Source organism: Pseudomonas sp. SCPG-7, from assembly GCF_002156405.1.
In the GTDB taxonomy this organism is placed as follows: domain Bacteria; phylum Pseudomonadota; class Gammaproteobacteria; order Pseudomonadales; family Pseudomonadaceae; genus Aquipseudomonas; species Aquipseudomonas parakoreensis.
The window spans coordinates 280,483-337,441 of sequence record NZ_MVOO01000004.1 but is presented as its reverse complement, the minus strand read 5'-3'; the positions used below and the strand labels follow the sequence as shown (position 1 = coordinate 337,441).

Here is a 56,959-nt window from a genome sequence, read left to right as displayed (position 1 = left end):
TGCTTCTTTCAAAGCCCTGCTAATGGCTGCTGCCGTTGCATTACCGTCGATGGCGTTCGCCGCTGACCCGGTCATGATGAAAGACGGCATGATGACCGATCACAAAGGCATGACCGTGTACACCTTCGACAAGGACACGGGCGGTAAATCGATGTGCAACGGCGATTGCGCGAAGAACTGGCCGCCGATGATGGCGCCGGCGGGTGCCAAGGCTGAAGGCAAATTCACCCCCATCAAGCGTGATGACGGCACCATGCAGTGGGCATATGACGGCAAGCCGCTTTACACCTTCAAAATGGATGAAAAACCGGGCGACATGAAGGGGGAAGGGTTCAAGGACATGTGGCACATGCCTAAGCACTGATTCCTGCAGCAACTATGTCCCTGTGGGAGCGAGCAGCCTCGCTCCCACAGGTTTTTGTGGATCAGCGCAACGCGTAATCCAGCACGATCCCGACAAAAATCGCCAATCCGGCCCAATGGTTGTGCAAGAACGCCTTGAAGCAACGCATGCGGTCGCGATCGCGGGTGTACCAGAACTCCCACGCATAACAGCCCGCGGCCACCAGCAGGCCGAGATGGAACCACGTCCCCAGCTCGAACTTCGACCCGGCCAGCAACAGGCAGCCGAGCGACAGCGCCTGCAACGTCAGGATGATCACCCGGTCCGCATCGCCGAACAGAATTGCCGTGGATTTCACGCCGATCTTCAGGTCATCGTCACGATCGGTCATCGCGTAATAGGTGTCGTAACCCACCGTCCACAACAGATTGGCGATCCACAGCAGCCACGCGGCGGCAGGCAGTTCACCGGTTTCAGCGGTGAACGCCATTGGCATGCCCCATGAGAACGCTGCGCCGAGCACCACTTGCGGGTAATAGGTGTAGCGCTTCATGAACGGGTAGGTGAACGCCAGTGCCAGACCGCCCAGCGACAGCCAGATGGTCGGCGCATTGGTGCACAGCACCAGCAGGAAACTCACGCCCATCAGCAACGCGAAGAACACCAGCGCCTCTTTCGAACTGATCTTGCCGCTGGCCAGCGGTCGTTGCGCGGTGCGTTTAACGTGGCCGTCGACCTTGCGATCGGCCCAGTCGTTGATCACGCAGCCACCGGCACGGGTCAACACCACGCCGAGGACAAAAATCGCGATGTTGGCCAGCGATGGCGAGCCCTTGCCGGCAATCCACAACGCCCACAGCGTCGGCCACAGCAGCAGGTAAATGCCGATCGGCTTGTCCATGCGCGTCAACTGAATGAAATCCCAGGCGCGTGGATTCAAGCGGTTAAGGGACTTGAGCAGGCTCTGGTACATCAGCAGTTCTCCGGATGGGCGCGGGCGGCGTTCCACAGCGTCGGCAGGAAAATCTCTGCCACCAGCACGCTCAAGGCGCCACGGTCGAAGCGCGAGCGGCGGCCCCACAGTTCGGGCGCCCGGCAGGCTGACGGCAGCCAGTCCTGCGGGTAGTGGCAGACCTCGATGGCGCGGCGCTGGAAGGCGTGGTCGCAAAACAGCAGTTCGCCCAGCGAGCGGCTGCCCAGTTCGTCCATGTGCAAGCCGTCGCCTTGCAGGGCGGCGCGTGACGCCACGCTACGGGCGAACACCCAGGCCTCGCCGTGACCGCGCAGATACACCTCGCGCACCCAGCCTTCGCTGCCTTCGGCCAGATCCAGCGCCGCGCATTCGTCACTGCGCAGAGTGTCCCAGCCTTCGAACAACGGTGTGACGCTGAAGCCGTCATTCGACAGCCGCGTCAGGCGGCGGGTCAGCGAGCCTTCGTCGAACAACCAGTTCAGGGTCAACGAATCGGGAAGGGGCGTCAGTCGGCTTTGAGTCAGCCAGAGCGGGGCCGGGCAGGCATTTGAATGGTGCACAATGAGTCATTATTGGCCGCAAATGAGCGGCGAGCTTAACATGGCGTGCTGCGAATTTGATGGATCCGGGTCGCCGTTGCGCCGAACAGGCTTGCATCTGCCCGGCACCCTCAGTACAAAACGCCCTGAGCCGGACGGCAGCGCAACCACCATCGACCGTCCGCGCCGACCAAAGCCTGAATTGAGGAAGTACCTGAATGAAAAAGTGGCAATGCATCGTCTGCGGCCTGATCTACAACGAAGCCGAAGGTTGGCCGGATGACGGCATCGCGCCAGGCACCCTGTGGCAGGACGTGCCGGAAGACTGGCTGTGCCCGGATTGCGGCGTCGGCAAGTCGGACTTCGAAATGATCGAAATCAACTGAGAAAAACCAAGGAGTAAGGCATGAACGCACCTGTCGTAATCGTCGGCACCGGGCTCGCGGGTTACAACCTGGCCCGGGAGTTTCGCAAACTCGATGGCGAAACCCCGCTGCTGCTGATTACCGCCGACGACGGGCGCTCTTACTCCAAACCGATGCTCTCCACCGGTTTCGGCAAGAACAAGGACGCTGATGGCCTGAGCATGGCCGAACCCGGCGCCATGGCCGAGCAATTGAAGGCCGAAGTGCGCACCCACACGCGCATCAGCGGCATCGACGCCGGCCACAAGCGCCTGTGGATCGGCGAAGAAGCGGTGTACTACCGCGACCTGATCCTCGCCTGGGGCGCGGAAACCGTGCGGGTGCCGATCGAAGGCGATGGCGCCGAACTGGTATTCCCGATCAACGATCTCGAAGACTACGCACGCTTTCGTGCCGCCGCTGCGGGCAAGCGCCGCGTGTTGCTGCTGGGAGCGGGCCTGATCGGCTGCGAATTCGCCAACGACCTGATCCTCGGCGGCTACGAGGTGCAACTGGTGGCGCCGTGCGAGCAAGTGATGCCAATGCTGCTGCACCCGGCCGCTGCGGCCGCCGTGCAGGCCGGGCTGGAAAGCCTGGGCGCGCGTTTTCACCTTGGCCCGGTGCTCACCCGCCTGCAAAAAGTCGCGGATGGGCTGGAAGCGCATCTGTCCGACGGCCAGGTGATTGCCTGCGATGTGGTGGTGTCGGCTATCGGCCTGCGTCCGCGCATCGATCTGGCGGCGGCTGCCGGGGTGCAGGTCAATCGCGGCGTTGTTGTCGACCGCTATTTGAAAACGTCCCACGCCAATATCTACGCCCTGGGCGACTGCGCCGAGGTCGATGGGCTGAATCTGTTGTACGTGATGCCCCTCATGAGCTGTGCGCGTGCGCTGGCACAAACTCTGGCGGGCAATCCGACGGCCGTGAGCTACGGCGCGATGCCGATCACGGTGAAAACCCCGGTATGCCCGTTGGTCGTGTCGCCACCGCCTCGGGGCAGCGAAGGTGTCTGGACCGTCGAAGGGCAGGGCGCCGACATCAAGGCCCTGTGCCACAGTACCGAGGGTCAGTTGCTCGGTTACGCGCTGACCGGCGCGGCGGTGATGGAAAAACTCGCCCTGAACAAACAGCTTCCGCCCCTGCTGGCGTAAATACCGGTCGTTCTGTCGGAATCACCCCGCTTTTGCCCCTACAAAGGTCGCGGGGAGACTGGCGCCGCCGGTATCCGCGTGCCATTCTCACTCCCGTCTGCCGCAGAGTAGAGCCTGCGGCGCCTTGGGCGCTGTTCCAACGAGAACAGCACGGACATAACAACAAAAAACCGTCAAAGGGGCTTCACTAATGCGTAAACCAGAACTCGCCGCTGCAATCGCTGAAAAAGCGGATCTGACCAAAGAACAGGCCAACCGCGTTCTCAACGCCGTCCTCGAAGAAATCACCGGCGCTCTGCACCGCAAGGACAGCGTCACGCTGGTGGGCTTCGGCACCTTCCTGCAACGCCACCGCGGCGCCCGCACCGGCAAGAACCCGCAAACCGGCGAACCGGTGAAAATCAAGGCCAGCAACACTGTTGCATTCAAGCCAGGCAAGTCGTTGAAAGACAGCGTCAATCCTTAAGTTGCGGCGAACTCCCTGACAAGCAGGGAGAACTGCAATAAAAATGGGCACACCGATTGCGGTCGGGTGCCCATTTTTTGTGGCTGCCAATCGGCTTACTGACGTCGGAAACAGGCCTTGCCGTTGCCGAAATCCACGGCCAGGCAGTTCGGCTCGATTGCCAGTTGCAGATCCTGAAACAGGCCGGATAAATCGCTGTTCGACGCCGCTTTGGTCTCGCTCTTCAGTGTCACGGTGTTGTTCTCCACCTGCCAGGTGCCCTTGGCAAAGCCATCTGCGCTGCCATACGACACGCCCGCGTCAAACGTGCCGTCCTTGCGCAGCAGCAATTCGGCGCCCATTTCCATTGCGCCGGTCAGATAGTAATGACCGTCCAGTGGTGGGGTATCTGCGGAGGCTTGAGAGACGGGTAGCGACATCAGTGCTGCGAAAAGCAGGGGTTTCAATTCCATGAGGTAAAGCTCCTGGGCGGCTCCGTTTCAGGCGCCAAATGAGACGCAGCTTTTGTGACTGTGGCTCAACAGTCAACCCGCTTGGTCGGCATAGCCGGGTTAAGAGAGTTTTCAAGGCAAGCTGGCAATGCAGGAAATAAATTGATGTAAGAAGTATCTCTGAAATTCGTGAGAACATTCTGGGCGTGAAACGCTGGTTCGGATTGAAGGGAATGTTGGACGGTCGCACTTCGATAATTATTGAGTTGGCACTGAAGTACAGCATTCATGAGCTGAATAAAGTTTCAGAAAAATGAATTGCCATCAAATTGATGGCACTTTTGTTGTTCGGCGTTGTCGTCAGCGAATTGTTTGTAAAATTCCGCGAATTTTCGGAAGAGTCCTACTTCTATTTCTTACGAGAGTTGTCATGCTTGCCGCCGTGTATTGGGACGGGTGTTCGAGGCGATTCGCACAGAGCGGGTTAGGCCGCTCTGGATCAAGGGTTCTGAGGGGGCGAGGCAAATGCGCGCAATATAATTCGCCATCAGGGATTCCCCTGCCATATATAGGGCGATCTCTTACACACTCCACTGAACACTTCGTCTTGTTGTTTAATCAGATGCTTGCTAGTGGCCATCATAGTGATTACGATGCGCCCACTTGAAAGAGCACATCTCAATTGGATGAGTCGCTTCACCGCTCTTCGATACTGTCCCGCGCCGCGGTAACTCCAATAGGCGCCTGACTGTAATCCTGAATAAAGGCCATGGATGTCCTACTCAAGCAAACTTTCCGCCCATTACCTCGAACTCGCAAAAGTCTCTGTTTCCAAAGAGAATTTCGCGGGCGAAGACGTTCGTTTTTCGAGCGAATTCGAGGCGCTGGAAAGCGAGCTGGCCAAAGCCTCGTCGATGCACGAAAGCGGGCAGATCGACTGGCTGAAAATCCGCGAAAACAGCGAAAACCTGCTGCGCACCCAATCCAAGGATTTGCGTGTCGGCGCCTGGCTGACCTGGTCGTTGTACCAGCGTGAATCCTTCCCCGGGCTGCTGGCCGGCCTCGGTCTGCTGCACCATCTGTCGGAAAACCACTGGACCGACGTTCACCCGCTCAAACCGCGCACCCGTGCCGCCGCCATCGGCTGGCTGGTGCCGCGTCTGGAGCAGGTGCTCACCGAAAACATCGCGATCAAGGAACAGCTGCCGATGTTTCGGCAGTTGTCCGAGCATCTGGCCGGGCTCGATGCCGCGTGCACCGAGCACCTGGGCGACGACGCGCCGCTGTTGCTGCCGCTCTCGCGTCGCCTGAAAACCATGATCCAGCGTGCCGCCGACAATCAGCCGGCCCCCGGTGTGGTGGGCGCAGCGGTGGCGCAGGTCAAGCAGGCCGCGAGCCAGTTGCTGACCCCCGGCGCACCGATCGACAACGAAAAAGATGCTTACAAGGCACTGCGCGCCCAGCAGGAAAGCGCGCGTCCGTTGTGTGCCTGGTGGCTCAAACAGAAAGCCACCGACCTGCGCGCCTTGCGTCTGAACCGCACTTTGCTGTGGCTGCCGATCGACGCGGTGCCCGAGCGCAACGCCGAGCAGATCACCGTGTTGCGCGGTCTGCCGGTGGACAAGCTCAAGCAGTATCAGGATCGCTTCGATCAGGGCAAATACGCCGACCTGCTGGTGGAACTGGAGGCGAGCCTGGCGAAGGCGCCGTTCTGGTTCGATGGCCAGAGGATGGTCTGGGAATGTCTCCAGAACCTCAACGCCGAGATGGCAATGCGCGAAGTGGAAATCCACTTCGCGCTTTTGGTTCAGCGCCTGCCCGGCATCATCGAATGTCGCTTCCATGACGGCGCGCCGTTTGCCGATCCGTCCACCCGGGCGTGGATCGCCGGCAATGTCATGCCGCACCTGCAAAGCGCCAGCGCGCCGCGCAAGGTCGAAACCGACGACGTCGAAACCCAGCCCGCCTGGGAAAAAGCCCTGCAGGACGTACTGCCGCTGCTGCGCAAGGAAGGCCTCAAGCCTGCCGTGCAGATTCTCAAGCAAGGTCTGCAAACGGCCCACGGCGGACGCGAGCGGTTCTTCTGGCAGTTCGCCCTCGCGCGGCTGTGCTTCATGGCCAAGAAATATGAACTGGCCAAGAACCAGCTCGAAACCCTCGATCAGACATTACAGGACTCAGGCCTGCACGCCTGGGAGCCCGATCTTGCATTGGAAGTGCTGCACCTGCTGCACAGTTGCTGCGAGCTGTTGCCGCAGAACCATGCAGTGCGTGAACGCAAGGAAGAGATTTATCGCAGGCTGTGCCACCTCGATCTCGAAGTGGTACTCGAATAGGCCCCAGGGCCACAACCGCAAGGAGAAAAGCCATGGCCAAAGAAGGCTCGGTAGCCCCCAAGGAACGCATCAACGTCACCTTCAAACCCGCCACCGGCGGTGCTCAGGAAGAGATTGAACTGCCGCTGAAGCTGCTGGCAATCGGTGACTACACCCACCGCAAGGACGATCGCAAAATCGAAGATCGCAAGCCGATCAGCATCGACAAGATGACCTTCGACGAAGTGTTGGCCAAGCAAGAACTGGGTCTGACGCTGAGCGTGCCGAACCGTCTGCAGGAAGATGGCGAGGCCGACGAGCTGGCTGTGCAATTGCGCGTCAATTCGATGAAGGACTTCAACCCGGCCAGCCTGGTCGAGCAAGTGCCTGAGCTGAAAAAACTGATGGAACTGCGCGATGCGCTGGTGGCCCTCAAAGGCCCGCTGGGTAACGCACCTGCGTTCCGTAAAGCGATCGAAGGCGTGCTCGCCGACGACGAATCCCGCGGTCGCGTACTCGGTGAGCTGGGCCTGAACGCCGCAGCCCCGGACGCCTGAGACTCCAGCCAAGGAAGCCAACACAATGAGCACTAGCGCAGCACAAGAGAAGAGCGCCGAAAGCGGCGAGTACAGCATTCTCGACAGCATCATCGCCGAAACCCGTCTGACTCCGGACGACGAAGCCTACGACATCGCCAAGCGTGGCGTGTCGGCGTTCATCGAAGAACTGCTCAAGCCGCAGAACAACGGTGAGCCGGTCAAGAAGGCCATGGTTGACCGCATGATCGCCGAGATCGATGCCAAGCTCAGCCGTCAGATGGACGAAATCCTGCACCACCCGGACTTCCAGGCACTGGAATCGTCGTGGCGTGGCCTGCAGTTGCTGGTCGACCGCACCAACTTCCGCGAAAACATCAAGATCGAAATCCTCAACGTCTCCAAAGAAGACCTGCTGGACGATTTCGAAGATTCGCCGGAAGTCATGCAGTCGGGCCTGTACAAGCACATCTACACCGCTGAATACGGCCAGTTCGGTGGTCAGCCAGTCGGCGCGATCATCGCCAACTACTTCATGTCCCCAAGCTCGCCGGACGTGAAACTGATGCAGTACGTGGCCAGCGTTTCGTGCATGTCCCACGCGCCGTTCATCGCCGCCGCCGGCCCGAAATTCTTCGGTCTGGAAAGCTTCACCGGCCTGCCGGATCTGAAAGATCTGAAAGACCACTTCGAAGGCCCGCAATTCGCCAAATGGCAGAGCTTCCGTACTTCGGAAGACTCCCGCTACGTTGGCCTGACCGTGCCGCGTTTCCTGCTGCGTAACCCGTACGATCCGGAAGAAAACCCGGTGAAATCGTTCGTGTACAAGGAAACCGTTGCCAACAGCCACGAGCACTACCTGTGGGGCAACACCGCGTTCGCGTTCGGCACCAAGCTGACCGACAGCTTCGCCAAATTCCGCTGGTGCCCGAACATCATCGGCCCACAGAGCGGTGGCGCGGTTGAAGACCTGCCGCTGCACCATTTCGAAAGCATGGGCGAAATCGAAACCAAGATCCCGACCGAGGTTCTGGTCTCCGACCGTCGTGAATACGAACTGGCCGAAGAAGGCTTCATCTCCCTGACCATGCGCAAAGGCTCCGACAACGCGGCGTTCTTCTCCGCCAGCTCGGTGCAGAAGCCGAAGTTCTTCGGCATCAGCGCAGAAGGCAAGGCTGCAGAGCTGAACTACAAGCTCGGCACCCAACTGCCGTACATGATGATCGTCAACCGCCTGGCTCACTACTTGAAAGTGCTGCAGCGCGAGCAACTCGGTTCGTGGAAAGAGCGTACCGACCTCGAGCTGGAACTGAACAAGTGGATCCGCCAGTACGTCGCCGACCAGGAAAACCCGAGCGCCGAAGTGCGTGGCCGTCGTCCGCTGCGCGCTGCGCAAGTGATCGTCAGCGACGTTGAAGGCGAGCCGGGCTGGTACCGCGTCAGCTTGAACGTGCGTCCGCACTTCAAGTACATGGGTGCCGATTTCACCCTGTCGCTGGTTGGCAAGCTGGACAAAGAGTAAGAGCGACTCATGGACGGATACGGCAGCCTGTTCGAGCGCCTCAACGGCGACGCGCAACTACGCAAGGGCAACAGCCTCGAGGCTTGTGCCATGGCGTCAGTGGCTGCCCATCTGGCCAAAATGCTCAGCACCCGGGCCGGCAGCGTGCAAACGCTGGCCGACTACGGGTTGCCCGATCTCAATGACATGCGTCTGAGCCTGCACGACTCCCTGAGTCAGGCCCGTCTGGCCATCGAAAACTTCATCGAAGCCTACGAGCCGCGCCTGAGCAACGTGCGTGTCATTTCCCTGCCGCGTGACCACGATCAACTGCGGCTGGCCTTCAGCATCGAAGGCCTGCTGGAAGTCGAGGGTTTCAAGCGTCAGGTCAGTTTTTCCGCGCGCCTGGATGGCAGCGGTCAAGTGAAGGTCACCTAAGGAGATTCCCGATGTCTGGCAAACCCGCAGCACGCGTATCCGACCCCACCGCTTGCCCACTTCCTGGCCACGGTACCAACCCGATCGCCGCCGGATCCGGCGACGTGTTCTTCGACGGCCTCGCGGCCGCCCGCCAAGGCGATGCCTCGGCGTGTGGTGGTGCGTTGGTTGGCGATCTGGCGACTACCGTTTTGATCAATGGCAAACCTGCCGCCACCGTAGGTTCAGTCGGGGCCCATGGCAACAAGGTCACTGCCGGCTCCGGGACGGTGATTATCGGCAATTCGCATTCGCCGGCGCCGTTTGTGCCGCCGTTACCGGTGGAGATCAAATGGCCGTTCGATGAGCACTTTACGATCAATTGCCAGGACACAGGCAAGCCAATGGCGGGTGTGGCGTACACATTGAAAACCGTTTCGGGAAAGATCATTAACGGTGTTACCAGTGCTGATGGAAAAACGCAGAAAATTTCTTCCGCTCAGGCCGAGGCGGTGGAATTAATAATTGAACAACAAACTGAAGTGATGATTGGCTGAGTGCTTGGCTGGTTTTTATACGTGAGCTTCGGTTTCTAAGCTTTGAAGTAAGGACGTTGATATGGCAGACACGGTAGTAGCATCCAGCCTCACCCCAGCGAGTAACAAAGCTGGGCAGTCTACTGTTGTTCGTCTTTTTAAAGTTAGCGATATTCCTGCTGCCATGGACAAAATGAAATGGCCGGTTGCCGCCGCATTGATGCGTCACTGGTTTAATGGTGCCCCTTGGAAGAACGCCAGTGGCGGAATGGAAAAAGAAGAAAAAGAACGTGTGAGGCCGGTGCCCGATCAGTATATCGAAGAAAATATAGTGAAGATGGACTGGGTGCTGAAATTCAAGAAGCCTGAAGAAACGCGTAAAGTTCTTAAAGCGGCGTGGAATAATGAAAAAGCCATGCCAGAAATAAGCACCAAGATACTCCGTGCATTTGGAAAGTTGGGTCCTGGTTGTTATCCAGTTAAATTTAACGGCAAGGGGCGCGCAGCCGAAAAGTTCGGTTATTTTAACTCGCGTGCGGTTAACTTCAGTCAGTTGGGTGGTGGTGAACTCGATGAGCTGCGCGGAGCTTTGGCGAACTTCAATATGCGAGTTATCGCAGAAGGTGTTGTCAATGTCTTTGACAGAAAAGTCGTGTTCGTTGCCGATCGCCTGGGTTACTACGTTGAAGACAATTACGATTTTAACGATGGTGATGATTTCATCAGTCAGCCACTCGGATTCTGGAATTTCGATGGCGTCGCCGGAGTAATGGACGCCAATGCACAAAATATGGCAATCGATCAGGAAACTGCAGGTATCGCTCGGTCATCCATATTCGGAATGAGCGAGGCGGCAGAAAAGCGCTTTGTCGAAGCTGCAAATAAACGATATTTCTTTATCCAGAACAAGCATTTTGTGGAATACAGGAAGCTTTACTCAAAAGGCGGGGATTTCAAGCTGTTCTCCGATATTTTTTATGAAAATATTAATCCTGTGACTATCGAGTTGGTGAAAAATTGATGCGCGTCAAAAAGATTGTCCTGCTCCTCGGCTTTTTGCTGGTCGTGATTGTTTTTTTTGCTGTTTCCATGAACGGTATTATTAAGCGTCAGGCGAGCAGTTCTGTAGTAAGCGAATCGGGGAACTATTTAATTGAAAATGTGCCCGTCAGAGGTTTGCTTGTGCCTTTTGATGATTTGTCATACTTGCGAATTACCGACAAGAGGGACTCGAACGCAGTATTTCGATCGCCTTTATATTCTCGCGGTACTGTAGATATGACTGCCCATGAAGATAATGTAATTGTGGGTATCGTATGGATCGATTTTTACAAGCGCGATCAACATTTTGGTATCAGAGTTCCGGAGTGGAAACCGCATTGGCTCAACGCTTTTATCAGTAACACCCCTTATGAAATTGCTGAGGGCGATTAGGGGAGAGCCAAGTCGCCGGCATGACATGAACACCGCTATCCGTCCGTTCTACAGGGTGTGTTTTTGATGAGTTCCACTACCAGGCAGGTAACCCGTGTCCTTTAACCACTACTACCAAAGCGAACTCACCGCACTGCGCCAACTCGGTCGCCGTTTCGCCGAGCGTAGTCCGGCGTTGGCGCCGTTCCTGGGCCAGGCCGGGCGGGATCCGGATGTGGAGCGGTTGCTGGAAGGTTTTGCGTTCCTCACCGGGCGTCTGCGGCAGAAGCTCGACGACGAGTTGCCGGAGCTCAGCCATTCGCTGATGCAACTGCTGTGGCCGAACTACATGCGCCCGCTGCCGGCGTTCAGCATTCTGCAGTTCGATCCGCTGAAGCGTTCCGGGCCGGCGCTGGTGGTCGAGCGCGATACGCCGATCGAAAGCAAACCGATCGAAGACGTGCGTTGCCGCTTCCGCACCTGCTACCCGACCGAGGTGCTGCCGCTGGATCTGGCCGCGCTGAACTACTCGGTGAAGGGCGACGGTTCGCTGCTCAGCCTGCGTCTGGAAATGAGCGCTGACGGTCACCTCGGTGAGCTGGAGCTGAGCAAATTGCGCCTGCACTTTGCTGGCGAACGCTACATCAGCCAGATGCTCTACCTGAGCCTGCTGCGCAACCTGGAAGGCATCGAACTGATCCCGCTCGACGGCGCCGGCAAGCCGATCGATGGCGTGGCGGGCAAGCCGATGGCGTTCAAGATTCCCGGTGACCGGGTCAAGCCGGTGGGCTTTGCCGAAGAAGAAGCGTTGATCCCGTATCCGCTGAACACCTTCCGTGGTTATCGCTACCTGCAGGAATACTTCGCCTTCCAGGACAAGTTCCTGTTCGTCGACGTCAACGGTCTGGACATCCTCAAGGCGCTGCCGGAAGACACGCTCAAGCAGATGCGCGGCCTGGAATTGCGTTTCGATATCCGCAAGAGCGGGATCATGCGCATGCGGCCGACCCTGGATAACGTAAAGCTGTTCTGCACGCCGATTGCCAACCTGTTCGCCCACGACGCGCTGCCGATCCGCCTCGATGGCAAACAGGATGAATACCTGCTGCTGCCGGCGGAATACGATCTGGAAAACTGCGGGGTGTTCTCGGTGGAAACCGTGACCGGCTGGAAGCCCGGCGGCCTCGGTTATCAGGAGTACGTGCCGTTCGAATCCTTCGAGCATGACCCGAGTTTCGACGTGCCCAACAGCCGTCCGCATTACAGCATCCGCCAGCGTTCGTCATTGCTGCATGACGGCCTCGACACCTACCTGAGTTTCGGCATCCGCCATACCGAAGCCCACGAAACCCTGTCGATCGAGCTGATCTGCACCAACCAGAACCTGCCGCGCAAGCTCAAGCTCGGCGACATCTGCATGGCCTGTGAAGAGACCCCGGAGTTCCTCAGTTTCCGCAACATCACCCCGGCCACGTCGAGCTTTGCGCCGCCGCTGAACCGTGACTTCCTGTGGAAGCTGATCAGCAACATGTCGCTCAACTATCTGTCGCTGGCCGACGTCAACGCGTTGAAGGTGATTCTCGAAACCTACGACCTGCCGCGCTACTACGACCAGCACGCAGAAAAGGTCAGCAAACGCCTGCTCGGCGGCCTCAAGCACATCAAGCACCACCACGTCGACCGGCTGCACCGTGGCTTGCCGGTACGTGGTCTGCGCACCGAACTGACCATCGACCCGGAAGGGTATATCGGCGAAGGCGACCTGTTCGTTTTCGCCTCGGTTCTCAACGAGTTTTTCGCGCTTTACGCCAGTCTCAATTCGTACCACGAGCTGCGGGTAAAAAGCACACAGGGAGAGGTGTACCAATGGACACCACGTATGGGCCTGCAGCCCCTGCTTTAAGCGGGCTGACCAAGGTAATACGCGAGTACTCGCTGTTTCAGGCCGTGCTGCTGGTGATCGACCGGCTGCGCGAGGCGCACCCGTACCTGAGCGAAGACGATCTGTACGACCAGGTGGAGTTTCAGGCCAACCCGAGCCTGGGCTTTCCGCGCAGCGACGTCGATCGCGTGGAGTTTTTCGAAGAGCACGGGCAGATGCGCGCGCGCATGCGTTTCAACCTGATCGGGCTGGTCGGCTCCGGTTCGCCGCTGCCGGCGTTCTACGGCGAGCAGGCGCTGGGCGACAGCGAGGACGGCAATCCGACGCGCAATTTCCTCGACCTGTTCCACCATCGCCTGCAACGGCTGATGCTGCCGATCTGGCGCAAGTACCGCTATCGCGCCAGCTTCCAGAGCGGCGCGATCGACCCGTTCTCCTCGCAGCTGTTTGCGCTGATCGGTCTGGGCGGCGACGAGATCCGCAAGGCCAAGGAGCTGAACTGGAAACGCCTGCTGCCGTATCTCGGTTTGCTCAGCTTGCGCGCGCACTCGGCGGCGCTGATCGAAGCCGTGCTGCGTTACTACTTCAAACACGAAGACCTGGTCATCGAGCAGTGCATCGAGCGCCGCGTGGAGATCCTCGACGAGCAGCGCAACCGCCTCGGTCGCGCCAACAGCCTGCTCGGTGAAGACCTGGTGCTGGGCGAGCAGGTGCGCGACCGCAGCGGCAAATTCCGCATTCACATCACCGAACTCGACTGGGAGCGATTCCACGAATTCCTGCCGATCGGTTTCGGTTACCAGCCGCTGTGCGCGCTGGTGCGGTTCACCTTGCGTGACCCGCTCGATTACGACATTCGCCTGGTGCTGCGCCCGGAAGAAATCCGCGAACTGCGCATTGGTGAGAAGAACGACTGTCGCCTGGGTTGGACCAGTTGGCTGGGCTGCGAAAAAGCAGACGGCGTGGTCACCCTCGGCAGCAAAATTCATTAAGGACGTGAGCCATGATCAACGTAGACCTGCAACAACTCATCCAGGCGCTGGACGCCGAAACCCGTCGTGACCTGGAACGTTCGGCCGAACGTTGCGTGGCCCGTGGCGGCAGCAAGATCCTCGTTGAAGACCTGCTGCTGGGGCTGCTGGAACGTCCGAACGGCTTGCTGTCGCGCGCCTTGCAGGATGCGGATGTCGATGCCGGTGAACTGAGCGCCGCACTGCAATCTCGCGTTGAACACAGCGCCTCGCGCAACCCGGTGTTCGCCCCGGAACTGGTGCAATGGCTGCAAGACGCGCTGCTGGTGGCCAACCTCGAACTGGGCCAGACCCAGGTCGAAGATGCCGCGCTGATCCTTGCGCTGCTGCGTAACCCGATGCGCTACGCCGGCAGCCGTTACCAGCCGCTGCTCGCCAAACTGAACATCGATCGCCTGAAGGAATTCGCCCTGTCGCAACAGGAGCAACCGGCCGCTAACGGCAAGCCGGCCGCTCAAGGCGAATCGCTGCTGCAGCGCTTCACCCACAACCTGACCCAACAGGCGCGCGACGGCAAACTCGACCCGGTGCTGTGCCGCGATGGCGCGATTCGGCAGATGGTCGACATCCTCGCCCGTCGCCGCAAGAACAACCCGATCGTGGTCGGCGAGGCTGGCGTAGGTAAGACCGCCATCGTCGAAGGCCTGGCCTCGCGCATCGCTGCTGGTGAAGTGCCGCAGGTGCTCAAGGGCGTTGAACTGCTGTCGCTGGACATGGGCCTGCTGCAGGCTGGCGCCAGCGTCAAAGGTGAGTTCGAGCGTCGCCTCAAAGGCGTGATCGACGAAGTCAAAGCCTCGCCGAAACCGATCATCCTGTTCATCGACGAAGCCCACACCCTGATCGGCGCTGGTGGCAACGCCGGTGGTTCCGACGCGGCCAACCTGCTGAAACCGGCGCTGGCCCGTGGTGAACTGCGCACCATCGCCGCCACCACCTGGGCCGAGTACAAGAAATACTTCGAGAAGGATCCGGCGCTGGCCCGTCGTTTTCAACCGGTGCAGTTGCACGAACCGACCGTCAGCGAAGCGGTGACCATTCTCCGTGGTCTGGCGCAGGTCTACGAGAAGAGCCACGGCATCTACCTGCGCGATGACGCGGTGGTCTCCGCTGCCGAGCTGTCGGCCCGCTATCTGGCCGGTCGCCAGCTGCCGGACAAAGCGGTCGACGTGCTCGATACCGCCTGTGCTCGCGTGCGCATCAGCCTTGCCGCTGCCCCGGAAAGCCTCGAACGCCTGCGTGGCGAACTGGCTGAAGGTGGTCGCCAGCGTCAGGCTCTGCGTCGCGATGCCGAGGCTGGTCTGTTGATCGACCACGAAGCGTTGGATGCACTGGAAGCGCGGCTCGACGAAGCCGAAAGCGAAAGGGTCGCGCTGGAAAGTCTGTGGACCGAACAGAAGCAACTGGCCGAGCGCCTGCTGGAACTGCGTCAGCAACTGGCCAAGGCCCGCGAAGCTGCCGCTGTCGAGCCGACCGTCAGCGTTGAAGAAGACGCCGAAGGCACGGTGATCGAAACCATCGCCGCCGAGGTCGAGGAAGGCCAGAGCGTCGAAGCGCTGGAAGCCGAACTGCACCAGACCCACAGCGCCCTGACCGCGGCTCAAGTCAAAGAGCGTCTGGTCAGCTTCGAAGTCTGCCCGCGTCTGGTGGCCGAAGTGATCAGCGCCTGGACCGGCGTGCCGCTGGCGCAACTGGCCCGCGAACACAACGCCAAAGTCGCGAGTTTCGCCACCGACCTGCGCACGCGCATCCGTGGTCAGGAGCAAGCCGTGCACGCACTGGACCGCTCGATGCGCGCCACAGCAGCAGGTCTGAACAAACCTGATGCACCGGTCGGCGTGTTCCTGCTGGTCGGCCCGAGCGGCGTCGGCAAGACCGAAACCGCGCTGGCCCTGGCTGACCTGCTGTACGGCGGCGACCGTTTCATCACCACCATCAACATGTCCGAATTCCAGGAGAAGCACACCGTCTCGCGTCTGATCGGTGCGCCACCGGGCTACGTCGGTTACGGCGAGGGCGGCATGCTCACCGAAGCGGTGCGCCAGAAGCCGTACTCGGTGGTGCTGCTCGATGAAGTCGAAAAGGCTGATCCGGACGTGCTCAACCTGTTCTACCAAATCTTCGACAAGGGCGTGGCCAACGACGGCGAAGGTCGCGAAATCGACTTCCGCAACACTTTGATCCTGATGACCTCGAACCTCGGTAGCGACAAGATCAGCGACCTCTGCGAAGACGGCGCCCGTCCGACCGCCGAGCTGCTCGAAGAGACCATTCGCCCGGTGCTGAGCAAACACTTCAAACCGGCGCTGCTGGCGCGGATGAAAGTGGTGCCGTATTACCCGGTGGGCGGCCCGGTGCTGCGCGAGCTGATCGAGATCAAACTCGGTCGTCTGGGCGAACGCCTCAACCGTCGTCAGCTGGATTTCAGCTGGTGCCAGAACCTCGTCGATCACCTGTCCGAGCGTTGCACGCAAAGCGAAAGCGGCGCGCGCCTGATCGACCATTTGCTCGATCAGCACGTGCTGCCGCTGGTGGCCGACCGCTTGCTCGATGCAATGGCCACCGGTGAAAGCCTCAAGCGTGTGCATGCCACGCTCGACGGCAACGCCAGCGTGACGTGCGAGTTCGCCTGAGGTGGGTGTGATGTTCACTCAAGTGCCGCAGCCACTGGTCTATGCCGAAGCCTTGCTGGCGCAGTTTGCCAGTCTGTCGCGCGCGGCGGACGGTGCTGCGCTGCTGGGTGACTTCGTGCGCGGGTTGGCCGAGTTGAGCGGCTGCGAACTGACGCAGCTGTACCTGCTCGACGCCACCCACACCTGCCTGGGAATGAACGCCGAATGCCTCGACGGCGCGCTGCAACCGCGCGCCGCCACCAGCCTGCCGGCGGACTACAACGGTGAGCAGCTGCTGCAGTTTGCCCTGTGCCAGAACCGCGTGGTGTGCCTTGACGACCTGAGCGGCAGCCTGCACGAGACCAGTTTTCTGCCGGCCGTGGCGACACCGTGGCAATCGCTGCTGTGCGTGCCGCTGGTCAATCAGCACAAAGCGGTCGAAGGCTTGTTGCTGTGCGCCAGCCGTCGTCGTGTGGACCTGCAAGGCTTTGCCGATTCGCTCGGTCAGCTCGGCTCGTTCGTGCTCGGTCAATTGCACTTGCTGCAGCGTCTGCGCCAGCCGCTGGCCGAGTCGGCCACGGTGGCGCGCAGTGTGCCGAGCATCAGTGGTTATGGCTTGATCGGCAAAAGCGCCGCCATGCGCCAGACCCATTCGCTGATCAGCAAAGTCCTGCACAGCCCGTACACCGTGCTGTTGCGCGGCGAAACCGGGACCGGCAAGGAAGTCGTCGCCCGGGCGATTCACGATTGCGGCCCGCGTCGCTCTCAGGCGTTCATCGTGCAGAACTGCGCGGCCGTCCCGGAAAACCTGCTGGAAAGCGAGCTGTTCGGCTATCGCAAAGGCGCGTTCACCGGTGCCGATCGCGACCGTGCGGGGCTGTTCGATGCGGCCAACGGCGGCACGCTGTTGCTCGACGAGATCGGCGACATGCCGCTGTCGCTGCAAGCGAAGATTCTGCGGGTGTTGCAGGAGGGCGAGATCCGTCCGCTGGGCTCCAACGACACGCACAAGATCGACGTGCGCATCATCGCCGCGACGCACCGCGATCTGTCGACGCTGGTCAGCGAAGGCAAATTCCGTGAGGACCTGTATTACCGCCTCGCGCAATTCCCGATCGAGCTGCCGGCCCTGCGCCAGCGCGAAGGCGACATTCTGGAACTGGCTCAGCACTTCGCCGAGAAGACCTGCGCGTATTTGCAGCGCGACCCGGTGCGCTGGTCGAGCGCGGCGCTGGAGCACCTGTCCGGCTACACCTTCCCCGGCAACGTGCGCGAACTCAAGGCACTGGTCGAACGCGCGGTGCTGTTGTGCGAGGGCGGCGAGTTGCTGGCCGAGCATTTCTCCCTGCGCATGGAGCCGATGCCCGAAGACCACAGCGGCCTGAATCTGCGCGAACGTCTGGAAAAAGTCGAACGCACGTTGTTGCTCGATTGCCTGCGCAAAAACGACGGCAACCAGACCCTCGCCGCCCGCGAACTGGGCTTGCCGCGCCGCACCCTGCTGTACCGCCTCGGGCGCCTGAATATCAACCTGGGTGACTTCGATGGTTGACCTGAAGAAGTGCTCTGGATCGGAATATTCCCCTGTGGCGAGGGAGCTTGCTCCCGCTCGACTGCGCAGCAGTCGCAACCCGATGAGCTCGGTTTCCCTGTGGCACTGCAGTGTCTGGTTTTGGGGCTGCTGCGCACCCCGGCGGGAGCAAGCTCCCTCACCACAAATTGCTCACTTGCCACAGGAGGTGCGTACGCCTCGCTGGTCTGGCTCAAGGCCACGATGCAGAGCCTTCGAGACCACCCAAAGAATTAATTTCAGCGCCGCCCGCAAGGGTCGGCGCTTTGTGCTTTGTCTACCCCTGGAGACCCTCTGATGTCTGTTCGTCACTGGCACGCTGTCCTGCTGACCCTCGTCGTTCTATGCGGCCTCGGCGGCTGCAGCGGCAATTACAAATTCAACGACAACGACTATCGCCCGTTGGGTGATCCGCAAGCGGTCAATCGCGGCAAGTGACCGCAAGGAGCATCAAACATGGAACTGGTTTTCGAAATGCTGAACACCAAGCAGTTCGTGCCCACCGAGTTGTGCCAGAAGACCTTCAAGCAGGCTGGCGGCGTAATCGGGCGGGGCGAGGACTGCGACTGGATCATTCCTGACCGCAAGCGTCATCTGTCCAATCACCACGCGATTGTCAGCTACCGCGAAGGCACGTTTTTCCTAACCGACACCAGCAGCAACGGGGTTCAGGACGGCGACAGCGGCGCACGCCTGCACAAGGGCGAACCGGTGCGCATCGAGCATGGCAGCACCTACGTGCTCGGCGACTTCGAGATTCGTGCGCGGCTGGTGCGCGACCCGGCGACCTTCGACGGCGAAGTCGGCCGTCCGCGTGCCGCCGGCAGCATCATCCCGGACGATGCCTTCCTCGATCTTGATCCGTTGAATGCCATCGAACAGCAAGAGCGCGTCTATTCGGAAATCGACGAACTGTTGGCCCCGACCGCCAAGCCCGAAGACTCCCGTCAGCGTGCCGACTACGCGCGCATCGACATGGAAAGCCTGATGGTGCCCGAGCTGGTCGCCCCGGTTGAGCCCGAGCCCGCTCCGGCCCCGAAGGTTGTCGAGCGTCAGAGCGAGGGTTTCTGGGAGCATTTCGGCGCGGCGCTGGGCGTGGATCTCAAAGGCCTCGATCACGACGCCCGCGAAGCCCTGGCGCTGAACGCCGCGCGTCTGCTGCGCCAGAGCATCGGCGGTTTGCAGCAGAGCCTGCGCACCCGTTCGGAGCTGAAAAACGAACTGCGTCTGGCCCAGACCACCGTGCAAGGCACCAACAAGAACCCGCTGAAATTCGCGGTTGATCCGAGCGAAGCGCTGGAGATTCTGTTGCAGCCGCACAAGCCCGGGCACCTGCCGGCCGAGCAGGCGATTTCCCGCGCGTTCCGCGATCTGCAGGCGCATCAGGTGGCCTTGCTGACCGCCAGCCGCGCCGCCGTACGCGGCACCCTCGAGCACTTCTCGCCGGAGCAACTGACCCTGCGTTTCGAGCGCGACAACAAGCCGTTGATCGCCACTTCGGGCGGACGCTGGAGAGCGTTCGGCCGTTACCACCAGGCCCTGCGTCAGGACGATGACTGGAGCGAGCGTCTGCTGGCCCGCGATTTCGCCCAGGCCTACGAAGAACAGATCCGCCTGATTTCTACCCTACACACCGACCACCAAGGATGATGCGCATGTCTCGCCGCTCGACCGCTTTTTTCAAGACGCTGACTGCGCTCACCGTGCTGGTGCTGCTCGCCGGTTGCTCGTCGCTGTCGCCGTACTCGAAAGTGACCAAGATCAACCTGAAGCTGACCGGCAGTGATCAGCTCAACCCGGACCTCAACGGCCGTCCTTCGCCGATCGTGGTGCGTCTGTTCGAACTCAAGCACCCGGTGACCTTCGAGAACGCTGATTTCTTCAGCCTCTACGAGCGCGCCAAGGAATCTCTCAACCCGGATCTGGTGGCCAGCGAAGAACTCGAACTGCGCCCGGGTGAAACCGTGGAAATGAAACTCAGCGTGGAGGAGGGCAGCCGCTACGTCGGCGTTCTCGCTGCGTACCGCGATCTGCCGGAAACCAAGTGGCGCTACACCGTTCAGGTCACCCCGCTGGAGCTGACCGAAGCCGATCTGACCCTGGATCAGGCCGGGATCCGCAACACCCATGAAGCGCTCGCCAAGGCGGATGACTGAAGATGAATACCCATAAAGTCATTTGGCAGGAAGGCATGCTGCTGCGGCCGCAGCACTTCCAGCACAACGATCGCTATTACGATCACCAGATGAAAACCCGCACCCAGTTGCTGGGTGGTTACACCTGGGGTTTCCTCAATCTGGAGATCGACTTGCAGTTCCTCAACATGGGCAAACTGGTGATCAGTGCCGCGTCGGGGATCCTGCCGGACGGCAGCCTGTTCGAACTCGGCGGCAACACCGAGCCGCTGGCGCTGGACGTGCCGCCGAACACCGGTAACACGCCGATTTACCTGGCGCTGCCGTTGGTCACCGGTAACCACATCGAAGCGCGTCGCCCGGAGCAGTCCGACGTGCTCGCGCGTTACACCGCGTACGACGCCGAAGTGGCCGACTCCAACGCCGGCGACGATTCCGCCAGCCAGGTCAGCTGTGGTCGCCCGGACTTCAAACTGCTGCTCGGCGAGCAGCAGAGCGATCAGGCCTACGTGAAGCTGAAGATCTGCGACGTGCTCGACACCACGCCCGACGGCGTGATCAGCCTCGACCCGGATTTCGTGCCGACCTACATTCAGGCTCACGCGTCCAGTTATCTGCTGTCGTGCCTCAAAGAAGTCATCAGCATGCTCAACCACCGGGGCGACACGATTGCCGAGCGGATCCGCTCCAACGGCAAGGTCGGTGGCGCGGAAGTCGGCGACTTCATGATGCTGCAACTGATCAACCGCACCGAGCTGCTGCTGCGCCATTACCTCGGTCTGGAGCAGGTGCATCCGGAAGAGTTGTATCGCACGCTGCTGACCATGCTCGGCGATCTGGCGACCTTCTCCAGCGACAGCAAACGCCCGCGTCTGGACAGCCGCTATTCCCACGCCGATCAGGGTGCAAGCTTCCGCAAACTGATGGAAGCGATTCGTCAGGTGCTGTCGATGGTGCTCGAACAGCACGCCATCGAACTGATCCTGCAGGCGCGTCAGTACGGGATCATCGTGTCGCCGTTGCACGACCACAAACTGCTCGGCTCGGCGTCGTTCGTGCTGGCGGCGAGTGCCAACTGCGACTCCGAAGAACTGCGCCACCGCTTGCCGGCGCACCTCAAGGTCGGCCCGGTGGAGCGTATCCGCCAACTGGTCAACCTGCACTTGCCGGGGATCAAGGTCAAACCGTTGCCGGTGGCCCCGCGGCAGATCGCGTTCCACTCGAACAAAACCTACTTCATCCTCGAACTCAGTTCCGAAGACCTGGCGCAACTCGAGCGCTCCGGCGGCTTCGCGTTCCACGTGTCCGGCGAATTCGCCGAGCTTGAACTGAAATTCTGGGCCATCAGGAACTGACCGACATGATCAAGGAAACGGATTACAACCAGGACGACAAAACCGTCCTGCTCGATCGTCAGGGCCACGGACCGGCAGCCAGTCCGCTGACCGACTTCGCCGCGCCGCCGCGCTTCGAGCAACTGGAAGAACGGATGATCTACGCCGCGCGCCTGCGCCCGGCGGAGGCGTTCAACATCAGCCTGAATTCGCTGGTGGCGGCGTCGTCCGAACTGCTCTCGGAAGTGGTGCGTCTCAAACACAGCGAAACCCGCGAAGACCTCTACGCGCTCAACGAGCGCCTGACCACCGGGCTCAAGCTGTTTGAAGTGCGCGCGTTGCACAACGGCGCCGAAAGCAGCCAGGTGATGGCCGCGCGTTACGTGCTCTGCACCGTGGTCGACGAAGCTGTGGTGACCACGCCGTGGGGTAACGAAAGCGAGTGGTCGCAGATGAGTCTGCTCAGCAGCTTCCACAACGAGACGTTCGGTGGCGAGAAGTTCTTCCAGCTGCTCGATCGGCTGTCGAAGAACCCGGTCAAACACCTGCCGATGCTCGAGCTGATGTACCTGTGCCTGTCCCTCGGTTTCGAGGGCAAGTACCGCGTGCAGGCCCGTGGCATGCTTGAGCTTGAAGGCATCCGCGACGCCCTGTACCGGCAGATCCGTCAGTTGCGTGGCGACGTGCCGCGCGAGTTGTCGCCGCACTGGGAAGGCCTCAACGATCAGCGCCGCAACCTGGTGCGCATCGTGCCGGCGTGGATGGTGGTGCTGTTCACGCTGGTCTGCCTGGTGGTGATGTATTCGGGCTTCGCCTGGGTCCTGGGCGAGCAGCGCGACACCGTTCTGCAACCTTATCAGCCGCTTGATCCGGCCGCGGTGCAACCGCAGTCGCAGCCGTAAACAGGGACGTGTGATGAAAAAGTTTTTCAAGAAAGTCGGCGCCTTCCTGCGCCAGACCTGGGTCTGGACCTTGCTGCTGGTGCTGTTCGTGGCGCTGCTGGTGTGGTTCGTTGGCCCGTTGTTGGCGGTGGATGACTACAAGTTCTGGGAAAGCGCGACCTCGCGTCTGCTGACCATCGCCGTGTTGTTCCTGATCTGGGGACTGACCATGGTCTTCGTCAGCTGGCGCGCGGGCATCCGCAAGAAAGCCGTCGAAGAAACCGAAGACGGCCAGGATCGCATCCGTCGTGACGAGCTGATCGAAGAAGAACAAAAAGAGTTGAAGGCGCGCTTCAAGGACGCGCTGAAAACCCTGAAGACTTCGAGCCTGTATCGCGGCCGCAGCGAACGCTGGCGCAACGACTTGCCGTGGTACCTGCTGATCGGTCCGCAGGCCTCCGGCAAGACCAGCCTGCTGGACTTCTCCGGGCTGGAATTCCCGATCAACAAGATCGACCGCAAGCTGACCCGTGACACCCTCGGCACCCGTCATTGCGACTGGTACTTCGCCGACCACGGTGTGCTGATCGACACCGCCGGACGTTACACCACCCAGCCGGACGCGGAAGTCGACGGCAGTGCCTGGACCACCTTGCTCGAACTGCTGCGCAAGCGTCGTCGCGGGCGTCCGTTGAACGGTGTGCTGGTGACCATTCCGGTGGAATCGCTGATCGGTGGCAGCGAGCAGGACATCGACACCCTCGCGCGCCAGGTGCGCGGTCGTCTGCAAGACGTCTATCAGAAACTGCACGTCGATGTGCCGGTGTATCTGGTGCTGAGCAAGGCCGACAAGCTGCTCGGCTTCGACGAGTTCTTCGATCAACTGACTCGCGAAGAAAGCGATCAGGTGCTGGGCACCAGTTTCCGCAAGGATCAGGTCGGCACCGACGTCGCTGTACTGCGCGGCGAGTTCGAAGAGCTGCTGCGGCGCCTGAACAATCAGGTGATCATGCGCATGCACTCCGAGCGCGATACCCAGCGCCGTGGCCGCATCCTCGACTTCCCGCATCAACTGGGGCAGATCGGCGAGCGTCTGTGCCTGTTCGTCGACATGGCGTTCACCGGCAACCGTTATCAGCGCGCGTCGCTGCTGCGTGGTTTCTACCTGACCAGTGCGCCGCACCTGACCCAGGAAATGGACGCGACCACCGCCGGCATCGGCGCCAGCCTCGGCATGAGTGCCGGCGTGTTGCCGACCCTGCGCAGTGGCCGTTCGCGCTTCATCCATCATCTGTTCAGTCGGGTGATTTTCCCCGAGTCGGATCTGGCCGGCCTCGACAAACGCGAGCGCAGCCGCATCCATTGGGGCCAGCGTGCGTTGTACGTCGGCGCACTGGCGGCACTGGCGCTGTTCGGCATGCTCTGGGCCGGTGGTTTCTCGGCCAACTACGAGCGTCTGGAAAACCTGCGCACGCTGGCGCAGAACTGGACTCAGCAACGTTCGGCGCTGACCCCGCGTGATGACGCGATGGGCGTGCTGAAAACCCTCGACACCAGCTACGCCGCGACTCAGGTGTTCCCGAAGAAGGGCGACGTCTCGTACCACGAGCGTGGCGGCCTGTATCAGGGCGAAGACGTCAACCCGGTGGTCAGGCAAGCCTACGAGCATGAGCTCGAAGCGCAATTGCTGCCACGGGTCGCGACGATGCTCGAAGGGCAGATCCGCGCCAACATGAAGGACCGCGACAAGCTGCTCAACAGCCTGCGTGCCTACCTGATGCTGAACATGAAAGACCGTCGTGACGCGGCGTGGCTCAAGGACTGGGTCGCCACTGACTGGTCGCAGCGCTACACCGGCAACACCGCGGTGCAGAATGGTCTGAACACTCACCTTGAGCGCTTGCTGAAGCAGCCGTTCATCTACCCGCTGAACGATCAACTGGTCACTCAGGCACGTCAGGTGCTGCGCGCCGAATCGCTGGCCACCGTGGTCTACCGCATGCTCCGCGAGCAAGCGCGCAACCTGCCGGAATACCGTTTCAGCCAACACCTCGGCCCGCAAGGCTCGCTGTTCATCGGCACCGAATACGTGATCCCGGGGTTCTACACCCAACAGGGTTATCAGCAGTATTTCTCGGTGCAGGGTTCGGCGCTGGTCACCGACATCCTGCGTGACAACTGGGTGCTGGGCGAAGGTGCGGGCATCAGCGACATGGACTTGCGTCGCCTGATGGTTGAGCTGGAGCAGCTGTATTTCCGCGACTACGCCAACTACTGGAGCGAGGCCGTTGGCCAGGTGGCCTTGCCGCCGATCAGCGACGCCGGTGAAGGCGCCGAGCAACTGGCGGGCCTGACGTCGGCCAACTCGCCGGTGCTCGCATTGCTCACTGAAGTGCGCGAGAACACACGCTTCCCGGCCGCTGCCGATCCGGTGGACGAAGCCGGTGATGCCGCTGATGCACTGGCCGGGCAGAAGGGTAAACTGGGCAAGGTCGGCAAACTGGCGTCTGCCGTGGCGGACAAGGCGTCGGCGATGGCCGTGGCGAAAAGCCTGCCGGACACCGCGAAGAAGTCGCTGCAACGCCGCTTCGAGCCGCTGCACCGTTTGCTCGATGACAACAACGGCCCGGCCGCTGACCTGACCCCGGCCATCAGCGCGCTCAACGACCTGCAACTGCAACTGTCCGGTCTGGCCCGTTCCAGCACGCCGGAACAAGCCGCGTTCGAAATGGCGAAAACCCGCATGAGCGGCCAGCGTGATGCGCTGACCAACCTGCGTGCGGCCTCGGGTCGCCTGCCGCGTCCGCTGAGTGTGTGGTTCAACGTGCTGGCTGAAGACTCGTGGCGCCTGGTGCTCAACGACGCTTACCAATACCTGAACGGCCGTTATCAGAACGAGCTGTACAGCGTGTATGGCAAAACCATCAGCAAGCGTTATCCGTTCAGTGCCAGCAGCACCAGCGACGTGGCGATCAGCGACTTCCGCGAGTTCTTCCGGGCTCAAGGCACCGTCGACCGCTTCTTCGACAGCTACATGCGTCCGTTCGTCAGCGGTGATCCGGGCAACTACCGGATGCGTAGCGTCGACGGTCACAGCCTGCCGGTATCGAAGATGTATCTCGACCAGATGGCAGCAGCCCTGACGATTCGCCAGAGCTTCTTCTCGATCAACCCGGCCGAGCCGACCGTGCAGTTCAAACTGGAGCCGTACACCCTCGACCCGGCCGTCAGCCGTTCCGAGTTCAAGTTCGGCGACAAGACCATGGAATACCGCCACGGTCCGATCCTGCCAATGACGTTCAAGTGGCCGACCGACGCTGAAGACGGTCGCACCAGTCTGGTGATGGACAAGATGGCCGGGCGCCCGATCGGCATCGAGAAGAACTCCGGCCCATGGTCGCTGTTCCGTCTGTTCGACCTGATGCAGACCGAGTACCTGACTGGCCGCGATGTGTTGGTGCTGAAAGCCGACGTGGGTGGCCTGCGCGCCAACTACCTGCTGACCAGTCAGCGCACGCCGAACCCGTTCGACATGGGCGTGCTGCGCACCTTCCGTATGCCGGTGCAGCTCTGATGCTGGTGGCCAGTCCCTGGCGCAGCGCGGCGCGAACCGACCCGGGCAAGGTGCGGGCGCGCAACGAAGATGCCTTCCTCGACTCGCCACAGCAGGGGCTGTGGGTGGTCGCGGACGGCATGGGCGGTCATCAGGGTGGCGACATCGCCAGCCAGTTGATCGTTGCCAGCCTGGCTGAACTGCCGCAACACGAGGACTTCGACGAACGCCTCAAAGCCATCCGCCAGTGCCTGCACTGGCTGAACCGGCGTTTGGGGCAGGAATTGACGGTCACCGCCGGGCGCCACGACAGCATCATGGGCAGCACCGTCGTGGCGCTGTTGGTGGAAGGCAATCGCGCGGCCTGCATCTGGGCCGGCGACAGCCGTTGTTACATGTGGCGTGGGCAGCGGCTGTATCAGCTGTCCAAGGACCATTCGCTGCAACAGCAACTGATCGACGAACAGCAAATGAGCGTCGAACAAGCGGCGGCGCACCCGGCGGCTCAGGCGTTGACCCGAGCCGTCGGCGCCGCCGAACAGTTGACCCTGGATGTCCTCGAACTCGAGGTCTATCCGGGCGATGCGTTTCTGCTGTGCAGCGATGGTTTGTATCAGGGCCTGAGCAGCGATGCCCTCGGCAACGCCCTCAGCCTCAGCGCGCCACACGTGGCGCTGGAACGTCTGTTCGACGGCGCCCTGCGTGGCGCCGCCCGGGACAACCTGACTGCCGTGGTGATCCGCCAATGACTGAAATCGAATCCTCAGTCGATGACCTGCTGATGAGCGAAGAGCAGGCCAGCAACCTGACCTACTTCGCCTTCGCCAAGGCAAACAACGCCGAGCCGTTGCTGGCGCCGACCAAGGCCAGCATCGGTGCATTGCCGGACGTACTCGCCGGCCGCTACCACCTCGAGCGTCTGCTCGGGGCGGGCGGCATGGGTGCGGTCTACCGGGCGCGGGATCTGCTGCACGAGCAGTTTGGCGATCCCGACCCTTACATTGCGCTGAAAATCCTCAGCGAAGAATTTGCCGAATCGCCGGACGCCAGTGCCTTGCTCTACAGCGAGTTCGCCCTGACCCGGCGCCTGCGCCACGACAACGTCGTGCGTGCACACACCTTTGAAGTCGACACCGACTGCCAGCGGGCCTTCATCACCATGGAATACATGCGTGGCCTGACCCTGGACAAATTGCTCTGCGAACGGCCCCTCGGCCTGCCGTGGAAAGAAACGCGCGACATCGCGCTGCCGCTGCTCGATACGCTGGCCTACGCCCACCGTCGCGGCGTGCTGCACGGTGACATGAAACCGAGCAACGTCATGCTCAGCGAAGACGGCCTGCGCCTGTTCGACTTCGGTCTTGGCCAGGCAGACGAAGGCGTTTTGCCCGGTCTGCCACACCTGAGCCGTGAACGTTTCAATGCCTGGACCCCGGGCTACGCCGCCCCCGAACTGCTTGAGGGCCAACCGTTGTCGGCCAGCGCGGACGTGTACGGCGTGGCCTGCGTGATCTATGAACTGGCGAGCGGCAAACACCCGTTCCGCCGCTTGCCCTCGACCCAGGCCCGCGACGAGCACCTGGAGCGCGAGCTGCAAGCCCCGGCGAACTTACCGAAACACGGCTGGCCAGCGCTGCGAACCGCGCTGAGCTTCAATGCGGCAGAACGCACCATCACCGCCGATCAATTGCGTGACGCCTTGGGCGCCACTTCGTCCTGGCTGCAACGGTTGCGACTTCGGGCGTAACGGACGACATTCGAACAGGGAGCGCTTTATGTTCAACCCAGCTAACGAAACCCACTTCAGCCTCAAGGTCGAAGACTACGTGGGCGACCTGCAAGTGCTGTCGTTCACCGGCACCGAAGGCATCAGCCAGCCGTTTCGTTTCGACCTCGAACTGGTCAGCGAAAACCCCGATCTGGACCTGGAAAAACTCCTGCACAAGCAGGCGTTCCTCGCATTCGATCCACAAGGGTCAGGCATTCACGGGCAGATCTACCGCGTCGCCCAGGGTGATGCCGGCAAGCGCCTGACCCGCTACAAGGTCTCGCTGGTGCCGCAACTGCAATACCTGCATCACCGCACCAACCAGCGCATCTACCAGCAGATGTCGGCGCCGAAAATCATCGCGCTGATCCTCGACGAACACGGGATCAAGGGTAACGCCTACAGCTTCCAGCTGAGCCAGCCGTGCCCGGATCGCGACTACTGCGTGCAGTACGACGAAACCGACCTGCACTTCGTCCAGCGCCTGTGCGAGGAGGAGGGTATTCACTACCACTTCCAGCACAGCGACAAGGGCCACCTGCTGGTGTTTGGCGACGACCAGACCGTGTTCCCCGACCTCGGCCAGCCGACCGCCTACATACAGGGCAGCGGCATGGTCGCCGAAGAGCCGGTGATCAAAGGCTTCAAACTGCGTCTGGAAACCCGCACCAGCCGCACCACGCGCCGCGACTACGACTTCGAAAAACCGCGCCTGCAGATGGAAGCGGCTTACAAGCCGGATGGCGAGAGCACTGAACCGGATCTCGAAGACTACGACTACCCGGGCCGCTTCATCGACCGTGCGCGCGGCAAGTTCCTCAGCCAGCGCGCCCTCGAACGCCACCGCGCCGACTACCGCCAGGCCGAAGGTCGCGGCGACCAGACCAAACTGGTCAGCGGCCACTTCATGGCCATGTCCGATCACCCGCGCAGCGAGTGGAACGACCTGTGGCTGCTCACCGAAATCTTCCACGAAGGCAAACAGCCGCAAGTCCTCGAAGAAGGCGTGACCAGCGACACCACCGACAACAAGGACGACTTCCACCAAGGCTACCGCAACACCTTCCTCGCCACCCCGTGGGACGTGTTCTACCGCCCGGCCCTCGAACACCCGAAACCGCGCGTGCTCGGCAGCCAGACTGCCATGGTCACCGGCCCCAAAGGCGAAGAAATCCACTGTGACCAATACGGCCGCATCAAAGTCCAGTTCCACTGGGACCGCGAAGGCCTGGCCGACGACAAAACCAGCTGCTGGCTGCGCGTCTCCAGCTCCTGGGCCGGCGACCGCTACGGCGCCATCAGCATCCCGCGCATCGGCATGGAAGTCCTCGTCACCTTCCTCGAAGGCGACCCCGACCAACCCCTCGTCACCGGCTGCCTGTACCACAAGGAAAACCCGGTGCCGTACGCCCTGCCGGCGAACAAAACCCGCAGCGTGTTCAAGACCCTTAGCTCCCCGGGGGGCGGCGGCTACAACGAACTGCGCATCGAAGACAAAAAAGGCGCCGAACAAATCTTCATCCACGCCCAGCGCGACTGGGATGAAAACGTCGAGCACGACCAGAAAATCCGCGTCGGCAACGAACGCCACGACACTGTAGTGAAGAACACCTACACCGAGCTGAAGGCCGAAGAGCACCGCACCACCATCAGCGACCGCAAGATCGAAGCGAAGCTGGATGATCACCTGACGGTTGGGCAGAACCAGCATGTGAAGCTGGGTACGGCGCAGCTCACCAGCGTGGGGAAAGAGATTCACCTCAAGGCTGGGGACAAGATTGTTATTGAGGCGGGGACGGAGCTGACCATCCTCGGGGGCGGGAGCTTTATCAAGCTTGATGGCGGTGGTGTGACGGTGGTTGGGCCGGTGGTGAAGATTAATGCCGGCGGGTCGCCGGGGAGTGGGACTGGCATCGGGATTAAACCGCCGGTGCTGCCGGGGGCGGCGGATAACGATAAGGCGGGGAGTTTGATGGATCAGGCGTTGTTGAATGCACCGCCTGATAAGGTTAAGCCGAAGGCTTTTTTTGTGTTTTCTGAGTAAAAGACATGAATCATGCTTTTAAGAAAAATGTGATTACAGAAATGCCAGCTTCCAATGCACCAGTTAGCATGCTGTTTGGTCGAGAAAAAGTGCAATCGAAAATGACAACTTTAACGGCGAAGTCATCAAGTTTGATGCTCGCTAAACAGGAATGGCTTGAGTCAAAGAACTCAACTGTAGGCTTGCAGGACGCAAAGAATGACTGACTCTTCGACCCAAAGCACAACTCCGGAAATAGTTGTTCCAACGATCAAGTTTGAGTTTCCCATAAGGAAATCTGATGGGAAGCAATTTAAAGATGCCGAAGAGGTTTATCAGGCTATCGGAAGTGAGAAGTCAGGGCACTATCTACTAGGAAGTAACAAGTTCTGGCATGGTGGAATTCATATTAGTGACCTAAGTGCACCTCAATGTGTACTTCAGGAGCCCATACGCTGTATTGCTGATGGTGAAGTCGTCGCTTATCGCTTGAGTAAGGATTACTTGACTTCAACCTTCGGTGAGGGTGAGGGCTCTAAGTCTCTGAAGTACACTAATTCTTTCTGTTTGGTGCGTCACGAATATCATTCCCCTCCAAATGCCGAAGAAGGCGCGAATAAAGGTAAACAGAACAGGCTGACATTCTACAGTTTGTACATGCATTTATTACCGTTTGATCGGTATCCATTGTCACCCGAAGAAGCGCCTAATCAAAGAATCAAAATGATCGCCGGTGGCTTTACTGCGCGTAGCGACGCGAAGGGTGAACCGGGTTGTCATACTTATGGAGCAATTGCTGCGGGCACAGAGTTTGAGATTCTCGAAAAAAAGGGAACGGTTGAGGTTTATGCCAAGGGTAAAATTCTTAAGGGAAGTGTGGCAGGCCGCTCTGTGGGTCAGGAGGCTTGGTTTGCCTACAAAAAAAATGGCGAGATTTATCCTCGAACAACAACTGGTGGCACCGTTGCAGGACCAAGTTGGTTCGAAGTTTTACCTCCGCAGCGAGAAAAACCGAATTATTGGCACGGCAAAGTAAAGGCTACAGTAGGACCACAACCCTTACCGATATACAACGCTCCGGCGATACAAGCCAATGGGCAAAATGCAGGGCCACCAGTTGGCTCTATAGCACTGGTAGCTACCAGTGTTGTTACTTTCGACAGTGAAAAAGTTGTCAACCTGAATATCGCTGGAGCGATTAGGCGCATGGCTGAATGCACGCTAATTAGCGGCGGTCCCGGAGGCGGCGGAGCGGTGCCGCCAACATTTTGGGCTTGCGTCGAAAATGAGCTTCCATCGCCAGCGATGCGGTGGGATACAGTGACTCCCGCTGATGAGGCTTTTGAGAAAGTCGTCATTACTAGTATCGGCATCAAGGCAGGAAATCCTATTGGTTACCTAGGCCTGATGGAAAACCTTCTTGATGAGAGCGGTGAGGCAATTCGCAAGCACCAGGTTCATATTGAGGTTTTTACAACAGATCAAAAATTGGAAGAGTTTTTAACAAATCCAGCTGGGTTGACAACTGGGAAGAAGTTTTTGCGATTGGCTGCAAATAAAACTTTGACCAAAAAGCCTCCCCAGACGGGAGTCGTGGAGTTGGTTTCGGACCATGCCATTGAACTGAGTAAAGTTCCAATATTCAAAAATCCAGATGAATGGTATGAGCCAAAAGTCGAGGAGAATGGCCAAAGTAAAACAGGGCTAATCGCAAAAGGCGAAGCGGAGATTATCTCTCAGCACGATTGGGAAAAGCTTGGTTTTCGGATTGTAAAGGAGTCTAGTGCCGTTGCCGATGGTTTCCTTGATCCAGATGACATGCCAGAGTTTTTTAAAGGCCTATACAGCGACTTAGATAGGCTTGGAAACGCAGACGGGAAAGTTACACCGGAGGATTTTTCTAAGGCACTGCAAAATGCTGAGCTTAGGTCTCATTGGTCAAAGCTTATCGCCTTTCATCCAACTGAGTGGAAGGACGCGTCCAGCGAGGCGAAGTGGGGTAGACTACCGCAGATTTTGGAAGGTTCACCAAAGACGCTCGCCCATGAGCAGGCACGCATAGATAAATTGGTGTTCTGGAGTGAACTGTCTGGTAAAGCTGAGGTTCCTGCTGATGGACTTGTTTGGCATTTTCATCCGATAGAGTTTATTGAATATATCAAGGTTAGGCCAAAGTTTGAGTTTACTTTGGATATGATGAAAAAAATCTACCCCGGACTTGGTCCGTCGAAGTATGTCGATCTTCAGGCGATAGCGGATGAACTCAACGCTAATATTGACTTCTTTAAACTTGATACACCACTGCGCAGAAGTCATTTTTTTGCACAGGTAATGCAAGAGACTGGGCCGTCACTTAGCGTGGAAGAAAGTTTTTTGTGGAAGGCTACCTCTCTGATAGCGACATTCTCGTATTTCACTAATAATCCAAGTGCGGCTCATGCTTTAGGCTATCAAACTACAAAACCGATAAAGGCTGATGGAACAGCGGTGACGTCAGCTGATTATAGAGAGGTCGCTAACCGGGCATATGGTGGTCGGGATGATTTAGGGAATGGCGATTACGCAACTGGCGATGGATGGAAGTTTCGTGGTCGAGGGCTAAAGCAGCTAACGGGGAGGGAGAACTATAGAAAATTCACTATTTGGTATAGAAACAATTTAAGTAGGTGGCCAGGCGATGATAAAGATTTCGTGGAGTCGCCTGATTTATTGTTGCAGATGAAATATGCTGTCCGCTCTGCATGCTATTTTTGGGTAGGTCGAGAGTTGTATTCAAGGGCGGATAGCGGGCCGACTGATGCGGCTGTTGATTTAATCACAAATATTGTGAATATGAATACGAATAGTCGGCAAGCAAGGAAGGATAACTTTCAGAAAATATGGCAAGGAGAATACTTTAAGTGATTGGGTATAATAGGCGTATTATGTTTGGAAAAAACAGTCTTAGGGCTTTGGCTGTAGCTTTAGTTTTTGGTTTTTTTATGCCTTCAGCCATCGCAGGGGAAGGAGAGGTGACGCTTTGCGAGTCACAGGAAGATATTTACTTTAGTTGTCCAATTCCGGGTGGGAAAATAGTATCAGTATGTGCTCTAAAAAACCATGACCCGAGTTCAGGGTATGTACAATATAGATATGGTGCGCCTGGCAAGTTAGAGCTTGTATATCCAAAGAGTAAGCTGCCCCCGAAGGGGCGCTTCTATGTAGTAAATGCTTCTGAGGGTAGCGCAAATTTAAATACGATAAAATTTTATAGTGGTCGGTATACATATTTTGTCGCGCAAGCATTTACAAGCTATCTGACCGTGCTAAAAGATGGCGAGCTTGTTCTTAGAAAATCATGTGAGGATGGTGGTTATGCGTTCATTAATTGGAGCGCCTTAAAAGGTATCGAATCGCTCCCGAAAAGTGCGGAGGATTTTAAGTAGTGGGATAGATATGAAACGGTCAGATTCATTTTTTAGCTGAGCTCGATGATGAATCTGGCCTTTTTAGGTGGTGAGTAAAAGTTGGCGTTCGTATGTGATTTTGGAAAAGGTGACAGATTTATTTGTGGTGGTTTCACCACTATTGGATAGTTTGGTTTCGTAGCCTTAGGAGATCTAACAACAGTTTTGTCTATCTTGTGTGTTTCTTGGGTGAATTAGTTTTTGTACAGTGTTTTTAAATGGAATTAATGTTTGTGATTAAAAATATCGCTCTACCTTTTTGTATCGTTGCTCTTTCTGTTTTTAACAGCGTGGCCCAAGCGGAGCCGTTCTACTCCGCGAAGATACTGCAAGCCGATTATTCTGCAGTTCCTGACATAAAGCTGTTGATTAGAATTCAAGATGTTGAGTCAAGTAGTGATGAGGCGAGCGGCTCTAGGCTGGCCACTTGCATGAAGGCAAGTAAGTCAGCTACGCAGCCTGGCCCCAACCCTTGTTTCAGAATTCAGTTAGATGAAGGCGAAGGCAAGGTGAAAGTGACGAGTCAGACATTGCTTAATGACCCTCAGCGAGCAAGCGATCCGGTATATATTGAGTTGGTCTATAAAAGTGGGGCGACAAAAAATCAGTATGGATATTATGACAATAAAACAGTGTTGCTAACTGTTGAGGATAATAATGGATTGAATAATTGGGATTCGGATATCCCGCAAAGCCTGCCTCAAGTAAAGATTGAAAAAGATCGAGGGATTTATCAGTTGGTTCTTGCGGACGCCGATGCTCTGCTCAATTCTGCCTACCGAGATAAAGCGAGTCGTTTGAGTCAAGACAAAAGAGATGTTTTTCGTGAGGTTCAAAGAGCCTGGATGAAAAACAGAGATCTTGAATGCAATAGCGCAATATTTGGAGAGTATTCGGAAAGCTGTTTGATTCGGTTAACGATTGATCGTGCCAGACAGATCGCGGTCGCGCCTTTGGCTAAATAGCCAAGCTGTCAGAGCTTACAGTGAAATCGAATGGAAGCGAGAAGAAATCGCCAGGCTCCTTTGCGCGCATTACCAAGTATTCTGTTGGTAAAGTAATTCTGAAGGTAGGGTCATGAGAAAAGCTCTTTTACATATTAAAATTATTTTTTGCTCGTTAGTGGCATTTAGTTCGTTGGCACAATCTGCAAGTTTCGATTGCAGTAAAGCTTCGTCGGATGTTGAAAAAAAGATCTGCAATACGCCTTCTTTGTCAAAGCTGGATGAGCAGCTAAGAGAAGTGTTCAAGCCTCTAAAAAAACAACGTACTTTCCAAGTGCTTGAAAGTGAATGGCTAGAGAATGTGCGCAACACCTGTGAGTCAGTTGAGTGTCTAGAAGATGCTTACAATGAGCAAATTGGATTTCTGTCACCGTTGCCATTGCCTGGGGCCAGTGCTTCAAATGAAGTCAAAATTTTGCCCGCTGATAAAATTTATGCTCAATCCAGTCGTCCTTGGAAAACTGTTGAGCTGGCGGGCCTTCCGAATGGCAAAGATGTCGTTGAGCGTTTCTTGATTTCAGCGGAAGTAATATCTGGAATGTTGCACGTTGTAGCATTCGAGGGGCATTACGATGTTCCTAATTCTATCTATAGAGGTAATTTGTATGAATACATTGATAGGCATCCGATTGTGCAGCCAATCACGTACACGATAGCAAAGGACATAGGATTTCAGGGGGCGTTCAACTTAGGAAACAATGAAGAAGGGGAACGATACGCTGGAATCATGGGCGGCACCTTTTACTATCGCGAAAAAATAGCAAGAAACCAGCTAAAAGGTATGGCTTATAAAGTTGGGTCAGGCACTCAGCCGCAGGAAACCAGTTTGCTACTTCAGCAATGGTCGAACACTTTCGAGAATGCCAAAAGTGGTTTGCTATTTCAGGGTGATGAGGTATTTGGAGAGCTGAAAGCTTATTATCCAAACACTCCTGGGTACGAGACTATTGCACCAGTCGATAGACCCGAGGTGGGTTGGAATATTTTCAGCCCGATTTGGAGCAAGTCGCGTCCTATTTTGTATTTCAAGAATGGTGATGAGACGATCTGGCGTGCCAGTGTTGTGGATAAAACACTAATTAAAATTGTTAGTGCAAGTGATCGAGTCGTTATTAAAAATCCTACTCCTGTTGATTTGAATGGTCGTGAAGCTGTTGTTTATCTCGAAGATTACTTACTTAAGATAGCTATTGCGCCCGAATGAGTAGGGCATGATTTCAATAGGCAGTATTCAGCTTTTTTAATGTGTAGGGATCTTGCTATGGCTAAGCTCATGGTGCGTATGTCTTTTTACGTGCTGATAACTTCTTCATCGTTACTCACGCATGCAGCATTTGCTCAAGATGCATGTGTCGATATCACTACGAACTCCCAGAGTGAAAGATGTTCTGTGAGTGCCAAGGCTGCTGCAGATGCGCAGTTGAATACCAGTTATCAAGAATTAATGGTTCGGCTTGAGGGTGGATATCAGACAGATCCAGTTCTTGCCGCAAGCCAAAAGGCGACGGTTCAGGAGGCTCAGCGCGCCTGGATCAACCTACGCGATACCGATTGCCAGATCGATGCGTTGGAGACAGAGCCGGGCTCTTCGGCGCATGTGGCCGCTGTGAACAATTGCATCGCCAGTATGAGCCGTGATCGGTCGGTTTTTCTGGACAATATCGCGTCTGATAGCGGTAGTGGCTCTGCATTTGGGCGTGGCTCGTGCCCAACGCAAGACTTCGCCCAGTTTCTTCCATACTTCTCCGCTAATGCCGAATCGCAAAAACGACTGACTGCGCAAGCGGTGAAACTGTTGGTGTTGAAGGGAACGTCGGATATAGGACGAATAGTGACTCACGTCACTGCAGAGGTGGGACGCGACATGTCGTTTCCCTTAATGGCTGTGGTGCCTGATGGGAAAGTCGAAGGTATAGAAATCGAGAGGGTGGATGATCGTCACGTTGACGTTGTGGATAAACGTGCTGGAAACAGCAATATTAAGATCTTCAACTTTTCGCGCAAGGCCTGCTGGACGCTTGAGGGGGTTGAGGATTGGTCGATTCCCGCAAAGGAGCTTTCTGTAGCCAGCACGCGCTCATTGAGTCGCGAAGAAAATTTCTGCTTACAGCGTGCGCAAGGATTTGCTGGCTTGGGTGGTCTTGAGCAATACCGTCTGACAGGAGAACTTTTTGAGGCCGCATTGGAAAATTATCTGTGTGCGGCTGCTTCAGGCGATCCTGCTTCCAGCGAGACTGCGGCTAGGCTGAGTCTGTCGGGTATGGCTCCGCAGTTGGAATACAGCAAAGTTGAAGCTCTTTTCAAAGCGGCAGCGGTTAATTCGCCAGGAGGAGCTGAGGGGCTGGCAAGCTTTTATTGTTTTGGTAATGACACGGCTGGGAGCGGACCCTGCCAGCGGCCCGCTGATGTGGAGAAAGAGCTTATTCGCGCCAGCTCCATGGGATCAGCACATGCAATCGTTTCGCTTGGTGACTATTGGAAGAGTGGCGATCTCGGAGAGAAGGATATCCCTCGTGCCTTGGCTTGTTATCAACTTGCCGCCGATAAAGGCTACGAGTCAGGTCTCAGTGCTGCAAAGCGACTTCAGTCGGAAGTGACTGAGCCAATCGCTCCGAGCAAATGCTATTAGTACGATCAATTGACGAAGGGCGCTCATAGCGCCCTTCGTCAGTTATGGGCTATCAACCCCGCGTTTGATACTCCTGAAACTCTATGTGATCGAGCGTGCCTTCCACCATCAACCGCACCCCATCCGCCATTCTGCTCAGGGCCAGTGCTACCGAGCGGCGGGAGCCGTGGAGGTCGTCGGCGAGGTCGCAGGCGATGGCGCTGATGGACAGGAGGTCTTCGGAGGCGTTGGCCATCAGGGCTTCGGCGTCGGTGCCGGGAGTGAGGCTGAAGAGGCCGGTTTCGCGTTTGGGTTGGGACTCGGTGCGCGGTTTGAAGTGGTGGTCGAGGGCGCGTTCGGCGGCTTCGTGGAGTTTTCTTGAATCGACAGATTCGTAGGGCGAGGTGTCCTCAGTGTCGGGTGTCGGGTGTCGGGTTGGTCATCGGCGTAAATCCTTTGGAGTTAGAAGAGATTTGCTCCGGATTTCGGACTTGCACATCCGGTCACCGATTTGGCGGCGACAAGCAAAGGCTATCGACGAACTGCCAACCTGCCTAGTTCATAGGTATCGCGGTACTTTGCAGGAAATTTCCCATAGGTTTGCAGGCCGGGAGATCAAAAGATCGCAGCCTTCGGCAGCTCCTACAGGGATGTGTTTCAACAGATGTAGGACGGTGGGTGCAGAAGCGTGACTTGGCGGTCATCGTGCGGGAAATGGGCTGCATCATCTTCCATTAGAGGCAGATAGTGGCGTTATCGTATGAATCCCTTACACTGCCCCGGCCGTTCATTTTCCTTTTGAGGCTGTGCGCATGAAATTTCGTTTTCTTCTGTGGATGATGGGTTTGTTGATGGGGAAGGCCAGCCGGACAAATCCTGCGTTCCAGCAGCAGTTGGGTGACAAGGATCTGGTGTTTCAGCTGCAGACGCTGGACGGGAAAGTGGCGCGGCATTTCGTGGTGAAGGATCAGCGCATTACCAGCAAGTCTGGCGTGGTGGCGGAGCCGGCGTTTGCGATTGCGTTCAAGGATGCGGGTTATGCCTTTGCCACGATGCAGGCCAAGAACAAGCAGCTGGCGTTCATGCAGGGGATTCAGGACAAGTCGATCCAGCTGAAGGGGAATCCGGCGCTAGTGATGTGGTTTCAGGGGTTGATGAAGTATTTGAAGCCTAGGAAGGCCAAGCCGAAGGCTTGAGTAAATGGGCTGTTGTGGCGAGGGGATTTATCCCCGATGGGCTGCGCAGCGGCCCCAAAACCTGAGACCTCGATATAACTGACACACCCTGTTGGCTGGGTTTGCGACTGCTGCGCAGTCGAGCGGGAGCAAGCTCCCTCGCCACAGAATCTGTGTTGAGCAGGTAGATTGGGGTGGATTCTTCGCGAGCAGGCTCGCTCCCACAGGGGTTGTGTAAACCTTGGGGGAGCGGGCCTGTTTTGGTTCAGGCCTGGCTGAACTGTGAGGCCAGTTCGCGCAGCAGGACTTCGGCTTCGAGGACTTTGCTGACGACGTCATTGGCTTTGTCGCGGGTCAGGCCGACGCGGTCGAGCAGGGCGTCGGGGATGTCTTCGTCGGGGCCGGAGCCGATGCCGCGGCTGCGCAGCAGGCGCACGGCCAGGCAGACGAGGTTCGGGTATTCGGCGTAGGCGCCGTCGTAGCTTGGGTCGTGCTGGAAGCGCAGGGCGGTGGCCAGTTCATCGGGCATGTCCCAATAGCGCATCAGCCACGAGCCGATCTGTTCGCGGCTGATGCCCAGCAGGTGCTGCTCGATGTAGCTGTGGCACAGGTGCGGGTTGACCTCCAGGTGGCGGCAGATCAGCGAGAAGTGCGGCGGGAACACGTGGGCCAGCAGCAGGTAACCGAAGTTGTGCAGCAGACCGGCGAGGTAGGTCAGGCCGGCTTCCGGGCGCTGGGCGCGCGGCATGGCGCGGGTCAGGCCTTCGATGACGGCGGCGGTGTAGATCGATTGCTGCCAGTACGGCGTGGTGTGTTGCGGATGGTCCTTCGGCAGGCTCAGGGTCTTGCCGAGGGCCAGGCCCAGCGCGAGGTTGATCACCAGATCGAAACCGAGCACGCGAACGATCGCGTCTTCCACCGAGCGGATCTTGCCCGGCGAAGCGTAGTACGGCGACGCCGCCCAGCTCACCACTTGTGCAGCCAGCGCCGGGTCGGTTTCGACCACGCCGGTGATGTCGTCGATGGTGGCGTTGGGGTCGACGCGCAGCTTGATGATTTTTTGCGCCGTCTCGGCCAGCGGCGGAATCTCGATGGTCGCTTCCAGACGCTGCTGGATCCGGCGCGCAGTGAACGCCTGCACGGCCTGGGTGATTTCCTCACGGTCATCGTCCGGGCGGTCGAGGTTCGGGCGGATGCTGCTCAGGGCTTCGCCGAAGTTGGCGGCGCTGGCTTTGGTCAGCATGCTCTTGAAGTCTTCGCTGGCGATTTCCAGCAGCAGGCCCGGCTCGCCGGAGTTGATCAGCAGCTTCGGTTCGCGCAGCAGGCTTTCTTCGTAGAGGCACGGCGAACTGGTCAGCGCCGGCAGGCCCGGCAGCAGGCTCAGGCTGTGTTTGCCGAGCATCTTTTCCAGGCGCTCGGTGGACACGGCGGTCAGGCGCCGGCCCGTGAGCTCGGCGAGGCGGTTGAGGTCGAGCAACTGGCTCTGCGGAAACAGCACCATCAGCGCGCCCACGGCGTCGTCCAGCAACACGGCTTGTACCTTGCGCGAAGCATTGAGGCCGTGGTGGTCGAGCACTTCTTCGTAGGCGATACCCAGCTTGCCGAGCAGCAGCCGAATTACAGACGGCGCGTGCGGAAGTTCGGGGGCGAGAGCTGCGTCAGTCATGGTCTGTATCCGTTTTTGAAACAATGGCAGGAGTATAACCAGCTCTGTCGGAACGATCCTTCACAAACTGCGACGGTGCTCACACTTGGCCGTATTGCTGCCCATGGCGCAGCCAGCGGTCGAGCAACGGGCTGACGTGAGTCGGCCAGCGCTCCAGCAGCGCCTGCGCGGCATCGCGTACCGCGGGCAGCAGGTCGGCGTCGCGCATCAGGTCGGCGACCTTGAATTGCAGTAGGCCGGTCTGACGGGTGCCGAGCATTTCGCCGGGGCCGCGCAGTTCGAGGTCTTTTTCAGCGATGACGAAACCGTCGTTGGTCTCGCGCATGATGCCCAGGCGCTGGCGGCCGATCTGCGACAGCGGCGGATGGTAGAGCAGCACGCAATGGCTGACCGCGCTGCCCCGGCCGACGCGACCGCGCAACTGGTGCAGTTGCGCGAGGCCGAGGCGCTCGGGGTTTTCGATGATCATCAGGCTGGCGTTGGGCACGTCGACGCCGACTTCGATCACGGTGGTGGCAACCAGCAGTTGCAGGTTGCCGGCCTTGAATTCGGCCATGACCGCCGCTTTTTCCGCAGGCTTCATGCGTCCATGGATCAGCCCAACCTTGAGCTCGCCGAGGGCGGCGGTGAGGTCTTCGAAGGTGGTTTCGGCGGCCTGACAGGTCAGCTCTTCCGACTCTTCGATCAGCGTGCACACCCAATAGGCCTGACGCCCTTCGGCGCAGGCGCTGCGCACCCGTTCGATAACTTCGACGCGACGGGTGTCGGTGACCAGCACGGTGTTGACCGGGGTGCGACCGGGCGGCAGTTCGTCGAGGATCGAGGTGTCGAGATCGGCGTAGGCGCTCATCGCCAGCGTGCGCGGGATCGGCGTGGCGGTCATGATCAGTTGGTGCGGACACATGCGCCCGCCGACGCCTTTCTGCCGCAGCGCCAGACGTTGCTGGACGCCGAAGCGGTGTTGTTCGTCGATGATCACCAGCGCCAGATTCTTGAACTGCACTTCGTCCTGGAACAGCGCATGGGTACCGACCACCATCGGCGTGCCGCTGGCGATTTGCTCCAGTGCGGCGACGCGATTCTTGCCCTTGAGCTTGCCGGCCAGCCACGCGACGTCGATGCCCAGCGGTTCGAGCCAGCGCTTGAAGGTGATGAAGTGCTGTTCGGCGAGGATTTCGGTCGGCGCCATCAGCGCGACCTGATAACCCGCCTCCAGCGCTTGCAGCGCCGCGAGGGCGGCGACCACGGTTTTGCCCGCGCCGACGTCGCCCTGAATCAGGCGCAGCATCGGTTCGTGCTGGCTGAGGTCGTAGGCGATTTCGTTGCCCACGCGTTGCTGGGCGCCGGTCGGGTTGAAGCCGAGGTTAGCCAAATACTTCGGCGGCAACTTCGTCGCTTTCGGCATCGCTGGTGCGCGCAGTGAACGCAGGCTTTCGCGCAGACGTTGTTGCGACAGTTGATGGGTCAGCAGTTCTTCGAAAGCGAGGCGATGCTGGGCCCAGTGATGACCGAGGGCGAGCTCATCGACGTCGGCGTCGGCGGGCGGATTGTGCAGGTAGCGTATCGCATCGGCCAGCGGCGCCAGTTGGTAGTCGCGGGCCAGTTCGGTCGGCAGCCAGTCGGGCAGGGTGTTCGGCTTGAGCAGGGTCAGGGTCTGCATGCACAACTGGCGCAGGCGCTGTTGGGTCAGGCCCTCGGTGAGTGGGTAAACCGGGGTCAGGGTTTCATCCACGGGCGGCGGTTCGTCACCGGTGATGGCGCGGTATTCCGGGTGGTAGATTTCCAGTCCCGAGGCGCCGGGTCGCACTTCGCCGTAGCAGCGAATCCGCGTGCCGCGCTTGAGGCCTTCTTTCTGCGCATTGCTGAAATGGTAGAAGCGCAGGCTCAGCCCGCCAGTGCCGTCCTGCATACGCACGACGAGGCTGCGCCGCCGGCCCATGACCACGTCGGCACCGCTGACGGTACCTTCGACCACCGCGTCCTGGCCCGGGCGCAAGTGGCCGATCGGCACCACGCGGGTGCGATCCTGATAACGCAGCGGCAGGTGAAACAGCACGTCCTGGAGATTCTCCAGGCCGACCTTGGCCAGTTTCTCGGCCATGGCTTCGCCGACACCCTTGAGTGCCGTCACCGACACTTGCGACAGCTCGGTCATGACCCTGGCTTAACCGGCCGTGACCGGCGCGGCGGGCTTGGCCACCGAGCACAGGCGAACGGAGTCGGCGAGGATCTCGATGGCTTTCGGCCGCGGGAAGCTGGCGCGCCAGGCAATCGCCACGGTGCGGAATGGCACCGGCGCCGACAGCGGGCGTACTTCGATCACGCCCGGGGCGTAGTGATGGCTGTCCACCGCCGACAGCGGCAGGATCGAAATGCCCAGACCGGACGCGACCATATGGCGGATGGTTTCCAGCGAGCTGGATTCCACCGTGGTGTGCTTGGCGCCGTCGTTGCCCTTGGTCAGGGTCGGGCAGGCTTCCAGCACCTGATCGCGGAAGCAGTGGCCTTCGCCGAGCAGCAGCAGGCTCTTGTCGTTGAGCAGGCCCGGGTCGATGGATTCTTTTTGCGTCCACGGGTGTTGGGCCGGCATCAGGACGTAGAACGGCTCGTCGTACAGCGGCAGGGTCAGCACGTCGGCTTCGTTGAACGGCAGGGCGATGATGATTGCATCGAGCTCGCCGTTGCGCAGTTTGTCGCGCAGCACGTGGGTGAAGTTTTCTTCGATGTACAACGGCATCTGCGGGGCGACCCGGTGCAGTTGCGGAATCAGGTGCGGGAACAGGTATGGCCCGACGGTGTAGATCGCACCGACTTTCAGCGGCGCGGTCAGCTGGTTCTTGCCGGCCTGGGCCAGTTCACGGATGCCTTGCGCTTGCTCCAGCACCTTTTGCGCTTGGGCGACGATGCCTTCGCCAACCGGAGTCAGGCGCACGGCGCTTTTGCTGCGCTCGAAAATCAGCACACCGAGTTCGTCTTCAAGTTTTTTCACGCCCACCGACAGGGTCGGCTGGCTGACGTGACAACGCTCGGCGGCGTGGCCGAAGTGCTGCTCTTGGGCGAGGGTAACGATGTAGCGTAATTCTGTGAGGGTCATAGCGAGCGTCCATGAAGTTGCGGGCCAAGCATAACGGCTGCAATCGATAGACGCACGTTATCAGACTGAGTGAGGAATGCGACACCGGGCAATGTGAGTTTGCCGTTTATGGATGAGCTGAAAAACAAAAGATCGCAGCCTTCGGCAGCTCCTACAGGGGGGCGAATACCTGTAGGAGCTGCCGAAGGCTGCGATCTTTTGATCTTGCTACTTAACGACGACGGTCCAGCGAGTACACAAACGGCGCCACAATTTCGATCGAGCCGTTGTTCAGCATATCGGCCGGCGGCTTGGGCAGCGGTTGTGCGCGACGGATCATTTCCAGGGTGGCCCGATCCAGATCGGCGTTGCCTGAGCGGCCCACCAGTTCGAACGACAACACATTGCCTTCAGCGTCGACGACGAAACGCAGACGGTTCACGCCTTCCTTGCCGCGAGCCTGCGCACTGGCCGGATACTTCTTGTACTTGCCCAAGTGCGCGAGCAGGGTGTTTTGCCAGCTGGCCTTGGCGGCCATTTGTGCGGGCGACGGCCCCGGTGCCGGCTGGGCGGATTTCTCCGTCGGTGCTTGGGTCGGCTGCGTCTCCGCCGGTTTTTCCTCGGAAGGTTTTTCCTTCACCGGCTCCGGTTTTTTCTCCACCGGTTTGGGCGGCTGCGGTTTCGGCTTTGGCTTGGGTTTGGGCTTTGGTACGGCAATTTCGGCCTTCGGTGCTTCAGCCAGTTTCGGAATCGGCAACTCTTCGACCGGGGTCGGTGGCTGCGGCGGTGTGACGACTTTCGGCGGAGCAGGCGGTGGCGGGGTCGGAACCGGTGCCAGCTCGACCATCATTGCCTGCGGCGGCAGTTCGATGGGCGGGCGGGCGGTCCAGTTCAGCGCCAGCGCGATGGCCAGCGCGTGAACGCCCAGCACCACGGCCAGGCTACCGCTGTAACGCGTCAGCTTATGGCGCGTCGTGATCATTTCTTGGCTGCGCTCTCAAGGCCCACCAGACCGACCTTCAGGTAACCGGCCGAGCGCAGTTTATCCATCACGCTCATCAGGTCGCCGTAGTCCACACCCTTGTCGGCCTGGAAGAATATGGTGGTGTCTTTTTTGCCCTGGGTCTTGGCGTCGAGCGTTGCGCCGAGGGTATCGGCGTTGACTTCGTCGTCGCCGATGTAAAGGCGCTGATCGGCTTTAACGCTGAGGAACACCGGTTTCTCCGGGCGCGGCGCCGGTTTGGCGGTCGAGGCCGGCAGGTCGACCTTGATGTCCACAGTGGCCAGTGGCGCGGCCACCATGAAGATGATCAACAGCACCAGCATCACGTCGATGAACGGCGTGACGTTGATTTCGTGGTTCTCGGCCAGATCGTCGTCTGCGCCTTCTTTCAAATGCAGGCCCATGGCCGATTACCCCACTTTCACCATGTGTGGTTGCGAGCTGCTGCGCTCAGGCTGGTGATCGAGGTCACGGCTGACCAGCAACAGGACCTGCGCCGAAGCGTCGGACACCTGCGCCTTGTAGCCGGCGATGGAGCGGGCGAACACGTTGTAGATCACCACCGCAGGAATCGCAGCAACCAGACCCAACGCGGTGGCCAGCAGCGCTTCGGCGATACCCGGCGCCACGACGGCGAGGTTGGTGGTTTGGGTCTTGGCGATACCGATGAAGCTGTTCATGATGCCCCACACGGTGCCGAACAGGCCGACGAACGGCGCGGTGGAACCGATGGTGGCGAGGACGCCGGTGCCGCTGCTCATGTTGCGGCCACAGGCGGCGACCAGGCGCTCAAGGCGGAAGCTGACGCGCTCCTTGATGCCTTCCTTCTCGCGGCTGTTGACCGACAGGCGCATCTCTTCGAGGGCGTCGTGCACCAGCAGGTTGGCGAGGGTGCCTTCCTTCGCCGCAGTGGCGCTGGCTTCCTTGAGGGTGGCGGCTTTTTTCAGGGCCGCGATTTCACCACGCAGACGCCGCTTGGCGCCCATCAGCTCGAAGCCTTTGGCGATCCAGATGGTCCAGGTGATGATGGAAGCGATGGCCAGGCCGATCATTACGATTTTCACGATGATGTCGGCGTTCTGATACATGCCCCATGGCGACAGGTCGTGGGCCATGCCCAAGGTGTTGTCGGGTTCGAGTACTTCAGGGGTGTCTGCGGGGGCGGCGTCTACTGCCGGCACCGGGTCGGTGGTGGCTGGCGCGGCTGCAGGTGCGTGCTGTTCGGTGGCCGCCGGAGCGGTTGGCGCTTGTGCGTCGGCGAAAGCGGCGGTCGGTGCCAGCATCAGGCTGAGCAGCAGGGCCGCCACTGCGCTGAAGGCGCGAGGTCGTTTGGTTGGCGAAGCGGGGTTTTGATTACGTGTCATGCTGGCCGGACCTGAGGTAGAAAAACGGTAATGCTCTTCCAGGCCTCGTAAGGCCGAGAACAAAAGTGGGGTGCATTATTGCAAGTAATTCTTGTTAACAAAAGTAATAGAGTTTCTTTTTTTCCTTCATTGCTAGCCGTTCGTCCTGTACGAGGGCTAGTCTGTTCCTTTCTTTCGGGAGTTTTTTGATGTCCGCGCCTTCTGTTTTGATTGCCGGTTGTGGTGATGTCGGCAGTCGTCTGGCTACGCAATTGTTGGCCGCCGGCTGGGAGGTGCAGGGTCTGCGCCGTGATGTGTCGCGTTTGCCGGACGGCGTCATCGGCGTCGCTGGTGATTTGTTCAAGGAAGATTGCCCGGAAAACTGGCCATTCGGGGCGGTGGACTATCTGGTGTATTGCGCGGCGGCGACCGATCACGATGAAGCCGGTTACCGCGCTGCCTACGTACAGGGTTTGCAGAATGTGCTGAGCTGGCTGAATGACTTTGGCCAGGTGCCTGAGCGACTGCTGTTCGTGTCCAGCAGCAGCGTGTACGGGCAGCAGGAAGGGGAGTGGGTCGACGAAAATTCAGAGACTGTCGCCAGCGGATACTCCGGGCGACTGATGCTCGAAGCTGAGCAAGTGGCGCTGAACAGCGGCATCCCGGCGAGCATTGTGCGACTGACCGGTATCTACGGCCCGGGACGTGAGTGGCTGCTGACTCAGGTGCGTCGTGGTTATCGGGTGGCGGTCGAGCCGCCGCTGTACGGCAATCGCATCCATGCTGATGACGCGGCGGGGCTGATGGCGTTTCTGCTGCAGGCGGCTCATCAGGGCAAGCCGTTGCAGGATATCTATATTGGTGTGGACGATGCGCCGGCACCGTTGGCCGAAGTGGTCGCCTGGCTGCGGGAGTATCTGGGGGTTACCGAATGGGCTGACGACGCCAGCGTACGCCGCACTGGCAGTAAACGCTGCAGCAATGCTCGTGCGAAGGCGCTGGGCTGGACGCCGAAATACCCGAGTTACCGCGAAGGTTATGCGGCGATTCTTGAAGGCAAGTGCTGACTTTCTAACGCCACAAACCACTGTGGGAGCGGGCTTGCCCGCGATGGCGGCTTGGCAGTCAACTAAAGTGTTGAGTCTGATGGCCTCATCGCGGGCAAGCCCGCTCCCACAGGGTTATGTGTTGCTCTCAGGCGCGGTTACTGCTTCTCAAGCAACCACTTGCGCTCACCCGGGGTGAACTGCGGCATTTCATCCGCCAGTGCGGTATTCACTGCCTGGAAGATTTCCAGCGCCTTGCCTTTGCGGGCAAAGATCCAGTTGTTGCCCTGGCCGTTGAGCTGCAGCCACATGCTGTCGTGGTCGCTGTTCATCGAAGCGCAGTCGCCTGCCAGGCACAGCGCATAACGGTCGGCGCCGGGCAGACCGGAGACCTGGCCGTCGGCCTGGAATTGCACGGTGTTGCCTTCGCCGTCGCCGCTGGCAATCTTCCAGCTGCCGCCCAGGTAAGCCGAATACAGTGCGCGTTCGAAGCTGGCACCGATTGGCGCACCTTCCGGTACGGGGATTTGTGCGCGGTCGAACAACTGGTCGGGTTCGTTCTCGGTGGCGGCTTGTTTCATCCGGCCGCCGTCGCGTTTCAGCTCGCTGCCGGAGCTGCCATAGAAGTCGACTTTCCAGGCGCCGGACTGTTCGCCCTGCAGCCGTCCTTCGACGTTCTCGAAACCGTTGGTGTAGCGGGCCTGACCGGCCTTGGTATTGACGTCCCACTCCAGGTTCGGGCCATAGGCCTGAAGCGCTTCGCGCAGGGGGCCGCCCTTGGCAGCGGCATCGATCGCCACCTGGTTGATCCAGGTGCCGCTGATGTCACGGTCGGCGGGGTCGCTGGCACAGCCGCCGAGGAAAATGGCGAGCAGCGAGAGAGCAAGCGCTTTGCGCATGGTGGAATCCTTTCAAAACCTTTTCTTTACCGCAGAGCAGTCGGCGCAGCGGTTGAAGGCTGCGCCGTGTGCATTACTCGATGACCAGGATGGCATCCATTTCGACTTGCGAACCCTTCGGCAGGGCTGCAACGCCGATGGCGGCGCGGGCCGGATAAGGCTGGTCGAAGTATTTGCCCATGATTTCGTTGACCTTGGCGAAGTGGCTCAGGTCGGTGAGGAAGATGTTCAGCTTGACGATGTCCTTGAACGAACCACCGGCAGCTTCAGCTACGGCTTTGAGGTTCTCGAACACCTGGACGGTCTGGGCTTCGAAGCCTTCAACCAGCTCCATGGTCTTTGGGTCCAGAGGAATCTGGCCCGACATGTAGACAGTGTTGCCGGCCTTGATCGCCTGGGAGTAAGTGCCGATGGCGGCTGGGGCCTTGTCGCTGGTGATAACAGTCTTGGTCATGTATGACTCCTTGTTAGGTGTGAATTAGGCACGCATGCGGGTGATGCGGATGACCCCGGTCAGGGCGCGCAGTTTCTTGATCACGCGGGCCAGGTGCACACGGTCGTGGACGCTGACCACCAGTTGGACGACGCTGATGCGGCCATCGCGCTCGTCCATGCTGATTTTCTCGATATTGCCGTCGGCCGCGTTGACACTGCTGGCCAGCAGGGCGATCAGGCCGCGCTGGTGCTCCAGCTCGACGCGCAGCTCGACGTTGAATTCGCCGGTGACATCCTTGGCCCACGAGAGCTGGATGCATTTTTCCGGGTTGTGCCTGATTTCGCTGATGTTGCGGCAGTTGTCCAGGTGCACGACCATGCCTTTGCCCGCCGACAGGTGGCCGACAATCGGGTCGCCCGGGATCGGCGTGCAGCACTTGGCGTAGCTCAGCACCAGCCCTTCGGTGCCGCGAATCGCCAGCGGACCTTCCGGACTCGGCAGCTGCTCGCCTTCGCCGAGCAGACGGCGCGCCACGACATAGGCCATGCGGTTGCCGAGGCCGATGTCTTCGAGCAAATCTTCGATCAGTTCCAGACGATATTCGGCGAGCATTGCCTTGACGCGCTCGGCCGGGATCTTCTCCAGCGCGCTGTCGAAACCGTTGAGCACTTTGTTCAGCAGGCGTTCGCCAAGGCTGATCGACTCGGAGCGGCGCTGCAGTTTCAGCGCATGACGGATGTGCGTGCGTGCCTTGCCGGTGACCACGAAGTTGAGCCACGCCGGGTTCGGCCGTGCGCCGGGCGCGCTGACGATCTCGACCGTGGAGCCGCTTTGCAGCGGTTCGGACAGCGGTGCGAGGCGACGGTTGATCCGGCAGGCGATGCAGCTGTTGCCGACATCGGTGTGCACCGCGTAGGCAAAGTCGACCGCCGTGGAGCCTTTGGGCAGCTCCATGATCCGGCCTTTGGGCGTGAACACGTAGACCTCGTCCGGGAACAGGTCGATCTTCACGCTCTCGATGAATTCCAGCGAGTTGCCGGCACGTTGCTGCATTTCCAGCACGCCTTTGACCCACTGACGGGCGCGGGCGTGAGTGCCTTTTGGCTGCTCGTCACCGCTGGATTTGTACAGCCAGTGGGCGGCAATGCCGTTGTTGGCCATCTCTTCCATTTCGCGGGTACGGATCTGGATCTCGATCGGTACGCCGTGCATGCCAAACAGCGTGGTGTGCAGCGACTGATAGCCGTTGGCCTTGGGAATCGCGATGTAATCCTTGAAGCGCCCCGGCAACGGCTTGTACAAATTATGCACGGCACCCAGCACGCGGTAGCAGGTATCGACCTTGTCGACGATGATCCGGAACGCATAGACGTCCATGATCTCGTTGAAGGCCCGACGCTTGCCGCGCATTTTCTTGTAAATGCCGTAGAGGTGTTTCTGGCGTCCGCTGACTTCGCCCTGGATGCCGTCGATGGCGAGGCAATGGCCAAGGGATTCTTCGATCTTGTTGACGATTTCCTTGCGGTTGCCCCGGGCGCGTTTGACCGCCTGGTAGATCCGCGCGGAACGCATCGGGTGCATCGCCTTGAAGCCGAGGTCTTCGAACTCGATACGAATCGCGTGCATGCCCAGCCGGTTGGCAATGGGCGCATAGATTTCGAGGGTTTCCTTGGCGATCCGGCGGCGTTTTTCCCCGGACAGCACTTCCAGCGTGCGCATGTTGTGCAGGCGGTCGGCGAGTTTGACCAGGATCACGCGAATGTCGCGTGCCATGGCCATGGCCATTTTCTGGAAGTTCTCGGCCTGGGCTTCGGCCTTGGTCTCGAAGTTCATCTGGGTCAGTTTGCTGACCCCGTCGACCAGTTCGGCCACGGTTTCACCGAACTGCGCTTGCAGTGCTTCCTTGGCGATACCGGTGTCTTCGATCACGTCATGCAGCATCGCCGCCATCAGGCTCTGATGGTCCATGTGCATGTCGGCAAGAATATTCGCCACCGCAAGCGGATGCGTGACGTACGCCTCGCCGCTGCGACGGCGCTGACCGTCATGGGCTTGTTCGGCGTAGAAATACGCTCGGCGGACCAGGTTGACCTGGTCGTTGCCGAGGTAGGTCGATAAGCGATCGGCGAGGGCGTCTATGCTCGGCATGATGACTCCTGCCGTAGGCTGTGTTCCCGCGCCGTGCTACGTCGACCAGGCATAGGCTTAGACGGCCTCGTTGGACTCGTCCTCGAAAGCAGCGAAGAGCGGTTCATCCTGGACGATTTCCTGCTCGGCGATGAACTCGTAGCTCATCAGGCCTTCAGCGATTTCACGCAGGGCGACAACGGTCGGCTTGTCGTTTTCCCACTGGACCAGTGGCTCTTTGCCGCCGGTGGCCAGTTGACGGGCACGCTTGGTAGAGAGCATGACCAGCTCAAAGCGGTTTTCCACGTGTTCTAGGCAGTCTTCAACGGTTACGCGGGCCATGGTATTCCTCGGAGCGAATGCAATATGCGCGCTGCCCGGTTGGGCGAGCGGACTCAACAGTTTAAAAAATCACCAGCGATTAGGGAAGCGCTGATTTTTTGACCAGACCCTTCAACGCGCTGCAGGCACCAATGTAAAGCGCTTGCAGCGGTTTTGGGAAGTGCTGATTAACCCAGCAATTCAGCCAGCAATCTGCCGAAAAGCACTTGCTGGCGCTTCTGCTGCAGCTGATTGGCACGGAAAATCGCTTTCAGATCGTCCAGCGCGTGGGCGAAATCATCGTTGATGATCAAGTAATCGTATTCGACGTAGTGGCTCATCTCGCTGACTGCTTCGCGCATCCGGCCGTCGATGATCTCGTCACTGTCCTGGCCACGGTTGGTCAGGCGCTGGTGCAGGGCCTGCAGCGACGGCGGCAGGATGAAGATCGAGCGGGCTTGCGGCATCAACTTGCGGACCTGCTCGGCGCCTTGCCAGTCGATCTCCAGAATCAGGTCGTGGCCTTCGTCCAGCGTCTGCTGCAGACGGCTTTGCGAGGTGCCGTAGAAGTTGCCGAAGACTTCGGCGCGTTCGAGGAAATCGCCGTGCTCGCCCATCTTCACGAACTCTTCGCGGGTCACGAAGTGATAGTTCACGCCATCCACCTCACCCGGACGCATGGCGCGGGTGGTGTGGGAGATCGAGACGCGGATCTCCGGGTTGGTGTCGGTCAACGCCTTGACCAGGCTGCTCTTGCCCGCGCCCGAAGGGGCGGAAATGATGTACAGGGTGCCGGTGTGGTGGGTCATGTCTGTAGCCTTACTCAATATTCTGCACTTGTTCGCGCATCTGCTCGATCAACACCTTGAGGTTGACGGCGGCCTGGGTGCTGCGCGGGTCGAAGGCCTTGGAGCCCAGTGTGTTGGCTTCGCGGTTGAGTTCCTGCATCAGGAAGTCGAGGCGCCGGCCAGCAGCACCGCCGGACTTGAGCACCCGGCGGACTTCAATGATGTGGGTGCTCAGACGATCCAGTTCTTCGGCCACATCGCTCTTTTGCGCGAGCATGACCATCTCCTGTTCCAGACGCTGCGGATCCAGTTCGGCCTTCATGTCGGCGAAGCGGTCGAGGACTTTCTGGCGCTGGGTCGCGAGCATCTGCGGCACCAGTTCACGCAGGGTCACGACGTCTTCTTCTATGGAGGTCAGGCGCTCGTTGATCAGGCGTGCCAGCTCCGCGCCTTCGCGCTCGCGGCCGGCCTTGAGTTCCTTGAGACCTTGATTGAACAGGGCCAGCGCATCGGCATTCAGCGCCTGTGGATCAGTCGCATCGGCCACCAGCACGCCGGGCCAGGCCAGCACTTCCAGCGGGTTCAGTGCCGCCGGGTTGTTGATCAGCCCGGCAACGGTCTCGGCGGCGGCGACCAATTGCGCGGCGCGCTCGCGGTCGACCTGCAACGGCTTGCCGGTGCTTTCTTCGGTGAAGCGCAGGGTGCATTCCAGTTTGCCCCGTGACAGGCCCTGACGCAGGGCTTCACGCACTGAGCCCTCGAGGTCGCGGAACGACTCCGGCAGGCGCAGGTGCGGTTCCAGATAGCGGCTGTTGACCGAGCGCAGTTCCCAGCTCAGGGTGCCCTGGGCGCCGGCTTTCTCAACGCGGGCGAAGGCGGTCATGCTGTGCACCATGGCGGTGACCTCGCAATGCAGATCGGCGCAGAAGGGATGTTCCGCAGGCTCGATATCAATGAATTTAAGCCGACTGGCAGCAAAGGCGCAGGATTGTAGCGCAGTGCGGCGGATGCGCCCAAACACACGGTGTGACAAAGGGCTGCAGGCCGTCGGTTATGTGCGTTTCGGGGCGTTGTGTCGACGGCCTGAATTTTTAACCCGTGCCCAGGCACGGTGCAGCGCTCTATAATGCTCGGCAGTTTTCCGTCCCCAGTACAGGTATTCCCTATGAAACGTCCAAGTGGTCGCGCTGCCGATCAGCTCCGCTCGATCCGCATTACCCGCAACTACACCAAACACGCCGAGGGATCCGTACTGGTCGAATTCGGTGATACCAAGGTCATCTGCACTGTCAGCGTCGAAAACGGCGTGCCGCGTTTCCTCAAAGGCCAGGGCCAGGGCTGGTTGACCGCCGAGTACGGCATGCTGCCGCGCGCCACTGGCGAGCGTAACCAGCGTGAAGCGAGCCGTGGCAAGCAGGGCGGTCGCACCCTGGAAATCCAGCGCCTGATCGGCCGTTCCCTGCGCGCTGCGCTGGACATGTCCAAGCTGGGCGACGTGACCCTGTACGTCGACTGCGACGTGATCCAGGCTGACGGCGGCACCCGCACCGCCTCCATCACTGGTGCCATGGTGGCCCTGGTTGATGCACTGAAAGTGATCAAGAAGCGTGGCGGCCTGAAAGGCGGCGACCCGCTCAAGCAAATGATCGGCGCTGTGTCGGTCGGCATGTATCAGGGCGAGCCGGTGCTGGATCTGGACTATCTTGAAGATTCCGCTGCCGAGACCGACCTCAACGTGGTGATGACCAGCACTGGAGGCTTCATCGAAGTCCAGGGCACCGCCGAAGGCGCGCCGTTCCAGCCTGAAGATCTGAACGCCATGCTGGAACTGGCGAAGAAAGGCATGAACGAAATCTTCGAACTGCAAAAGGCCGCACTGGCCGACTGAGCAGGTTCGTAACCCGCAAGGAGGACGCGATGAGTGATGAGCAAGAGTTGCTGCCCAAACCGAGCCAGGAGGTTCGTCAATGGGCGATGTTTTGTCACTTGTCCGCCTTGCTGGGGATCTGGATCCCGTTCGGCAACCTGATCGGGCCGCTGATTCTGTGGCAGATGAAGCGCGAAACTGATCCGTTCATCGACGCTCAGGGCAAAGAGGCACTGAATTTCCAGATCACCGTGGCGATTGCTGCCGCGATCTGTCTGCTGCTGATGGTGTTGATCATCGGCTTCTTCTTGCTGGGCCTGCTGGCCATCGGGGCGCTGGTGTTGACGATCATTGCCGGGGTGAAGGCGAACGAAGGGTTCCCCTACCGTTATCCGTTCACCTGGCGGTTGATCAAATAACGATCAGCACAAATGACCTGTAATCAGCGCGCACAAAAAAGCCGACTGTGATGTCGGCTTTTTTGCATTCACGAATCGACGCTTAGATGGTCAGCGTCCAGTCGTAGTCGACGATCAGCGGCGCGTGCTGCGAGAACCGTGGCTGCCGCGGCAGGCGTGCACTGCGCACGAAACGCCGCAGGCCCGGGGTCAGGATCTGGTAGTCGAAACGCCAGCCCAGATTCAGCATCTCGGCCTGTTCGTTGTCCGGCCACCAGCTGTACTGGTCGCCTTCGCGACTGACTTCGCGCAGGGCATCGACGTAACCCATGTTGCCGACAATCTCGTCCATCCAGGCGCGTTCTGGCGCCAGGAAGCCCGGGGATTGCTGGCTGTCGCGCCAGTTCTTGATGTCGAGCTTCTGCTGCGCCACGTACAGCGAGCCACAATAAATGTACTCGCGACGTTTGCGCCGCTGCTTGTCCAGGTACTTGCCGAAGTCGTCCATGAGCTTGAACTTCTGGTTCAAGTCCTCATCGCCGTTCATCCCCGAAGGAAGCAGCAAGGTGGCAATACTGACTTTGTCGAAATCTGCTTGCAGGTAGCGCCCGTAGCGGTCGGCCGTCTCGAAACCGAGACCGCTGATGACAGCCTTCGGTTGCAACCGCGAATACAAGGCCACGCCACCTTGGGCAGGGACTTCAGCATCGCAGGCATAAAGGAAGTAGCCATCCAGTTGGAAGGCTGGGTCATCCAGTTCAAAGGCGGAGGCACGGGTGTCCTGCAGGCAGATGACGTCGGCATTCTGAGCTTGCAGCCAACTGAGCAAACCACGCTCGACTGCCGCCTGAATACCATTGACGTTCACACTGATGATCCGCATAAATGGCCCCAAAAATCGCGTGCGTGTATGATACACGGCGTCAAGCTAATTAGCTAAATCCGTGGTATTTGGGGTTTTTTTCATGCAAGCGTATCAGCGCGATTTCATTCGTTTTGCCATCGATCGCGGCGTTTTGCGCTTCGGTGAGTTCACCCTGAAGTCCGGGCGCACCAGTCCTTACTTCTTCAACGCCGGCCTGTTCAACACGGGCTCGGCCCTGGCGCAGCTGGGGCGTTTCTACGCGGCAGCCATCGCCGAAAGCGGGATTTCTTTCGACGTCCTGTTTGGCCCGGCCTACAAAGGCATCCCGCTGGCGGCAACCACTGCCGTCGCGCTGGCCGAGCATCACGACCGCGACCTGCCGTGGTGCTTCAACCGCAAGGAAGCCAAGGCCCACGGCGAAGGCGGCAGTCTGGTCGGCGCACCGCTGACCGGCGACGTGCTGATCATCGACGACGTGATCACCGCCGGCACCGCGATCCGTGAAGTGATGCAGATCATCGCTTCCCAGGATGGCGCCAAGGCCGCTGGCGTGTTGATCGCCCTGAATCGTCAGGAGCGTGGCAACGGCGAGTTGTCGGCAATCCAGGAAGTCGAGCGTGATTTCGGTATTCCGGTGATCAGCATCGTTTCGCTGAACCAGGTGCTGGAATTCCTCGCTGACGATCCGCAGCTCAAGCAGCATCTGCCAGCCGTGGAAGCGTACCGCGCCCAGTTCGGCGTCTGATGTCGTAGGTGCTTTTGTAGCGAGGGAGCTTGCTCCCGCTTGAGTGCGCAGCGCTCACAATATTTTGGGGCCGCTTCGCAACCCAGCGGGAGCAAGCTCCCTCGCCACAAAAGAGATGGAATGCCGCAGGCAAAAAAAGACCCCGCTCAGTCAGGCTGAGCGGGGTCTTTTTGTTTGCGCGACGGCTTACGGACGCTTGCGATTGCTGATCAGCGTACCCACACCGGTATCGGTGAAGATTTCCAGCAGGATCGCGTTCGGTACGCGACCGTCGATGATCAGCGAGCTGCCGACACCGCCCTGAACTGCTTCCAGTGCACAACGGATCTTTGGCAGCATGCCGCCGTAGATGGTGCCGTCGGCGATCAGGTCGTCGACCTGCTGGGTGCTCAGGCCAGTCAACACAGTGCCCGACTTGTCCATCAGGCCGGCGATGTTGGTCAGCAGCATCAGTTTCTCGGCTTTCAGCGCCTCAGCGACCTTGCCGGCCACCAGGTCAGCGTTGATGTTGTACGACTCGCCGTTCTCACCGACGCCGATTGGCGCGATCACCGGAATGAAGTTGCCTTTGACCAGCAGATTCAACAGTTCAGTGTTGATCCCGACCACTTCACCGACCTGACCGATGTCGATGATTTCCGGCTGGGTCATCTCCGGAGTCTGGCGGGTGACGGTCAGTTTCTTCGCACGAATCAGTCCGGCGTCTTTACCGGTCAGGCCGATGGCGCTGCCACCGTGGCGGTTGATCAGGTTGACGATGCTTTTATTGACCTGGCCGCCGAGGACCATTTCCACCACGTCCATGGTCGCCGCGTCAGTGACGCGCATGCCATCGACAAAGTGGCTTTCGATCGACAGGCGCTTGAGCAGATCACCGATCTGCGGGCCGCCGCCGTGAACCACCACCGGGTTGATGCCCACGGCTTTCATCAAGACGATGTCGCGGGCGAAGCCGGTTTTCAGCTCCTCGCTTTCCATCGCGTTGCCGCCGTATTTGATCACCAGGGTCTTGCCGACATAACGTCGGATGTAAGGCAACGCTTCGGACAGGACCTGGGCGGTGTGGGCGGCGGCTTCGCGTTCGAGGGTCATTCAGGGCTCCGGGTGAATCAGAACGGTAGTTGGAGATCAGGTGCAACGCGTTTCAGTTGGGTGTGGAACACCGCCTTGATACGCGCAAGTTCTGCCTCGTCATCGGCCTCGAAACGCAGCACCAGCACCGGTGTGGTGTTGGAGGCGCGCACCAGGCCCCAGCCTTTGGCGTAATCGACTCGCACGCCGTCGATGGTGGTCAGGTCGGCGCCTGGGCCCCACTGTGCGTCGTGCAGTGCATCAATGATGCTGAATTTGCTCTCTTCGGTCACATGGATATTGATTTCCGGCGTAGAAATATCGTTCGGGAAGGTCGCAAACAGCTCTTCGGCGGTGGATTTTTCCTTGCTGAGGATCTCTAGCAGGCGTGCGGCGCTGTAGATGCCGTCATCGAAACCGAACCAGCGCTCCTTGAAGAAAATGTGTCCGCTCATCTCGCCGGCCAATAGAGCGCCGGATTGTTTCATTTTCTTTTTGATCAACGAATGACCGGTCTTCCACATTAGCGGGCGACCACCGTACTCCTTGATCAGCGGCACCAGGCGGCGGGTGCATTTGACGTCGAAGATGATTTCCGCGTCGGGATTGCGCGCCACCACGTCGCGGGCAAACAGCATCAGCAGGCGATCCGGGTAGACGATGCTGCCGGTATTGGTCACCACGCCGACACGGTCGCCGTCGCCGTCGAAGGCCAGGCCGAGATCGGCGTTGGTTTCCTTGACCTTGGCGATCAGGTCGACGAGGTTCTCGGGTTTGCCCGGGTCCGGGTGGTGGTTGGGGAAGTTGCCGTCGACTTCGCAGAACAGCGGGATGACCTCGCAGTTCAACGCTTCGATCAGTTGCGGGGCAATCACGCCAGCCGCACCGTTGCCGCAGTCAACCACGACTTTCAGGCGGCGGGCCAGTTTGACGTCCTGGACGATTTCGGTGGTGTAGCGGTCAAGGATTTCGACTTGAGTGACGCTGCCTTGACCGCTGGTCAGGTCATTGGTCTTGATGCGCTCGTGCAGCACCTGGATCTGCTCGTTGGCGAGGGTGTCGCCGGCGATCACGATCTTGAAGCCGTTGTAGTTCGACGGGTTGTGGCTACCGGTGAGCATTACCCCAGACTTGCCGGCCAATACGTTCGCCGCGTAATACAGCGCAGGCGTCGGGACCAGGCCGACGTCGCTGACATGGCAGCCGCTCTCGGCGATACCGCGGATCAGTTCGGCAACCAGCTCCGGGCCGGACAGGCGCCCGTCGC

At 59.2% G+C, this 56,959-nt stretch carries 52 protein-coding genes and 2 pseudogenes (2 of these 54 running past the window's edge); 35 read left to right on the top strand and 19 right to left on the bottom strand.

Annotated elements, in window-relative coordinates; translation table 11 throughout:
- Positions 1-364, top strand: partial view of a hypothetical protein gene (locus B1722_RS10965; protein WP_041071626.1) — the 3' portion only. The gene continues 14 nt to the left of window position 1, outside the view; 364 of the gene's 378 nt are visible here — the last part of the coding sequence; its start codon lies beyond the left edge, outside the window; it ends in the stop codon at positions 362-364.
- A 61-nt stretch (positions 365-425) separates the two neighbouring features.
- On the opposite strand, the gene ubiA is transcribed toward B1722_RS10965, so the two are convergent.
- Both ubiA and B1722_RS10955 read right to left on the bottom strand, forming a co-directional pair.
- The gene (gene ubiA, locus B1722_RS10960; RefSeq protein WP_086792476.1) at positions 426-1,316 is read right to left on the bottom strand and encodes a 4-hydroxybenzoate octaprenyltransferase; all 891 of its coding nucleotides are present in this window, start codon (positions 1,314-1,316) and stop codon (positions 426-428) included.
- Positions 1,316-1,876: a chorismate lyase gene (locus B1722_RS10955; RefSeq protein WP_086792474.1), complete on the bottom strand. Its 561-nt coding sequence runs from the start codon at positions 1,874-1,876 to the stop codon at positions 1,316-1,318. Before B1722_RS10955 ends, ubiA begins: the two co-directional genes overlap by 1 nt.
- A gap of 197 nt (positions 1,877-2,073) precedes the next feature.
- On the opposite strand from B1722_RS10955, the gene B1722_RS10950 reads away from it, so the two are divergent.
- The 3 genes from B1722_RS10950 to B1722_RS10940 all read left to right on the top strand — a co-directional run bounded on the left by B1722_RS10950 (position 2,074) and on the right by B1722_RS10940 (position 3,876).
- Entirely contained in the window at positions 2,074-2,241 is a 168-nt protein-coding gene (locus B1722_RS10950; RefSeq protein ID WP_086792472.1) for a rubredoxin, read from the top strand.
- 20 nt (positions 2,242-2,261) lie between these two features.
- Complete coding sequence (locus B1722_RS10945; RefSeq protein ID WP_086792470.1) at positions 2,262-3,410, top strand: NAD(P)/FAD-dependent oxidoreductase; 1,149 nt, start codon at positions 2,262-2,264, stop codon at positions 3,408-3,410.
- Between the two features lie 190 nt (positions 3,411-3,600).
- Entirely contained in the window at positions 3,601-3,876 is a 276-nt protein-coding gene (locus B1722_RS10940) for an HU family DNA-binding protein (protein WP_003213368.1), read from the top strand.
- Between the two features lie 95 nt (positions 3,877-3,971).
- Here B1722_RS10940 and B1722_RS10935 read toward each other — a convergent pair whose 3' ends face one another.
- Positions 3,972-4,328, bottom strand: coding sequence for a hypothetical protein (locus B1722_RS10935; RefSeq protein WP_086792468.1), 357 nt, complete (start codon positions 4,326-4,328; stop codon positions 3,972-3,974).
- 752 nt (positions 4,329-5,080) lie between these two features.
- On the opposite strand from B1722_RS10935, the gene tssA reads away from it, so the two are divergent.
- The 26 genes from tssA to B1722_RS10810 all read left to right on the top strand — a co-directional run bounded on the left by tssA (position 5,081) and on the right by B1722_RS10810 (position 36,890).
- On the top strand, positions 5,081-6,643 hold the full coding sequence (gene tssA, locus B1722_RS10930) for a type VI secretion system protein TssA (protein ID WP_086792466.1): 1,563 nt from the start codon (positions 5,081-5,083) through the stop codon (positions 6,641-6,643).
- A gap of 32 nt (positions 6,644-6,675) precedes the next feature.
- Positions 6,676-7,179 (top strand): type VI secretion system contractile sheath small subunit, encoded by a 504-nt coding sequence (gene tssB, locus B1722_RS10925; protein ID WP_003229587.1) that lies wholly within the window; start codon positions 6,676-6,678, stop codon positions 7,177-7,179.
- A gap of 25 nt (positions 7,180-7,204) precedes the next feature.
- Positions 7,205-8,680, top strand: coding sequence for a type VI secretion system contractile sheath large subunit (gene tssC / locus B1722_RS10920; RefSeq protein WP_003229584.1), 1,476 nt, complete (start codon positions 7,205-7,207; stop codon positions 8,678-8,680).
- Positions 8,681-8,689: 9 nt separating this feature from the next.
- Positions 8,690-9,097, top strand: coding sequence for a type VI secretion system baseplate subunit TssE (tssE, locus tag B1722_RS10915; RefSeq protein ID WP_007920274.1), 408 nt, complete (start codon positions 8,690-8,692; stop codon positions 9,095-9,097).
- 11 nt (positions 9,098-9,108) lie between these two features.
- On the top strand, positions 9,109-9,633 hold the full coding sequence (locus B1722_RS10910; RefSeq protein ID WP_086792464.1) for a PAAR domain-containing protein: 525 nt from the start codon (positions 9,109-9,111) through the stop codon (positions 9,631-9,633).
- A gap of 61 nt (positions 9,634-9,694) precedes the next feature.
- Positions 9,695-10,633 (top strand): DUF6402 family protein, encoded by a 939-nt coding sequence (locus B1722_RS10905; protein ID WP_086792462.1) that lies wholly within the window; start codon positions 9,695-9,697, stop codon positions 10,631-10,633.
- On the top strand, positions 10,633-11,046 hold the full coding sequence (locus tag B1722_RS10900; protein WP_086792461.1) for a hypothetical protein: 414 nt from the start codon (positions 10,633-10,635) through the stop codon (positions 11,044-11,046). The genes B1722_RS10905 and B1722_RS10900 overlap by 1 nt, the downstream gene beginning before the upstream one ends.
- 94 nt (positions 11,047-11,140) lie before the next feature.
- Positions 11,141-12,928 (top strand): type VI secretion system baseplate subunit TssF, encoded by a 1,788-nt coding sequence (gene tssF, locus B1722_RS10895; RefSeq protein ID WP_007962320.1) that lies wholly within the window; start codon positions 11,141-11,143, stop codon positions 12,926-12,928.
- Positions 12,892-13,899 (top strand): type VI secretion system baseplate subunit TssG, encoded by a 1,008-nt coding sequence (gene tssG / locus B1722_RS10890; RefSeq protein WP_003229570.1) that lies wholly within the window; start codon positions 12,892-12,894, stop codon positions 13,897-13,899. Before tssF ends, tssG begins: the two co-directional genes overlap by 37 nt.
- 11 nt (positions 13,900-13,910) lie before the next feature.
- Complete coding sequence (tssH, locus tag B1722_RS10885; RefSeq protein WP_086792460.1) at positions 13,911-16,568, top strand: type VI secretion system ATPase TssH; 2,658 nt, start codon at positions 13,911-13,913, stop codon at positions 16,566-16,568.
- Between the two features lie 10 nt (positions 16,569-16,578).
- The gene (locus B1722_RS10880) at positions 16,579-18,099 is read left to right on the top strand and encodes a sigma-54-dependent Fis family transcriptional regulator (protein ID WP_086792458.1); all 1,521 of its coding nucleotides are present in this window, start codon (positions 16,579-16,581) and stop codon (positions 18,097-18,099) included.
- Between the two features lie 315 nt (positions 18,100-18,414).
- The gene (locus tag B1722_RS10875; RefSeq protein WP_003229566.1) at positions 18,415-18,555 is read left to right on the top strand and encodes a hypothetical protein; all 141 of its coding nucleotides are present in this window, start codon (positions 18,415-18,417) and stop codon (positions 18,553-18,555) included.
- Positions 18,556-18,573: 18 nt separating this feature from the next.
- On the top strand, positions 18,574-19,767 hold the full coding sequence (gene tagH, locus B1722_RS10870) for a type VI secretion system-associated FHA domain protein TagH (RefSeq protein ID WP_086792456.1): 1,194 nt from the start codon (positions 18,574-18,576) through the stop codon (positions 19,765-19,767).
- Between the two features lie 5 nt (positions 19,768-19,772).
- A complete protein-coding gene (gene tssJ / locus B1722_RS10865) occupies positions 19,773-20,273 on the top strand; it encodes a type VI secretion system lipoprotein TssJ (RefSeq protein ID WP_007962325.1) in 501 nt (166 codons plus the stop codon).
- Positions 20,274-20,275: 2 nt separating this feature from the next.
- Positions 20,276-21,607, top strand: a complete 1,332-nt coding sequence (tssK, locus tag B1722_RS10860) for a type VI secretion system baseplate subunit TssK (RefSeq protein ID WP_007962327.1) — start codon at positions 20,276-20,278, stop codon at positions 21,605-21,607.
- Between the two features lie 5 nt (positions 21,608-21,612).
- The gene (gene icmH / locus B1722_RS10855) at positions 21,613-22,488 is read left to right on the top strand and encodes a type IVB secretion system protein IcmH/DotU (RefSeq protein WP_086792454.1); all 876 of its coding nucleotides are present in this window, start codon (positions 21,613-21,615) and stop codon (positions 22,486-22,488) included.
- A gap of 13 nt (positions 22,489-22,501) precedes the next feature.
- On the top strand, positions 22,502-26,041 hold the full coding sequence (tssM, locus tag B1722_RS10850; RefSeq protein WP_086792452.1) for a type VI secretion system membrane subunit TssM: 3,540 nt from the start codon (positions 22,502-22,504) through the stop codon (positions 26,039-26,041).
- The gene (locus B1722_RS10845; protein WP_027610389.1) at positions 26,041-26,769 is read left to right on the top strand and encodes a PP2C family serine/threonine-protein phosphatase; all 729 of its coding nucleotides are present in this window, start codon (positions 26,041-26,043) and stop codon (positions 26,767-26,769) included. The genes tssM and B1722_RS10845 overlap by 1 nt, the downstream gene beginning before the upstream one ends.
- Positions 26,766-27,767: a serine/threonine-protein kinase gene (locus B1722_RS10840; RefSeq protein WP_027610390.1), complete on the top strand. Its 1,002-nt coding sequence runs from the start codon at positions 26,766-26,768 to the stop codon at positions 27,765-27,767. The genes B1722_RS10845 and B1722_RS10840 overlap by 4 nt, the downstream gene beginning before the upstream one ends.
- A 28-nt stretch (positions 27,768-27,795) precedes the next feature.
- The gene (locus tag B1722_RS10835) at positions 27,796-29,832 is read left to right on the top strand and encodes a type VI secretion system tip protein VgrG (protein ID WP_086792450.1); all 2,037 of its coding nucleotides are present in this window, start codon (positions 27,796-27,798) and stop codon (positions 29,830-29,832) included.
- Positions 29,833-29,837: 5 nt separating this feature from the next.
- Positions 29,838-30,038 carry a hypothetical protein gene (locus B1722_RS28925; RefSeq protein WP_140396005.1) on the top strand — a complete coding sequence of 67 codons (201 nt, stop codon included), beginning with the start codon at positions 29,838-29,840 and terminating at the stop codon, positions 30,036-30,038.
- A complete protein-coding gene (locus B1722_RS10830) occupies positions 30,031-32,715 on the top strand; it encodes a chitinase (protein ID WP_086792448.1) in 2,685 nt (894 codons plus the stop codon). The genes B1722_RS28925 and B1722_RS10830 overlap by 8 nt, the downstream gene beginning before the upstream one ends.
- The gene (locus tag B1722_RS10825; RefSeq protein ID WP_256578843.1) at positions 32,712-33,236 is read left to right on the top strand and encodes a hypothetical protein; all 525 of its coding nucleotides are present in this window, start codon (positions 32,712-32,714) and stop codon (positions 33,234-33,236) included. The genes B1722_RS10830 and B1722_RS10825 overlap by 4 nt, the downstream gene beginning before the upstream one ends.
- Positions 33,237-33,475: 239 nt before the next feature.
- On the top strand, positions 33,476-34,222 hold the full coding sequence (locus tag B1722_RS10820; RefSeq protein WP_086792446.1) for a lysozyme inhibitor LprI family protein: 747 nt from the start codon (positions 33,476-33,478) through the stop codon (positions 34,220-34,222).
- Between the two features lie 112 nt (positions 34,223-34,334).
- Complete coding sequence (locus tag B1722_RS10815; RefSeq protein WP_086792445.1) at positions 34,335-35,465, top strand: lysozyme inhibitor LprI family protein; 1,131 nt, start codon at positions 34,335-34,337, stop codon at positions 35,463-35,465.
- 57 nt (positions 35,466-35,522) lie between these two features.
- The gene (locus B1722_RS10810) at positions 35,523-36,890 is read left to right on the top strand and encodes a lysozyme inhibitor LprI family protein (RefSeq protein WP_086792443.1); all 1,368 of its coding nucleotides are present in this window, start codon (positions 35,523-35,525) and stop codon (positions 36,888-36,890) included.
- A gap of 52 nt (positions 36,891-36,942) precedes the next feature.
- Here B1722_RS10810 and B1722_RS10805 read toward each other — a convergent pair.
- A pseudogene (locus tag B1722_RS10805) lies at positions 36,943-37,308 on the bottom strand (DUF6124 family protein); the annotation flags it as partial.
- Positions 37,309-37,681: 373 nt separating this feature from the next.
- Between B1722_RS10805 and B1722_RS10800 the strand changes: the two are divergent.
- Complete coding sequence (locus tag B1722_RS10800; RefSeq protein ID WP_086792441.1) at positions 37,682-38,065, top strand: helicase; 384 nt, start codon at positions 37,682-37,684, stop codon at positions 38,063-38,065.
- 244 nt (positions 38,066-38,309) lie between these two features.
- Here the strand turns inward: B1722_RS10800 and B1722_RS10795 are convergent, their stop codons facing one another.
- The 6 genes from B1722_RS10795 to exbB form a co-directional block, all read right to left on the bottom strand.
- A complete protein-coding gene (locus tag B1722_RS10795) occupies positions 38,310-39,710 on the bottom strand; it encodes an aminoacyl-tRNA deacylase and HDOD domain-containing protein (RefSeq protein WP_086792439.1) in 1,401 nt (466 codons plus the stop codon).
- A 79-nt stretch (positions 39,711-39,789) separates the two neighbouring features.
- Positions 39,790-41,865: an ATP-dependent DNA helicase RecG gene (gene recG / locus B1722_RS10790; RefSeq protein WP_086792437.1), complete on the bottom strand. Its 2,076-nt coding sequence runs from the start codon at positions 41,863-41,865 to the stop codon at positions 39,790-39,792.
- A 9-nt stretch (positions 41,866-41,874) separates the two neighbouring features.
- Complete coding sequence (locus tag B1722_RS10785) at positions 41,875-42,804, bottom strand: hydrogen peroxide-inducible genes activator (protein WP_007962352.1); 930 nt, start codon at positions 42,802-42,804, stop codon at positions 41,875-41,877.
- Between the two features lie 211 nt (positions 42,805-43,015).
- Positions 43,016-43,765 (bottom strand): energy transducer TonB, encoded by a 750-nt coding sequence (locus B1722_RS10780; RefSeq protein WP_041071568.1) that lies wholly within the window; start codon positions 43,763-43,765, stop codon positions 43,016-43,018.
- A complete protein-coding gene (exbD, locus tag B1722_RS10775; RefSeq protein WP_041071566.1) occupies positions 43,762-44,190 on the bottom strand; it encodes a TonB system transport protein ExbD in 429 nt (142 codons plus the stop codon). The genes B1722_RS10780 and exbD overlap by 4 nt, the downstream gene beginning before the upstream one ends.
- Before the next feature lie 6 nt (positions 44,191-44,196).
- Positions 44,197-45,150 carry a tonB-system energizer ExbB gene (gene exbB, locus B1722_RS10770; RefSeq protein ID WP_041071564.1) on the bottom strand — a complete coding sequence of 318 codons (954 nt, stop codon included), beginning with the start codon at positions 45,148-45,150 and terminating at the stop codon, positions 44,197-44,199.
- Positions 45,151-45,338: 188 nt separating this feature from the next.
- On the opposite strand from exbB, the gene B1722_RS10765 reads away from it, so the two are divergent.
- A complete protein-coding gene (locus B1722_RS10765) occupies positions 45,339-46,196 on the top strand; it encodes an SDR family oxidoreductase (protein WP_041071562.1) in 858 nt (285 codons plus the stop codon).
- Between the two features lie 137 nt (positions 46,197-46,333).
- On the opposite strand, the gene B1722_RS10760 is transcribed toward B1722_RS10765, so the two are convergent.
- The 6 genes from B1722_RS10760 to B1722_RS10735 all read right to left on the bottom strand — a co-directional run bounded on the left by B1722_RS10760 (position 46,334) and on the right by B1722_RS10735 (position 51,641).
- On the bottom strand, positions 46,334-47,074 hold the full coding sequence (locus tag B1722_RS10760; RefSeq protein WP_027610405.1) for a hypothetical protein: 741 nt from the start codon (positions 47,072-47,074) through the stop codon (positions 46,334-46,336).
- Positions 47,075-47,147: 73 nt separating this feature from the next.
- Positions 47,148-47,528, bottom strand: a complete 381-nt coding sequence (locus B1722_RS10755) for a RidA family protein (RefSeq protein ID WP_003229509.1) — start codon at positions 47,526-47,528, stop codon at positions 47,148-47,150.
- Between the two features lie 24 nt (positions 47,529-47,552).
- Positions 47,553-49,658: a bifunctional GTP diphosphokinase/guanosine-3',5'-bis pyrophosphate 3'-pyrophosphohydrolase gene (gene spoT / locus B1722_RS10750; RefSeq protein WP_041071922.1), complete on the bottom strand. Its 2,106-nt coding sequence runs from the start codon at positions 49,656-49,658 to the stop codon at positions 47,553-47,555.
- Between the two features lie 57 nt (positions 49,659-49,715).
- Positions 49,716-49,979, bottom strand: coding sequence for a DNA-directed RNA polymerase subunit omega (gene rpoZ, locus B1722_RS10745; protein ID WP_008030604.1), 264 nt, complete (start codon positions 49,977-49,979; stop codon positions 49,716-49,718).
- 167 nt (positions 49,980-50,146) lie between these two features.
- On the bottom strand, positions 50,147-50,767 hold the full coding sequence (gmk, locus tag B1722_RS10740) for a guanylate kinase (RefSeq protein ID WP_086792435.1): 621 nt from the start codon (positions 50,765-50,767) through the stop codon (positions 50,147-50,149).
- 10 nt (positions 50,768-50,777) lie between these two features.
- Positions 50,778-51,641 carry a YicC/YloC family endoribonuclease gene (locus B1722_RS10735; protein WP_086792433.1) on the bottom strand — a complete coding sequence of 288 codons (864 nt, stop codon included), beginning with the start codon at positions 51,639-51,641 and terminating at the stop codon, positions 50,778-50,780.
- Between the two features lie 270 nt (positions 51,642-51,911).
- Here B1722_RS10735 and rph point away from each other — a divergent pair, with 270 nt between their 5' ends.
- Both rph and B1722_RS10725 read left to right on the top strand, forming a co-directional pair.
- Positions 51,912-52,634: a ribonuclease PH gene (gene rph, locus B1722_RS10730; protein WP_027610407.1), complete on the top strand. Its 723-nt coding sequence runs from the start codon at positions 51,912-51,914 to the stop codon at positions 52,632-52,634.
- 29 nt (positions 52,635-52,663) lie between these two features.
- Positions 52,664-53,032: a DUF4870 domain-containing protein gene (locus B1722_RS10725; RefSeq protein WP_003229492.1), complete on the top strand. Its 369-nt coding sequence runs from the start codon at positions 52,664-52,666 to the stop codon at positions 53,030-53,032.
- 82 nt (positions 53,033-53,114) lie between these two features.
- Here the strand turns inward: B1722_RS10725 and B1722_RS10720 are convergent, their stop codons facing one another.
- Positions 53,115-53,894: an exodeoxyribonuclease III gene (locus tag B1722_RS10720; protein ID WP_007920349.1), complete on the bottom strand. Its 780-nt coding sequence runs from the start codon at positions 53,892-53,894 to the stop codon at positions 53,115-53,117.
- Positions 53,895-53,976: 82 nt separating this feature from the next.
- Here B1722_RS10720 and pyrE point away from each other — a divergent pair, with 82 nt between their 5' ends.
- On the top strand, positions 53,977-54,621 hold the full coding sequence (pyrE, locus tag B1722_RS10715) for an orotate phosphoribosyltransferase (RefSeq protein WP_041071932.1): 645 nt from the start codon (positions 53,977-53,979) through the stop codon (positions 54,619-54,621).
- Between the two features lie 186 nt (positions 54,622-54,807).
- Here pyrE and argB read toward each other — a convergent pair whose 3' ends face one another.
- Both argB and B1722_RS10705 read right to left on the bottom strand, forming a co-directional pair.
- Complete coding sequence (gene argB, locus B1722_RS10710) at positions 54,808-55,713, bottom strand: acetylglutamate kinase (protein WP_003229488.1); 906 nt, start codon at positions 55,711-55,713, stop codon at positions 54,808-54,810.
- Positions 55,714-55,730: 17 nt separating this feature from the next.
- A pseudogene (locus B1722_RS10705) lies at positions 55,731-56,959 on the bottom strand (phosphomannomutase/phosphoglucomutase) (its annotated part continues 148 nt past the right edge of the window); the annotation flags it as partial.

Excerpts from the sequence above, each read along its gene's own strand:
- B1722_RS10815 (WP_086792445.1), top strand. The coding sequence starts at position 34,335 with ATGAGAAAAGCTCTTTTACATATTAAAATTATTTTTTGCTCGTTAGTG.
- B1722_RS10900 (WP_086792461.1), top strand. The coding sequence starts at position 10,633 with ATGCGCGTCAAAAAGATTGTCCTGCTCCTCGGCTTTTTGCTGGTCGTG.
- tssJ (WP_007962325.1), top strand. The coding sequence starts at position 19,773 with ATGTCTCGCCGCTCGACCGCTTTTTTCAAGACGCTGACTGCGCTCACC.
- exbD (WP_041071566.1), bottom strand. The coding sequence starts at position 44,190 with ATGGGCCTGCATTTGAAAGAAGGCGCAGACGACGATCTGGCCGAGAAC.
- exbB (WP_041071564.1), bottom strand. The coding sequence starts at position 45,150 with ATGACACGTAATCAAAACCCCGCTTCGCCAACCAAACGACCTCGCGCC.
- recG (WP_086792437.1), bottom strand. The coding sequence starts at position 41,865 with ATGACCGAGCTGTCGCAAGTGTCGGTGACGGCACTCAAGGGTGTCGGC.
- argB (WP_003229488.1), bottom strand. The coding sequence starts at position 55,713 with ATGACCCTCGAACGCGAAGCCGCCGCCCACACCGCCCAGGTCCTGTCC.
- B1722_RS10945 (WP_086792470.1), top strand. The coding sequence starts at position 2,262 with ATGAACGCACCTGTCGTAATCGTCGGCACCGGGCTCGCGGGTTACAAC.
- B1722_RS10780 (WP_041071568.1), bottom strand. The coding sequence starts at position 43,765 with ATGATCACGACGCGCCATAAGCTGACGCGTTACAGCGGTAGCCTGGCC.
- tssC (WP_003229584.1), top strand. The coding sequence starts at position 7,205 with ATGAGCACTAGCGCAGCACAAGAGAAGAGCGCCGAAAGCGGCGAGTAC.
- B1722_RS10880 (WP_086792458.1), top strand. The coding sequence starts at position 16,579 with ATGTTCACTCAAGTGCCGCAGCCACTGGTCTATGCCGAAGCCTTGCTG.
- B1722_RS10910 (WP_086792464.1), top strand. The coding sequence starts at position 9,109 with ATGTCTGGCAAACCCGCAGCACGCGTATCCGACCCCACCGCTTGCCCA.
- tssM (WP_086792452.1), top strand. The coding sequence starts at position 22,502 with ATGAAAAAGTTTTTCAAGAAAGTCGGCGCCTTCCTGCGCCAGACCTGG.
- B1722_RS10940 (WP_003213368.1), top strand. The coding sequence starts at position 3,601 with ATGCGTAAACCAGAACTCGCCGCTGCAATCGCTGAAAAAGCGGATCTG.
- gmk (WP_086792435.1), bottom strand. The coding sequence starts at position 50,767 with ATGACCCACCACACCGGCACCCTGTACATCATTTCCGCCCCTTCGGGC.
- B1722_RS10935 (WP_086792468.1), bottom strand. The coding sequence starts at position 4,328 with ATGGAATTGAAACCCCTGCTTTTCGCAGCACTGATGTCGCTACCCGTC.
- tssG (WP_003229570.1), top strand. The coding sequence starts at position 12,892 with ATGGACACCACGTATGGGCCTGCAGCCCCTGCTTTAAGCGGGCTGACC.
- B1722_RS10755 (WP_003229509.1), bottom strand. The coding sequence starts at position 47,528 with ATGACCAAGACTGTTATCACCAGCGACAAGGCCCCAGCCGCCATCGGC.
- rpoZ (WP_008030604.1), bottom strand. The coding sequence starts at position 49,979 with ATGGCCCGCGTAACCGTTGAAGACTGCCTAGAACACGTGGAAAACCGC.
- B1722_RS10795 (WP_086792439.1), bottom strand. The coding sequence starts at position 39,710 with ATGACTGACGCAGCTCTCGCCCCCGAACTTCCGCACGCGCCGTCTGTA.
- rph (WP_027610407.1), top strand. The coding sequence starts at position 51,912 with ATGAAACGTCCAAGTGGTCGCGCTGCCGATCAGCTCCGCTCGATCCGC.
- tssA (WP_086792466.1), top strand. The coding sequence starts at position 5,081 with ATGTCCTACTCAAGCAAACTTTCCGCCCATTACCTCGAACTCGCAAAA.
- B1722_RS10785 (WP_007962352.1), bottom strand. The coding sequence starts at position 42,804 with ATGACCCTCACAGAATTACGCTACATCGTTACCCTCGCCCAAGAGCAG.
- B1722_RS10830 (WP_086792448.1), top strand. The coding sequence starts at position 30,031 with ATGACTGACTCTTCGACCCAAAGCACAACTCCGGAAATAGTTGTTCCA.
- B1722_RS10820 (WP_086792446.1), top strand. The coding sequence starts at position 33,476 with ATGGAATTAATGTTTGTGATTAAAAATATCGCTCTACCTTTTTGTATC.
- ubiA (WP_086792476.1), bottom strand. The coding sequence starts at position 1,316 with ATGTACCAGAGCCTGCTCAAGTCCCTTAACCGCTTGAATCCACGCGCC.
- icmH (WP_086792454.1), top strand. The coding sequence starts at position 21,613 with ATGATCAAGGAAACGGATTACAACCAGGACGACAAAACCGTCCTGCTC.
- B1722_RS10905 (WP_086792462.1), top strand. The coding sequence starts at position 9,695 with ATGGCAGACACGGTAGTAGCATCCAGCCTCACCCCAGCGAGTAACAAA.
- tagH (WP_086792456.1), top strand. The coding sequence starts at position 18,574 with ATGGAACTGGTTTTCGAAATGCTGAACACCAAGCAGTTCGTGCCCACC.
- B1722_RS10875 (WP_003229566.1), top strand. The coding sequence starts at position 18,415 with ATGTCTGTTCGTCACTGGCACGCTGTCCTGCTGACCCTCGTCGTTCTA.
- B1722_RS10725 (WP_003229492.1), top strand. The coding sequence starts at position 52,664 with ATGAGTGATGAGCAAGAGTTGCTGCCCAAACCGAGCCAGGAGGTTCGT.
- tssB (WP_003229587.1), top strand. The coding sequence starts at position 6,676 with ATGGCCAAAGAAGGCTCGGTAGCCCCCAAGGAACGCATCAACGTCACC.
- tssE (WP_007920274.1), top strand. The coding sequence starts at position 8,690 with ATGGACGGATACGGCAGCCTGTTCGAGCGCCTCAACGGCGACGCGCAA.
- B1722_RS10950 (WP_086792472.1), top strand. The coding sequence starts at position 2,074 with ATGAAAAAGTGGCAATGCATCGTCTGCGGCCTGATCTACAACGAAGCC.
- B1722_RS10765 (WP_041071562.1), top strand. The coding sequence starts at position 45,339 with ATGTCCGCGCCTTCTGTTTTGATTGCCGGTTGTGGTGATGTCGGCAGT.
- B1722_RS10800 (WP_086792441.1), top strand. The coding sequence starts at position 37,682 with ATGAAATTTCGTTTTCTTCTGTGGATGATGGGTTTGTTGATGGGGAAG.
- B1722_RS10720 (WP_007920349.1), bottom strand. The coding sequence starts at position 53,894 with ATGCGGATCATCAGTGTGAACGTCAATGGTATTCAGGCGGCAGTCGAG.
- B1722_RS28925 (WP_140396005.1), top strand. The coding sequence starts at position 29,838 with ATGAATCATGCTTTTAAGAAAAATGTGATTACAGAAATGCCAGCTTCC.
- tssK (WP_007962327.1), top strand. The coding sequence starts at position 20,276 with ATGAATACCCATAAAGTCATTTGGCAGGAAGGCATGCTGCTGCGGCCG.
- pyrE (WP_041071932.1), top strand. The coding sequence starts at position 53,977 with ATGCAAGCGTATCAGCGCGATTTCATTCGTTTTGCCATCGATCGCGGC.
- B1722_RS10760 (WP_027610405.1), bottom strand. The coding sequence starts at position 47,074 with ATGCGCAAAGCGCTTGCTCTCTCGCTGCTCGCCATTTTCCTCGGCGGC.
- spoT (WP_041071922.1), bottom strand. The coding sequence starts at position 49,658 with ATGCCGAGCATAGACGCCCTCGCCGATCGCTTATCGACCTACCTCGGC.
- B1722_RS10810 (WP_086792443.1), top strand. The coding sequence starts at position 35,523 with ATGGCTAAGCTCATGGTGCGTATGTCTTTTTACGTGCTGATAACTTCT.
- B1722_RS10840 (WP_027610390.1), top strand. The coding sequence starts at position 26,766 with ATGACTGAAATCGAATCCTCAGTCGATGACCTGCTGATGAGCGAAGAG.
- B1722_RS10845 (WP_027610389.1), top strand. The coding sequence starts at position 26,041 with ATGCTGGTGGCCAGTCCCTGGCGCAGCGCGGCGCGAACCGACCCGGGC.
- B1722_RS10735 (WP_086792433.1), bottom strand. The coding sequence starts at position 51,641 with ATGGTGCACAGCATGACCGCCTTCGCCCGCGTTGAGAAAGCCGGCGCC.
- tssH (WP_086792460.1), top strand. The coding sequence starts at position 13,911 with ATGATCAACGTAGACCTGCAACAACTCATCCAGGCGCTGGACGCCGAA.
- B1722_RS10835 (WP_086792450.1), top strand. The coding sequence starts at position 27,796 with ATGTTCAACCCAGCTAACGAAACCCACTTCAGCCTCAAGGTCGAAGAC.